The organism is Vibrio sp. T3Y01, from assembly GCF_013114525.1.
GTDB classification, from domain to species: Bacteria; Pseudomonadota; Gammaproteobacteria; order Enterobacterales; family Vibrionaceae; genus Vibrio; species Vibrio chagasii_B.
Genome location: NZ_VTXJ01000016.1, coordinates 1 through 57,671, shown reverse-complemented (window position 1 = coordinate 57,671; position 57,671 = coordinate 1). Strand labels below are relative to the sequence as shown.

Genomic DNA, 57,671 nt, shown 5'->3' with positions numbered 1-57,671 from the left:
GAAGGCGACACGATCCCCTTGTCACTCTCTTCCATTAACGTGAACCGTTTGCTGGTCAAAAATGACCGTATTATTTCGATCGTCTGCCCGAAAGGATTTTGTACCTCAACGGGCAACCAAAAAGACGCTTCCGGCTCTATCACCTTAAAAATTAACCTTCCCTTACCGTTTACCGCGCACCTGACGACAGAAAAAGGGCGATTGTTTGCGCTGTTTATTACCCCCAAAGCCACCCCGTCTTTGGTCACGGAGTTTGTTTGGTCGCAAAACTATAAAGAGCAGCAAAGCCCGACTGAGCAGGCGGCGGATTACCCCGCCGCCATGACAGCGCTCACCAAAGCCATGATGCGTTTTGTTCATGATGGCGCCCCCATCGCCGGCTTTAAACGTCACGACGTTGACCCCAAAACCTTACCCAAAGATGCAGCGTCACTGGCCATCATCCCTCAAACGGTCTTCGTTGGCCGTGATTACTCTGGGGTGGTTTATCAACTCAAAAATCAAAGCCGCAGTGACATGGCACTGACCACCGCACAGTTCTACAGCTATTCCGCACGCTCAGCCGCGCTCGATACCTATCAGTTAAAACCTGGGCAAACCACCACGCTCTATCTCATTACCGGAGGAGGCGCCACCCATGATCGATAAACCCAAAGACGCCTTTGACCGCTTTAAAAAACGCGTCTTCAAAGATACCGACGGTGACTTTGAAGACGGTGGCACGGTCAATGCCGTAACAAGAAAGCGCAATCGCACCATTACGTTCACGGTATTACTGGTGCTTGCCGCCCTGGCTTTTGCTGTTTGGCGGTTAACATTGCCTCCCCAAGAGCAAAGCAAGGACATTCAAGACGTCGGATTTGGTGCTGTCGTCACCGATGATTTTACCGACAAAGACAACCAGTCCGCCCTGACGTTTCAACAAGATAAAATCAACCAAATCGAGCAAAGCTTAGCGCGGTTCGAAGGCACCTTAAGTCGCTTTGGACAAAGCTTAACCTCTGAGTTGGAGAATATTAAAAAAGCCAATGAGCGCGATAAAGCATCGCAATTGACGGAGCTTGAGCAGCAGATGCAACAAAAGCTCGATGAAGTTGACGCGCTCAAGGTCCAACTTGAGACGCAATTAGCCTCAGCCCTCAATGCAGGCGATCCTTCGAATCAACATAGCGTAGAGATCCATCAGGGAAGCACTTTTGGCCAATACAAACTGCCCCCAAGACCTGCCATTAATAGCAACATAGATACCGCCAAGGTGAATGAGTTCCAGTACCAAGAGCAAGATGATATGGCCTTTAGCGGGGATGCCTTTGATAGTTTTGAATTTCACTGGCAAGCCAGTGTAGAGGAGAGACAATCCCGTCGCACGACCGATAACTACGTGCCAACAGGCACCTTTGTGACCGCCGTGATCACCGGCGGCGCAGACGCTAATGGGGGCGTCTCTGGACAAGGGGATACCTCACCGATTGTCTTTCAGACCGTCAATCAGGGGATTTTACCCAACGGTGAGCAATCCAAATTAAAGAATTGCACGATCACCGGTGCCGTTTACGGCGAAATCTCATCCAGTCGCGGCGTCGCTCGCACCAATAGAATGAGCTGCATCCACCCTAATGGCGATATTCTCGATATCCCCGTCAATGCGACCGTGTTTAACTTTGGGCGCAATGGTATTCGCGGTACCACCATTATGAAAAACGGTAAAATCGTTCAAATGGCCGGCATTGCGGGGATCTTGCAAGGTGTCGGTGATGCGGGTAAAGCCCTGGCACAAACCACGACACCGACGGCGCTCGGACCAAGTCAAAGCATCAACAGCGATAAAATTGGGTTGAATCTGCTTGGCGGCGCCACGGAAAGCGTTGGCAGCAAATTGGCGGACTACTACATCAAACTGGCCGAGCTCTATCATCCGATAGTGGAAGTCAATCCTGGTGCCATCGTCAATATTGTCTTTTTGGAAGGCTTTCCATTAGATCCCCTATTGGCCGATGAATACGAAACCCGTATTAATGAGCAGCGTGAGCAAGTCTCCAACAGCAACCAGCTCTTGGATGTCATCACCAACGTTCCCTCTCTTCCACAAACCACTCAAACTGCCCCCATCAACCCATTAGCGCAAAAAATAACCCAACAAGGGTTAAGCGACGTGGGCTTTGGGCGTGAGGAATAACCATGAATAGGCATTCTTTGTTCTCACTATCGATACTCTTAGGTCTGACCGGTTGCAGCGCGGGCTTTGAGAGCGAATACAGTTGCGATAAGGTCGGCGGCGTTTCAGGGTGTGTCACCATGAACGAGGTTCGAGACAACCTATACGGTTATACCGGAGACAGTGGAAATGCCACCGTCTCTCCTCAATCTCGTCTCGCCCCACCTTCTGTCTTTACCTTACTGCCAAGGCGTAGCCGAGATGGTGAGCCTGAGCGAAGCCAAGAACACGTTAAAAAACTCACCGTCTTCCCTTTCATAGACAAAGACAATCACTACATCGATACGATGGATGTTTACTTTGTCTTAGACGATAGCCGTTGGTCTGGGCGCCCTGCGCGCGCGATTTGGAAAGATTGATTAGGAAAAAAAGAAACGAAGCTTAAACATCATTTTTATCATGGGCGCGCGACATTCAGTCTCAGCCTTCTCTCAATTAGGGGGTAATCCATCAAGCGGTCCAAGATTGTGTCACGCCCCCTAACATTAAAATAGAAAAAGGGATCCCCCATGTTTTCCTCCTCACGCAGTGGCTTATCCTCCTTATTTCAAGAGGCCAAGCAAGCCCAAAACCACCTTCACCATGAACTGCCGTATCGAGACTACGATCCCATTGAGCAGGTGTTCGACAATACTCACTCTCGCGGTTTTGGTTTTAAAATCAGTCTCCTTGGGGGCGCTAACGACGATTTAATTCAGTCGTTAAGCCACCTTATGGGGGATTTACCCGCAGGGGATAAATGGGATTATCAAGTGCAGCTTTTTGGTCACAACCGAGTGGCGCACTATCTTGAAGGGAACCAAGCCCTACTCAGTCTGCGGGGCGGTATCTGTCAGAAAATGGCCAACGATGACGCCATTTACGCCCACTACGCGGCGCAACACGGGTTTCTACATAGGCAAAAAAACAATCGCTTTGATTTGCGCGACTACGACGCATTCTTTTTTGTCTCCACCACGGAAAAAGACCCACAAGAGCTGCTTGATGCGAGAATGACTCTAGAAACGGGGCTGGCGCAGCTTGGTTTTGATTTACTGCCCGTCACGCCTGAGGGACTGTTGACCAGCGTCGGTGATACCTTAAACTTTGATAAACGCCAAGACAGACCCAATGAAAAAAGCTACAACCCATTAGAACCTTTGAACCTGCAAGCGTTATCTCCCGATACCGAAGCGTTAACCCATCGTGGTCATATCGCCACCCGTCATACCAATGACCAAGGGGAAGAGGTACGCACACGCCTTGTTCATTTAGGGCTTTCTCGATTGCCTAGTGATTATCGCTTGTACGCCTTACCAGAAGCCTTTTCTTCAATCCGTAATGTGTCGCGTAACATCACTTGCCCTCATCGCGTTACCTTGAGTTTTCGCAATGAGCCAACCGGTAAGCAAAATGCGGATAACGATAACAAGATAAAAGACTTAACCAAGACGGTGAACAGCCAAATGGCGATACTCGCGCCCATGGCTGAAGATGAACTCAAAGAGCGCAAAGCCTTGCAAAAAGGGTTGTTGTCTAAAGAGTTCACCATTGCATCTATGGTGCTCACGGTCTCGCTGATGACCGATAAAGCCCACCAGAAAAAAGACACCCAAGCGGCGAAGGAGTCATTTAGCCATGCTGGCCTTGACATCATTCCACTGAAAATGAATCAGCCACAAGCGCTGCTCTCCACGTTGCCTTTTATGATGAGTGAAGGATTATGGGGCGATTGTAAAAAAGCGGGGCGCGTTCGTACCTTAAAGAGCTCTAACCTGGTGAATTTCTTTCCGCTCATCATGGACTTTAGCCAGCTCAAAGGTGGCGTATTGCTGCCCACTATGCGCCAACAAATTTCGTTCTTTAACCCTTTCACCTGTGGCAGTGATAACCAAAACATCGCCCTGACGGGAGGCTCAGGCGCAGGGAAAAGCTTCCTAGTCCAAGAAATCGCTGAAACGGTTTACGCCATGGGCGGTAAAGTGTGGATCCTCGATAAAGGAGCCAGCTATAAAAAGCTGACCCTGAGCCTTGGGGGGACCTACATGACCCACGCCAACATCTTCTTAAACCCGTTCACGCATTTAGGCGCCATGCAAAGTGCTGAGTTTGAGTTTGTGGATGATGACGGCAGACCTGTCGATCCCATGATGGAAGCGCTCGATAATATCACGGCGTTGTTTGCCACCATCGCGTCACCCTACGTACCACTGACGGCGTTTCAACAAAGCGTCTTAGGCGATGCGATAGTGACGGCATGGGAGCGTAAAGGTCATCAAGTCTTGGTGGATGATGTCAGAGACGCCTTGATTGAGATTGCTGGAGAAGAAAGCGACCGACGCATTAAAGACATAGCGGTGCAACTGAAAAAGTTCTGCACAGATGGCATGTACAAAGACGTGTTCAACAAGCCATCCATGCTCGACCCCAATGTGGAAATCACCACGCTTGAACTCGATGGGTTCCCGCCTGCTGTGCTCAGACCCGTGATTTTTGCTCTCATGGTGTCGATTAACCAGCAGATGTACCTGGCTGGATCTCGCTCTACCCCAAAGCTGTGCATCATTGAAGAGGCCTGGAGCCTCCTCTCTGGGGCAAACGAGCAAGCGAGGGAGTTCATCAACACCGGTTATCGCACCGCCCGTAAGTTCGGCGGCGCTTTTTGTACGGTGACTCAAGGGATTGAAGACTTCTTTAGTAACGAGGAAGCCAAAGCCTGCTACAACAACTCAGACATTCACATCATTCTTCGTCAAGGGGAAGGGTTTGATAAGTATCTGCTCCAAAACCCGGATGCCTTCTCACCGTTTGAGCAGCGCATCATTAAAAGCTTCGCCCCGTCTGTTGAAGCAGGATACAGCAGCGCGCGCATCAAAGCGGGTGGCCATGTCACCTATCACCGCTTTTTCGCCTCTCCGGTGAAACGCGCCATGTTCTCAACCGAGCCTAAGGAGTTTGAGTATTGTGAAAATCTTTATAAACAAGGCCAATCACTGGAGCGCGCCATTGAGCAAACCTCCAGGCACTTTTATGGCAAAGACATTGACGCCTTTAATCAAGCCATTGGGGCAAGCACTTAGTTTGCTGCCTTTTATCCTCGCAGCAGGCATGGCCACTTTTAACGCTCACGGGAAAGCGCTGGGGCAAGTCGCCCCGGTCTTCCCTATCGGTGAAATCGACATGCTGGAATGGATACACCAAAGACTGAAAGGGTTTGAGGCCAGTGGTCAATTGGCGGACATGCAAAACGAGTTCATTGAGCGCGCCCTGCAAAGCATTGAAAACCCGCCGCCGGTTGCAGGCTTAACCACCACAACCGATCCCCGCACCTTTTACGTAGATCCAAGCATCACTCTCCCTAAAGACATCATCGCCCCCACCACGGGGGCCGTGATTGCCAAAGCGGGCACCAGAGTGAACCCCTTTGATAGCCGCACTTGGCCAAAGGTAGACGGTCAAGACGTTTTGCCTCTATTTGAGCTCAGTAAGGTACTGGTCTTTTTTGATGCCAGAGACGCGCAGCAACGAAGGTTCGCCAGCGAGTATCAAAACGCCAAGCCAATCAAGTGGGTGCTGACGGGAGGCAGCCCGAATAAAATGGCGACCTTACTTGATGCAAGAATGTATTTTGCGCAGCAAGGCCACTTAACCCAATCGCTTAACATCACTCACGTCCCGGCCATTGCCTATCAAGATGGCACGCGCTGGCGCATCGATGAAGTGAACGTATCGGGTTTGCAGCCCTTGGAAGTAGAGCAATGATAATGAAATTGCCTTAGAAGTGCGCGCCTCCCCTTGATCATGCTTCCAATATCACTTCTTTTTCTATTAACCAAGCTCGCTTTTGGCTGCGATAATGTGGCGAAGCCTGTTGTCGAGACAAAAGGAGTCCCACGCTCTGCGTGGAAAAAGGACCCCACCATGACTCAACGACACTTGCGTTTACTGTTGTGCTGCCTATTGGTTTTTATTGTCCCATCAACCCTAGCAGCCAGTGCGGCGTGTAAAAGCCGTTTTATTAACCCCATTACCGATATTTGTTGGGATTGTTTGTTCCCGATGACAATAGGCTCATCCACGGTCATGCCGTCCAAATATCCAGACACCAATAACCCCACAATGCCTATCTCTTATTGCCCGAAACCGCCGCCTATCTTTGTGCAAATCGGCATCAACATTGGCTATTGGGAGCCTTATGCCTTAACCGATATCACGCGCGTCCCTTATTGTATGGTGAACATGGGCGTGCAAATGTCAGGCGCCAACACTCAGCGTATCGGTGGTCGAATGACCGCTCGTGACAGTGACAGCAGTGACGGAGGTTTTTATCACGCCCATTGGTATAAGTACCCCATCATTTATTGGCTGCAACTGATGCAATCCACCGCCTGCATGGCCACAGATGTGTTTGATGTTGCCTACATGACGGAAATTGACCCACTTTGGGACGACGATGAGTTATCCCTCATTCTCAATCCCGAAGCGTTACTGTTTGGTAACCTAGTGGCTCAGCTTGCGTGCGTGCCCGAAGCCATGTTGACCTCCACTAACACGGCCTTACCTATTGATGCGTTATTTTGGTGTTTAGGCTCACAGGGCAGTGCCTATCCGCTTACTGGCACCACCAACTATCGAGACACGCCCATCCAGGCGGCGACACTCTTGATGCAAAAGCTTAACTACAAACTGCATCGACAAGGGATCATCTGGGAGACGCGCGGCGAAGATGGCGCGATTTGTTATCAATATCCCGATCCTATTTTGCCAAAATCTCGTTATCGGTATCAAATGTCGGGCCCTATTCCCGATGCCGCCTGGTGTCACCCGTACACCACCACGACCACGCTCTGGGAAGCCGGCCATGACAATCCGGTCACAGGGGATAACTTTGGTTTTGTACAATGGCGAAAGCGCAACTGTGTCTTTTTATAAGGTGACGCGATGATGCCCAGACCTACCCACAAAAATGAGACTGACCTATTCATTGCCAGTCACCCTGACTCCCTTACCGATTTTTTAAAAACAGATCTCGCCAACCACAAGCACATTTACTGCTGTTTCTCGCTCTCGCAGTTTTGCTTCTCGTTTTGTCGCGATCTCAATGCTCGTCAGGTGCTGTCAATCAGCTGCCAAAACGCTCACACCCTCTACCCACCCTTTCAGCGGCCATAATGAAGAGGTTACTATGACCATTCCATCTTTTGAGAGCACCTTTAGGCGCTCTCTTGTTTTTCTGTGTTTTTTTATCGCGTTACCCACCCAAGCTTACACAGAGCAAGAGCTCAAAGCTTTTGCCAAGCTTGAGCAAAAAATGACTCAACAACCGGAGGCGGCGAAGGCGGGGGCCACTGACGACATACAAAATAAAGCCCAGGCTTATCGAGAAGAAGCGCTGACTTTCAGCCGCAACGTTCAAGACTTGGTCAAAGAAGAGACTCTTTCCCCCTTACTGGGAAGACAAAAGCCCACGCGCCACCCTGACCAAGCCCCAAAAGGGGTAATGGTGTTTGTGTCACTCACCATGCCCAAGACCGCGCTCAAGCAGCTTCTGATGCAAAGTGAACACTTAGGCGTGCCACTGGTGATACGCGGTGTCTTACCCGAAGGTTTTCCGGCCACGGTCAAGCGGATCGAGGCCTTGATACGCTCACCCAATAAGGCGCCCATTCAAAGCGGCTTTTCCATCAGCCCCGATTGGTTTAAGCAATTTGATATTCACCACGTACCGGCCTTTGTTTCGGTTAAAAAAAACCGCTGCTTACCTAAGCAGCCTTGTAAAACCAGTGACTACGACATCCTTTACGGCAACATTTCACTTTACCAAGCTCTGGATTACCTCGCTGCCGGGGATGCGCAGCAAAACATTCACCCGCTGCTGCGCACGCTCTATTCCCAATAACCCTCTCTCGCCCCAATTTTTGATGAGGTGCTCTATATGCGCATTGACCTTTGGACTGCGCTCACGCTCAGTCTTTTATCCACTATCTCGCTTGCCAGCGAACAACACACCTTTACCGAGAGCGCTCATTGGGCGAAACAAACGGCAAGCCAAGCTCTCACGCCTCATGCCCTCCCGCTCAATGTCGATGACTATTGCAAAGACGCCACGTGTCGAAAAGAGATCCGCAGTCCAAAAGAATCCACACTGTCAGACAGTGAGATCAATGCACAAAAAGGGACAGAGTTTGTGACCAATGAACTGGCTCAAGACATCAACGCGAACTTCAATAAAGGTCGACCCGATGTTAAATACGACCCGGCGATGCGCTTTGCCTTACTTGGCCAAGAGAATGCTTTTGAAATCACTCATGGCATCTCAAATGCCTATGTGGATTGTGATAGCGGCTCCCAGTGCCTTATCGAACACATTCCTAAACAGTGTCATCGTCCAACGAATAACAATGTGCCTTGTACAAAAGTTCCCGTTGCCTCCGTGAGCACCGGTGAGGTGAGCTACCGCTGTCCATCCGGTTGGACACAACAAGGGAGGGATTGCCAACGCCCCCTCCCACAATGCCGATACAATAATGACAATTACGTAAGGCAATCAGGGACTAGAAGAGGTTTTTCGGGATTAGAAACCACGTATTTTTGGGATGGAAAGATAGTCTCTCCCAACCAAGGCTACACGCTTGGCGAGTTAATACATACCATCAACTTAAACTGGCAATGGAGCGCATACTGGCATAAACGCTACCAGATTTGTCGACCCACCACACAAACGAAAAAAGCCACCTTGAGCTGCTCAAACGGATTCTCTTTATCCGGGGGGAACTGCATCAAGAACAATATGACCTGGCGAACACAATGCAGCCTGATGAACTCGTGCAAGGTCACTAGCCAGCAATGTCTTGAAGGCCGAGCCACACGCTCGGTGAATGGCATTCCCACCACGCTCAACTGTTGGAAATATCAGGTTAACCATCGTTGTGACCGCCCTGACACCTGCGCGGACCTCCCGAAAGACTGTACGACTCAAACTCGACATTGCAGCCTGAAGCAAAATGGGGTGTGCGTCGAGCAAGAGGTCACAAAGAGCTGTGCTGAGAAGACATGCCGAGCCACTGACCTGCAATGTGGTGAGCACTCCTTCTGTCTTGACGGAGAGTGCTATGTGCCCGAGCCCAAACTTAACGGCAACTTTGACAAGTCCGTCGCCGCGCTAGCGGGGCTTGCCGAAGCCGTGAAAGACATCGGAGACCCACCCAAAATATTCACGGGTAAGCCGATGAAGTGCAATAAGAAACTCGCGGGTTTTAACGATTGTTGTAAAGACTCAGGATGGGGGCAAGGATTGGGAGCGAAATGCAGCGAAGCGGAAGAAGCGCTGGGGAAAGCCAAAGAGAAAGGCTTAACCCTGTACGTGGGGCAATACTGCGCCAAGAAAGTGCTGGGTGTCTGCACACGTAAAAAGCGCAGTTACTGCGTTTACGACAACAAGCTGGCCAAAATCATTCAAGAGCAAGGCTCTATTCAGCAACTGGGTAAACGGTTAGGCAGTGCAAAAAATCCCACCTGCGCCGCCATTACTCCCGAAGAACTGGGTCAAATCAACTTTGAGCACATTGATTTTAAAGAGTTCTACCCAGAAATGCGATCCAACACCAACCTCCCCAACTTTGATGAAATCAAGAAACGACTTCAAAGTGCCACGGGCGGATAACCACCTCGACTGAACCAAGGTCTATGATGATGAAAAATCCACTGCTTTGCGTCATTACCCTAACGCTGCTTGCCCACCTCCCACCCACTCTGGCTCATGAAACCCCTCTAGGGTGGCGATGGTACAACGAGCCTAAGGCAAGGCCCGACAAACCCAAACCTAAGCCGCTACCAAGCAACACGCAAACCACAGTATCAAGCCCTAAAACCCTATCGGCCACCGAACAGATGGACTGGTTTCACTCTGTGCATATTGAGGCGCAAAACGACGCGGTCATTCATCCCAAAGATAAAGACAAGCTCGCGAAGTTTTTAGCGTTAAATCATTTTATCACGGACCAAACCGACCAATTGGGCATGACCTTTAAAGCGCTGCTGCTCGAAAGACCGGAGTTTTCTTACACCAAAGACCATCCGACCGAGCAAGCAGCAAGACAGGTGTATTTAGAGTTAGAGGAGAAGAAGAAAACCGCGGCGGTTGAAAATATGAAGCAAGACGGATGGGGCTTTTTCTTTGTCTATGACGGGGAAGATACACTGAGCCAGCAACTCGCCCCATCCATTCAAGCGTTTGCTGACCGATACCATTTTGAGCTCCTTGGGATCAGTAATGACGGAACCTTCATCACTGACCTCAAAGAAAACCGCCACAATCAAGGCAAAGTCTCGGTGCCTTTTACGCCCGCCTTAATTTTGGTGCAGCCAAGCACTGGAGAGATGAAGCCACTGGCGTACGGCTGGATAAGCCAAAATGATTTAATTGGACGCTTTTACAACGTCGCCACCAATTTTGAGCAATCGGATTTTTAAAGCAACTTCGTCCATGCCGCTCTCTTAAAGGATGTTCACTCTCTTTTATTTCTTCCTAAAACGTCAGGAGGCGCTATGCCATTTCTTCGTACCCTTGTGCTGGCTTTTTTGATTCATGCAACCACCGCACATGCTGCTATGCAAAACCAATATGCCCTGGTGTTCTTTTTTGAAAGCACCTGCCCGTACTGCCATAAGACAGCCCCTAAAATCACTCGCCTTGGCGAACGATTTCAATTACCGGTTTACGCCTTCTCTGTTGATGGACCAGGCATTCCAGGGTTTGAGGTCCCTATTCCTGTCACACCAGAGATAGGCAAAACCTTTTTTCCAGGCCAGAGGAAAACGGTCATGCCTGCGACCTTTTTAATGAACGTCAACAGCCGTAAATTCTCACGTCTGAGCATTGGAGACGTCCCAGAAAGCACGCTGGCTCATAGCATTCAGAACGCCCTTAACGATCCGCGTGTGCAGGAGGCGCTGCAATGAAGCGATCACTTTTCCACCACTTATCCACCGTTTCGGTGCATAAGCGAGTTATTCCTTTCGTTCTTATCAGCTTATCAAGCGCTAGCCACGCCGACACCAACCACTCACTGGCGCGTTTTTTTGATAACTCAGGGTATAACGCCAACGTCTCAAACCCAACGGCTTACCAAGGGCAGTCGGCCAACTACTACACCGGTGGCAGTTTGTTTGTGCGTAATCAAATTGTCGATGCACAATTGGTCAGCGTCACGGTCCCTTCAATCAGTACGGGATGCTCTGGCATTGATATGTTTATGGGAGGATTTTCACACATCAGCTCAGACCAACTGGTGAAACTGGGCAAAGCGATTATTCATAATGCTCCTCCTTTTATTGTCAATTTAGCCCTGCAAACCTGGGCGCCGCAGCTCAAACAAAACCTGGATAATCTCCAAGCCAGGCTCGACAAATATCTCAATCAATCGGTGAACTCTTGTGAAGCCGCGCAAGCGTCCATCGGTGGACTGGCAGCCTTTGCTTTGCCCGCCACCAAAAAGCACGTCTGCGCGGCCCTCGGCACACAAAACAATGCCTTCTCGGATTGGGTGCAAGGTCAGCAGGAATGTGGCGCAGGAGGCAAAGCGGCCGGTCAATTAGCGAACGCCAAAAAGGATCCAGCGCTAAAAGATATGACCCAAACCCATCACAACGTGGTCTGGTCTGCGATCATGAATAACGCTTTTTTGTCCTCCGACAAAAATCTAGCGCAATTTATGATGAGCTTGTCAGGCACTTACGTGTACGACAAAGACGGCAACCCGCGTTACTACCCTAGCCTTTTGACCGACAACAACAATCTGGTCAATGTCTTGCTCGAAGGGGGCAAGTCTGACGTTTATCAGTGTCGCAAAACAGCCCCTGATGCGTGCATTACCATTACCAAGCGCAATAACCTCTCCATCACTCAAGCCAACGGGATTCAAAACCAGATACGCAAACAACTGGACTCGATACTGCAAAAGATAGCCACCGACCAAAGACTCACGCGTCAACAAGAGGGCTTTCTGGAGCTGATTCAAACGCCGGTACTCAAGTTCTTTATTGACGACTTATCCGCCAAGCAACCCCCCGATACCAGCAACTACTCGCGAATGATAGCGGTGGAGCTGCTTAATCAGTACCTCGTGAGCATGTTAAATGTTGCCCGCCAATCCTTAGCCAACACCAACAACAGCCAGGATGACATCGCCCTCATCACTCGTGATATCGATAACGCCAAACGCTTTACCGCGGGGCTTGCCGATAAAGCCATTGAAGCGCTCAACAAACGCAATCAACTGATTGATTCGCAGAGAAAAACCGCGCTGCAAAGCACAAATGAAATCAGCACGACCACCAAACCTGCGCAAGCTTATGGGAACTGACCTATGATACTCGAATATTACACTTACACTTCCGGCGAAGTGGTCAACAAAGCCTTTAATGCGCTGGCCACTTTTTTTAGAACCAATACCTTTGGGGATTACTTACAGATGTGCATGATGCTGGGGCTTGTTACCAGTTTGTTTATCTTCATGCTGTCACGGAATCCCAAAGACCTGATCAAATGGATGGTGGTGTTCTTTGCTGTGCCCCTGTTTCTAATCAATATGAAAGCCGACATGCTTATCATCGATAAGACGGAACCGGGTAAGGCTTACAAGGTGGATAATGTCCCTTACCTCGTTGCCGTGCCTACTTACTTTTTCTCTTCTATCATGGTGGGGATGGCCGAAGGCGTGGAAGGCATTTTCACCACCTCTGACGATGAGCGTTATGGTCGGACTGGGATGCTGTTTGGCTCTGAGCTTTATCAGCTCTCAAGACAATCCAGGATCAATGAGTTGGCGCTACAAAAGCTCTGGCGAGACTACTTTCATAACTGCATGATTGGGGATGTGAGAATCAACGGGAAATACACCTGGGATGAACTCTTTGCCGCGCCTGATATTTTTGCCTTTCTAGACGGCGTTAGGCAAAGCCCACTGCGCGCCCTTTTTCTTGATGAAGGGGGCGGTCAAAGCACCTACAAGCGGTGCGAAGAAGCCTACCCTATCATCAAGCAGCGCTTTAATGATGCCGCAGATAAAAACATGAGTTTGTTAGCGCATCAATTGCTCGGCAAAGACGCGGACCGTTATAAACCCCAAGTGGTGCAATCGTTGCAGCGCAGCTACAACAAATTTTTTGCCATCAGTACCAGCGCGTCCAACACCATCAAACAAAATATGTTGATGAACGAGCTGCGCTATAACCTTGATAGCCTAGACCCAACGCAAGCCGCGCTCAATTACGCCTATACCACCAACAAACTGCAAACCACCTCGATGTGGGCGTCATTGGGCTTAATGGCGAGAGAATACTTGCCGATGCTCCATACGATGATGTTTATGTTGTTCGCGTGTTTGGGCTTCTTTGTTGCCGGGGCGGCAGTCATTCCTGGCTTAACCATGATGGTGCTCAAAAACTATTTTGGCACGTTTGCCTTTTTGGCCACTTGGCCAGCCTTGTTTGCCATCATCAACGGCTTTCAGCTTTGGGGGCTGGAGTCTCTGTCTACGGATGTCTCGGGGAAGTTCGGAGGGCTGGTGCTCTCCAACGCGAATACCGCGGATGAGCTTCACAGTCGCTTCGCCTGGATGACCGGTATCTTGATGGTAGCCGTCCCTATGATAGCCAAAGGGATTTTAAAAGGCGGTCAAGAAGTCCTGTCGAGCATGAACTATCAGCTATCGAGCATGATTAACTCGACCAATGCTAGAGCCAGTGCTGCGGCTTCCACGGGTAATCTGGATTTTGGCAGTATGCAGATTGACAACCACAGCATGAACAACACGCATGCCAATAAGTTTGATACAAATACCCTAACCAACCAGGGCCACACCTACACCCAAAACCCAGACGGCTCGGTGACCACACAACACGGAGATGGGCGCACCACCTACGACAGCTCACAAACCACCAGTCGCGGCAACATCAGCGCCAACACGCAAAGCATGCTGCAAGAGAGTGTGGCGAATGCCCGTAGTCACACAGCGCAAAACCTAGAGCAAAATAGCACCCAACTGGGTCAAACTATCCAAGGAGGCGCCGCGCTGAGCGACCGCTGGCATGACAGTGTGAGTAAAAACCTGGCTTACGGTGAAGGCAGCACCAGTGGCTTTAACACTCAAGTCAGTCAAGGCATGAATGACATGCAAACGGCAGTGAACAGCGTGAGTCAACAAACGGGTTGGACGAAAGACCAATCACAAGCTTACCTGCAAAGTGTCTATGGCGGCTTCGAGGGCGGCGTAGGCACAGGCAAAGGGGCATCGCCATTCAATTTAGGCGCCAGTGGCGGCGTGAAATGGTCTGATGATGAACGTACGGCTTACAGCAAGATGAATACCGAGCAAAAGCAGCAGCTTGAGCAAGCCACGAAACAATACACCGAAGGGGCCAATGCCGTGACCAGTGCCGGCACGCAGGTGGATAATAAAGACACACGAACGTCGGTTGAGCAGTTTGCGCATGATTTTGCGATTAACGCTAGCAACACCAAATCTCTTGGTGCTAGCGTGATGCAAAGCCAATCGGACTTGAACGCCCTCTCAAACACCCAAACGCGCCTAGACTCTGGCAGTGCCAGCTTTACGGCCAACGCGATTCAAGGCTTCCAGAATTACTTGGAAAATGACATAAGACTTAATCAACCACAAGTCCAACGCCTAATGACCGCCCTTCAACCGGAAGATATTGCTGATGCTAAAAAGTCTTGGCAAGAATTCACTCGCACTGAAGCGTTCGCCACCATGGCGGGGCTCGATGGTGACGCGGCAAAAATTGTGGGCAAAATGAACCAAGCGCACCAAGCCACCACACCGACAGGGCCACTTACCCTCTCACCGGAGCAAAACAACACGATGGAGAAAGAATGGGGTAGTACCGTCGATACCGTGGCTGCTACCCGCACGGCTATGCTGCACAACAATGAAACGGGCGGACTGTTTAATCAAGAGCGCTTTGATGGTGTAACCGATGAAGTGAGGTATCAACAAGAGGAGGCGCAGAAACCCATCAGCAAACCTGAGCCGATGATTAAACTGACCATCGCGTCGCAAGTCGAAGAGGAGGTCACTCCACCCGAAAGGACGGAATACGTCACCTCCGACCAAGCCTATCCAGCAGTGCCAAGATACACAAAAAAACCGAAAACATAATATTGATCTCGGTGCATAAAATAGAACTTTATGCACCACCTAGGTGCTGATATTATGAACAGGGTTCTAAAGGGAGAGTGACCATGAAAACAGTCTTACCATTACTGCTACTTACCTGTGCGAGCGTGGAAGCTCAACCCCGCTCTCCTGAGCTCACTCAACTGCTGAGCGAGATACACGAGCAGTACGAGCTCGCGGTAATAAATAAAAGACCATATTCCCAAGACCTGCCAGACATCACCAAACTGCCCTACTTCTTGCAGCACATTGATGAGACAGACACTGTGGGATCCATACGTTTAAACGCCTACCTACAAGGTTTGCATACTGCGTATTTTGACAATGCCTATAATCAAAAACGCCTAGGCGGAGGAAGCTGGTTCTGTATGCGCGATACAATGGCGCTCGATCCAAGGCGTCACCCTGAGTTTATTGTAGATCTCATCTGGAAGGTATTAGATAAAACGGCCAAAATCGATCCGGAAGGTTTTAGACGCAGCAACTACGCTGCCGCATTTGGTGTCAGTATCTCAACTGTCATTAACTACGGCTTACAAACCGAATACCCTTGCTACAGCCCTATCCCTAAATCGTTACAATTTAACGGTTGGAAATATTAATCTCGGCACAGCTATTTCTAGAACGAAGTGGCCCATTGTTGGATAGACTTTTTACTCCTGCACATCCTGTTCATAAGCTTTTGCCCTACTAATAGTTATCAATTCTTCCAATGCTGTTAATCCCCGTGATGTATTACGGGGGTAAATTCGACCTAGCTATCAGCATCAAAATAACCTTTAATATAGCTATGTGTACTTGTAGTGGTTGAGATAGTTAGATATTTAACAGCCATTGTTTTTTATGTGAAAAAAGCATATATTTAACTCATATTCGATAAGTTCTTAAACTTGTCGGGGTTAGACAAAAGCTCAGAGGTAGACATTATGGCTACTATAGAAAGAACGACAAAAGCGACAAACTATACGTCGCAAGTGCTAAACAGCAAAAATATAGACCACTTGGTAGCACTGACGAAAGAGAAATCTTATCGTATGCCTAGTGGGTTAACTAGGGAGCAACGTAGGCAGTGGGCGAAAACAGCAAGCCAAAAGGCTTTGTAGATTTTGGTGAAACCTTCAGGTTTAGATATAACAATCGTTACTCAGAAAATACTTTAGACAGAATTGATGATTTTATCGATCACGTTGAGGAAAATGGACTATATGGTTGGGTTGGTAAAGTAGGCAACTCAAGAAACGTTCCAGAGAACTATGATGATCGAGAAGCTATAATTGAAAAAGCTGAAAAACACTTTCTATGGCACGCCCACCTAGGCGATCCTGAGTTTAAGGATAGTAGATACGGTAACTATAAAGTTTCTGATTGGGTAATTCATTTCCAGAAATTCTCCAACTATCATATTAAGCTTCTAGACCTTGGTTACCATAACCCAATGGAACTACCTGACGAAGATTTGATTAATGAATAGCACCTAATCTAGGTGCTATTTTTTTGTTTAAGATTTAGTAGAAACCGTATAAATCTGCGTTATACCCTGTGGAGAATAATTTGAGTCACCCTATATATTTCAATAAGTTATGTAATGACGCTATGCACTTGGAGCAAATCGTATCTGCTAGTAAAGCCTATGTAACTTCTTTGCACGACTATTATTTTTCAGAAAAGGAATATGATTACGAAGTTTCTGAGCTAGATATGGCATATGACGATTATTTGATTTGGCTGTATGAAAACGTTAGTTCATTACTAATTCAATGCGCCACGCAAACTAGGATCTATCAAGATTCTTATTTGAATGATGCCGAGGAAGATGAAGAACCCTATTCTTCAGATAAAGAGGCTTATGAGCATATGCCTCAAACCGTCGAAGTGATATCAGGTAAATTCCACCATTCTTTGCGAGAGTGTTGTAACAAGATAATCCATGCAGAAACATTTGACTTGGAGTTTGTATCAACTAGCAACACCCCAAAATATTGGAGCGGCAAGTGTGTGCTAAAAGGTAAGATTGGTAAAAATTCATGGCATATAAAAATGGATATTCTAAAATTCTGTTTATCTTTGCGCTACTTTTACGGCATTGAAAAACACTAGTTTCCTATTTAGAAATGAAGATAATAGACGTTAAAAAAAGCCGAACTCAATGAGTCCGGCTTTTTCTCCTTGATATGACCAAAAAGGAGGACTGGTTAATCCCACAAGGAACGTCTCGTGCCCAGTCGTAGTAACTTTAACAACTAATTATCGCACTACGTATTCGATTACTATAAACCTTTGCGATTTGCCTGAAAAAACCATACTTTTCTAATCCTATTTCTTGATACTAGCGATTGCTCTAGCAAGACCAAGTAAATGTGTTGAAGTCTTAATCTCTAACTCAGACTGAATGCCTAAAAGTGCAATCCCTGCCAATATTTGTTGTGGCCTCACCACTTGGCCTGTCGGCAGCTCCATACTGTCGTATAACATTTTGAACTGCACCCAATCGTCACTAACGCTAAGCTCTCTACCTTTGGCCATCCGCATAAGTCTTTTGCACTCGGGAGGAATTGGCTTTCCCTCATCCCAACCTGTGACTGTTCTCACAGTTTTAAAGCACAGTTCAGCGACCTCTTCCTTCGTCATTTGGCACTCTAACTCTCGAAAAATGTAATTCTTACTCATTTCGCGATACTTCAATGATAAAACCTCTAAATACAAGAGGTTGCACTGATTTAAGGAGATATGCACGATTGAACATAAGCAGACAAAGTGCGCACTGTAAGAAGGCGTGCTAATTGGCAAATCTGCCTCATAAAAGTTATCTATGAATCGCTAATATTAAATTTCTGAAACACATTTATGTCAGCTCCTTCATAGTTAGCACTTGTAACTCAGAAGTGCCCCATTATTGGTTTCGGCAACATGTTAGCGTTTTTAGACAACCTGAATTTCCCCAGATACAATTCATGTGAAATCTAAAAATCATAAGGTATCAATTATGGGAGGCATTATGTGTGTAAGCACAAAGTTGAAATGTCTAATCAGACTGGACACTTCGCTAAGCGACATTTTATATATCTTGATATAGGCTTTATATAAACACCTATTTGAAATATAGAGACTTAGTTTATGGCGGTCGTCTTAGAGGTTCATGAGGCTTTCAATAGATTCCTCAATCGAATCAAAATGATAGGAGTGAATATCATAACCATCACTAGCATCGATCTTAACTTTAGAAATACCATTGTTAAATTCAGCTTCAAGAAGATCAAGAGAATGCTCGACTGATTGACAAATAAAGATGCTTTGATTGGTTAGAGTGATGCGGCATGATTGTAAAATCATAGTAGTGTGTCCCTTTTTAGCCTTGGCGACAGAATCTTTGTGTTCTGATTGCCAGTTGATGACGTTGTTAGAAGAATCCCTTCTGTTTTTAACAGTAGACTAGATTGTAAAAAAATGTAGTTTATTTTCGGATGAACATCGAAAGTGTGACTTTGAAAAGATAAGGCTCTGTTATCACGGGATTTAACACTTGTAGTGATAGTAAGGTACGGAAACGTGATGGCAGAAAGAACGCGTTGAATGAAGCCCGTAACTTAATAGTACTATTACTATGCGCCGTTTGTAACTGAGATAAGTAACATCTTCAACTTATGTTTACACTAGCCTTATTGTTGCTTCAGCAGCTTAAGGTGTAGCCTTACATGAGAAGTTGTTCAGCTCTTTACTTGAGTGTTTGCAACGAGTTGCGACACTTCAAAGGTTATTTGGTCTACGACCTCTTTTACAAACATGGTTCTGTCATTCCCTGATAATTCTAGGGCGGCTCCAAGGTTGGGTATATTCCAGCGAAGCTTGTTGGGTCTGTATAGGTACACAAAGTAAGTTAGACAATTCGTCTAAGATAGCTTGGGGGGTTCCTCCAGTCTCAAACCCTGAGCAAGTTGCTTGTACCACCCCATTAGACTGCTGCTCTACAATTGCTTTAGCGATAGCCGCTCTTACGCCTTTTTTAACGCAAACAAACAGAATGTTGATAGGAGTTGGACTCATACTAAAAATAATCCTTACAAATTAATATCGTATATTAAACATAGATATTTTGAGGATCTTTTCAACATGGTGATGACTTTAGACACAAAAGAAGCTAAGAGCTTAGCTCATAACTGAAGTGGTTCGGTGAATTGGGCCTGTGATTTAGATTTAGAGATTGCTCAAGACCTCAGATAATGCGCCAATCGCTAAATTAGAAACCACGCTCACCCATTCCTGTGCGAGTATATGAAAAATCACAAGTGATCTGATCCAACAATATAGAACACTAAATTGAGTGATTTTCCATATCTGTAGTTATCCATGAGTTGCTAATTTAGAAAAGCCACTGACACGAAATTGTCCAAAACCAATTTAGAGTATTTAAGCTAACTAGTTCTTATCCCGAGACGTGTTACGACGCCAAGTTCAGGGGTATAAGGGGCTTATTTATGATACAAAGAAGTTATACCTATAATTTACGTGTGATTTCCCTCAGTTGCTCTACAGTCAGTGGAGGCGTCTTTCTATGGAGCATTGCGTGACAATTCGGGCATACAGGTACGAGGTCATTTACTGGATCTATTTCGTACTCATTGCATATTTCGCTTATTGGAACGATATGGTGAACATGAATAAAACCAGCACCAAGGTTCCCATAAGTCTGAACAAAGTTAATATCACATACTTTACAAGATGCACCGTGATGTGAAATACAGACATCTCTTGCTTTCTGGTTACGCTCAAAGCGATTTACCTTAACTGTCTGTAGTGCTCCTTCAAAGTAGCCTCCTACTGACTGTTCTGGGTAGATTTCTTCAACAAGAATAATCTTGTCTATGAATCGGGAATAAAGTTTAAGTGATCTAATACAGTTCTCTGCATGCTCTTCAGGTAAACGGCTACGAATATAGAGAATAAAGTCGACATAAACGCGTACGGACAGGTTATAAATATCCGACACAACATCCATATTGAAGCACGTGTTCACATCATCAAGCCATTTGACATACTGCATAGCCTCCTCAAGCGTAAGTTTTTTACGTTTATGCATTAGGTAATTCACAAACTCAGTATGAAATAGGATTTGAGGTTTATCTTTTATCTGTTCCATTCGCACCATTTACTTGTGGTTTTGTTGTAGTTTTAACTGAGTGGCGTTCGAACTTAGGGATACCTTACCTATGTTTGGGACACAAGCACTTTAGACTCATTACTTTAAAGCATTTATGGCCTGAATTTTAACCCATGGGACTTTTTAGACCAGAAGTGCCCCATTGTTCTGTTAGACCTTTACTCATTCACGTCCTGTTAATGAGCTTTTGCCTCACTAAAAGCTATCCGTTGTTCTAGTCTGTTCGTTGTGAGTATCTGTGTTGTATCACGAGAGAAATTTGATCTAGCTATCAGCATTCACCTTATCTAGTTCTAATTGCAAGCTTGCGCGCTAGTTCTTTACTTTGAACTATACATAAGAATTCTATGCTTTTTATTTAGTCATCAGGTTTATATTGATAGGTCACTGTTTGTAAACGTGTCTTTCCAGTAAGATTGTAGTGACAAAATTAGACAAAAAAATCCGCACTAAAATGCAGGTTTTTTATTATAGCTGTTATGTGTTGCGGGGAATAAATGAAAGAAGAGTCTGTCACTAAAATGGCTGATACGTTGTTAAATCAACCAACGTTGAGCAACCTAGAGTACAATGTAGTTGTCATATTGTTAGTTTTGATATTTGGCTCTATCTTAGCTTTCTTTAAGACTTTGTATTCAGAGAAGGCGAAGTATTCAGCAATTAAATCTAGTTTGGATACAATCAATCTTCAGACTGAGCTAACGGCCAAGACAACTGAAAAAATAAAGAATGACTTGGAGTATAAGTCGTGGAACCGAAAAGAAATAGTATTAGTTCGAAGGGTAAAGCTTGAAGAATACTTCCTTCTTATGTCGAGTCTCGAGAATGCTTTAGATAGTGAGTTTATACACAAATTTTTTGATGCTGAAGTTAATTATGATCATCAATGTTACGACAAAGCCAATATGATTCAGTCCTTGTATTTACCGGAGCTTGTAAATGAACACCATGAAGTAGCTAAGGCTGTTCATGAGTTCACATGTTGGATTTCTGAAGGGTTATCTATTAAAGCAGAACTGATCTCTAAAGGGGTACAGAATCCTGCGCCTACAAAGGAGTTTATGCAAATGAAACCTGAGTTGAATTCAGAACTGGTAATCGCAATAGAAAACGCTTTAAAAAAATCTAAAGAGTTAGCGAAAGCGTTAAATACATAACAAAAAAGACATTTACTCTAATCGAGCCTCTTCCAATACAGGGTGTTTTTTCACGTTTACCATACCTGTAGTTATTCATGGATTGCTAATGTTCGATTTTCTAAAACTGATTTTTGTCCAAAAGCTTCTCAGATTGAATTTTTACCTGTGGCACTTTCTAACTCAGAAGTGCCCCAAACTGCGTTGGAGTAGAAGCTCTACTATTATTGATAACCTGTCTTTTCTCATATCTAATCTAATGCCATCACAGCTAGTTGATCGACCTGAATGTAAAGCAAGGTATGCTCTTGTGAAACAGCTAATGGGTGCATAAAGCCTTGTTTTTAATCTGCTATAATGGTAGCAAATAATGCCAAAAAAACCTTAATTTGTCACTATAGTAGCAATGAAGACCCGTCACAGTGATGGAATTTTTTGTCATTCGTGTTAATGAAGTAATGATTGTCATTACTTTATATTTGCTACAATAATAGCAATTAGACTATGATTGGTGTTATAATTGATACCATAATAGCAACTTACGAGGCATGTATGTTATCTCTTTATACCGCTTATGATTTGCAGATGGAACTCAAAGAGTTTATCAAGTCTGCTCGGAAAAAAGATAAACTCAGTGTTCAGAAGATGGCCGATCTCTCTGGCGTACCTTACGCGACGATCCGAAAGTTTGAGTCATCTGGCAACATCTCATTGCGTCAGTTCCTCATGCTTTATGAGACAGTCGGTGACTTGAAAAAAGTGAAAGAGCTAACAAAGTCGTCTGAGCCTGAATTTAAATCAATAGAGGATGTGCTTCGATATGCTTAAATCAGCCCTAACCGTAAAACGAACGCTTAGCACAGGTGAAAAGGTATTTGTCGGCAAGCTAGTTGAAAATAGTAAGCAAAGCTTCTTTCAATTTGATGAGGCTTATTTAGGCGCTCACTCAACCTCTCTGGCTCCGTTCAATTTAAAGGCTGATACAAGCCTACAAGTTGCGCCTAGAGGGCCGCATTACGGCATTCATGGGGTATTTGGAGATAGTCTCCCTGATGGTTGGGGCCTTTATCTCATGGATCGTGTATTTAGACAGAACGATCATAACCCAAAGGAAGTTACCGCCCTAGAGCGTTTGGCTTATCTGGGTGACAGATGCATGGGGGCGTTGAGCTATGAGCCTGAATTAGATTTACTTGATGAGTCCAAGGAGTCGATTGATATCATTACCCTTGGCCGAGCTGCGATTGAAGAGTTTGAAGGCACCGAGTCTGCTTTGCTTGAGCACTTGATGAATACTGGTGGTTCGGGTGGTGCTAGGCCAAAAATGAACGTGACACGTTTATTGAATGGGCAATATTCAACATTAGATGACGCACTAGGAACAAAGCTTATCGTAAAACTGACATCTGAAAAGTTTGACTTGAAGCACTCTGAATCATTAGTCGAATATTGCTACATGCAGATGGCCCGTAATGTCGGCATTGAGGTTCCTGACTTTGATTTAATTGATGCAGGTAATGGACGATTTTGGCTAGAGCAGGAACGATTTGATTGCACCGAGCAAGGCGGTCGAATCCATATGATTTCTGCGTGTGGGTTGTTAGATGCACCGTTTCGAGAGCCTTCTTTGGACTATGTGGATTTAGTTAAAGCTACGCGCATCATGTGTAGTGTCACTGAGTCTCAGAAGCTCATTAAGCGCTGCATGTTTAATTACCTAACTGTTAACCAAGATGATCACAGTAAGAACTTCAGTTTCCTTGCCAGTGACGCCGATAACTGGACGCTATCGCCTTTCTACGACATTGTTTACAACCCTAACCCTTACAAAGAGCATATGACGGCATTTGGTGGTAATGGCCGAACGCCAAAGAACGCACTAGACCAGTTAGCTGCTCAGTCGGGGTTGTCATCAAAGAAAGCGATTATGGTTATGGCTGAGGAAATATTTGAAACAACACGCTCGTTTAGTCTTGAGGCCAAACACCTGGGCTTGTCCCCTAATCTAATCAAGGAGATTGATAAGGATATGGTAGAAAAATTTAAGGCGCTGTAAGTGTAGGATGAATCAAATTCGCCATGACTTTGTAGATGATTTGAGGGTTTTACAGTGGCTGAGGTTATTCGAGTTAATCTGTAATATAAAGTTCGTAACAAGGTTTTGTCCAAAGATTAGTTTCAGTTATATCTGTCATGTTAATGCATACGGCAATCGTTTACGCCTCGTTATTCATTCGTAACTTGCCATCTTTCTTGTTGTGTCTGTGAAGTTGTCTGATACTTCGATACGTTTCATTGCGATGTTCATGGTGGGTTCGATTTTTTTAAGACGTGCTATATCACTGGCTATTCGTTTGCAGCCTTGAGGCAACCAACGAGGGAGGTGGCAGAGAGTGGTGTTTTTGTCCCAGCAACGTAGCGGGTTGCCACAAACTCATTCGTATAGTGGATTTCTCTTGGTAACATTTGTTCGCTTTTAGCGTAAATCATTCCGCTTTGTTTACCATTAATAACTCGATGCTCTTTATACACTCGTGTTTCCTCGCCTATGGTGGCCATAGCTTGTGGTGCGCGGGTGATGAATAAGCGAAAAGGTAGATCTTCACTTGTGATGTAATCGACAAGGTTAAACGCTAATCTTGCTCTCGCGATCTCTCCGAGTGGTTTGTCACGACAGATTTGTAGAACCTGATCCCATTGGCTGGTCAGTCGAGTGCTTTCTTTATCGCTTCTAACTTTAACCTTTTGAATATCGTAGTGAATTATCTTTTCCATGGTTGATTTGGCCTTCCGTTTTGCTTGCTTCGTTAAATTCCAACCTAACATTATGTTTTTATAACAAATTATAAGCAGTTATCCACAAAGTTTGGACGTGACCTGTCTAAACCTTCGTAGGTTGAGTTTATGCTCCTGGTACTAAATAGCTTGAAATCACCTAAAAATGCCGATAATTGTTTTCAAATTGAAGTAAAAAGCGCCAGTGATTCTTGAAGCAAGAATTAGAGCAACTGCCATTGATTTCTTGAGAGGTAATGGGGGTTGGTTAATCTCTGCACCCTCGTCAGGGTACCAATAGGCTGATACATACTTATAAGCTCTCATCCGATCCAAATTCACGAGTTGTGATCTGATTTAACTTTTTGGTGAAATTACCTCTGTTAATCCCTAAAACCCTAGCAGCCTTAGACTGATTACCGCGCGTATGAGTTATCAACTCAGTAAACAATATTTCAAACACAGCAGGAGTCACCCAAGACATATCAGGGCTAACTGATTGCTTATCAAACCATGTCGGTTCCAGTTCTGCTCGGATAAGTTTTTTTAAATGGTCTTTGTTGATTGGAGTTAGTTGGTCATTCATTGAAGTTGAAGGTCATAAAGAACTTTATCATTCTAACAAATTTACCATGAAATCGCCTTGAAATCAGCCGGCGAGGGAAATTACGAATACGATGGATCACTGCCCAGCGCAATAAGCAACGAGGACATTTTTAATCATAGGCTCAAAGCCATTCGTTTCCAAAAACACTCGACCAATCACTGTCCGGTGATGCCCATCCTCAACATAAAGCTCACCATCTCTATTACACAGAGAGCAATTTCGCTTTTCTTCTGAAAAATAGTAATCAGGATTGCTTTGAAGGTTTCGAGCACAACACTGACCACGTTCGAGACCGTGACGATTATCAGCGCAAGGAAATAAAACCACCCAAGTTTTGCCAACATCTCGGGGCTCTACACAGCAATACCATTAGCCAACAACCGTTCAATTGTTGGCCAGCTTATCTGCATACGCAGGTAATTATCTAAAAAGTACTCCATTTCACTCTCAAGGAACCACGATGCCTAGACCTAAACGCGCGTCCGGCAACCACTTTACCCGTGGCGGACAAATTACTTTTCACTCCATTCGGATGTTCTTTCAAGTCAACAATACCTTAGTCTACGCCGCCATTTGGTCGGTGATAGCGCTCACTGGCGTTCTTACCTGGCTACGCGCGCCCGATAACGCCTTTTGGTCTGTGTTCTACTATTGGCGCAATCATATCTATGCCAGCCTTGGACACGATCTTAACAGCGAAGTCACGACCTTCTGGAGCGGGAAACGCTACATTGGCACGCTCGCTTCCCAACTGGACAACACCCAACTCATCAATCTCTACGATAACGTGATACGCCAAATACAAATCAACTTTTTGATTGGCATCGGTATTGCTTTCACCATCTTAATGCTCGCCATGACTTTCTTTAAACAACAAGGCGAAAAACAAAGTGAAGATTTTCACGTCCGAGGCTTTCAAGACGCAGAGCCCAAAGTGCTCACTAACGATTTAAAAAAACGGGCAAAGAAACTCAAAAAACAGGGCGTAGGAAACGGACGGATTTCTGATTTCAAAGTGGATGGGCAGGCCTTATTTAAACATGAGTTTGAAGTTCAACATATGCTCATCGACGGCACCACAGGGGCAGGTAAATCCGTCATGCTTCGTAAACTATTACGCTGGATACGTAAACGTGGAGATAAAGCCATTATTTATGATAAAGGCTGCACCTTTACCAGTAAGTTCTTTGACCCTACCCAAGACACCTTACTCAATCCCTTCGATGAACGCTGCGCCAATTGGGATGTGTGGTGTGATGCGAAAGAAGCCCCTGACTTTGAAAATATAGCCAGCGCACTTATCCCGCAACATGGCGAAGGCGATCCGTTCTGGGTGGATTCCGCTCGGACTATTTTTTCGAGTGCGGCGTATCGCATGAGCCAAGATGACAAGCCCTGCTCGACCGCAAGGCTGCTCAGTCTGATACTCACGTCTGAACTTGAAACCCTGGGTAATTTCCTGCAAGGCACAGAGTCTGCATCCCTGGTCTCGAAAGACATCAAAAAGACGGCCATCTCCATTAAGTCGGTGCTCGCCACCTACATCAAGAGCCTACGATTTTTGGATGGATTGGATGACAAAGACGCGAAAGGAAAGCCCAAACGCAAACCGTTTTCTATCACCGATTGGGTGCAAGACGATAAACAAAAAGGCTTTTTGTTCTTATCCAGTAACGCGCAGCAACACGCCTCTCTGCGTCCTTTGATTTCGACTTGGCTTGCCATTGCTTCTAACGCTATCTTGGGACTCAAAGACGATGAAGATCGCCGTATCTGGGTGATCATGGATGAAATGCCAAGTCTGCATAAACTGCCTGAGCTTGACACCATCATTGCCGAAGTGCGTAAGTTTGGAGGCTGTTATGTGATTGGTCTCCAGTCTTATGCTCAGCTCGTGAAAACCTACGGCAAAAACACCGCGGACGTCATTTTTGACTTACTCAACTCCCGTTTTTACTTTCGTGCCCCCTCCGCGCAAATGGCGCAAATCTCGTCAAAAGATTTAGGTGAGCAAGAGGTGGACGTGTCAATAGAGCACATTTCTTACGGTGCAAATGCGTTGCGTGACGGGGTATCGATTGGTCACCAAACCGTCACCCGCCCGGTTGTCTCTAGCAGTGAAATCCAAGCCATGGATGATTTGCAATGTTACCTTCGCGTACCAGGAAGCAGCTTTATCACTCAACTGGATTTGCACTTTGATAAGATGCGAGATGTGACACCGGCCTTTATTAAACGTCATTACACCCCATCGCCCGCCATGACCAAGGCGTATCAAAAAGCGATTTACTTTGAGTGTGTCGCCCCAGGTATGCTCCTCAACGAAGAAGAGCGTAACGCACTCACAGAAATCCAAGCCAAGCAATTTGAAACGCCGGAAGAGATGAAGCTGGAAACCGACCAAATCCAACAAGCACAACGAAGTGAGACAGTCAAAGCGTTAGCCAGCAAGGAGTCGGAAAAGCTCAAATCAGACAATGACCATCAAGAGCGCGCTCAAAAAGAGCTTGAAGAGTCGGCGATATCTCAAGATATCGAGATGGAAGCGGGCGATATGGTTGAATAGCGCATCAAATAGTCGATAGCCAAACAAGACAGAAATAGGTCATTGCAAACCAAATGTATTAGGTATTTTTATGTTACCGAGTTTGTCTAGATTAATCTTCGAGACCTTGGTCGTCTCACTCTTATTTTTTGCACTTTGTCTTATGCAGATCACCGAGAGTCAATTTCAGTAGACGCAACTTTTCATCGCGTCCACTGGCTTTTTATCACTGTATAGTTTGAAGCGCCTCGTGGTTTTTTTTGTTAAAAAACACCCCAACACTCCTCACTACATTGTACTCACCTCTGCAGGATTCGCTTTACTCCTGAGCATCAGCATGGAGTACTCGTTATTTGGTTTATTGAATTCGATAGGCCTGACTTTCATGTACTTAGCACCCATAGTATTAAAAAGTGCACTGATTCAATCTTAGTCATGACAAGATATTTAGTTATAGTGCACCATAGAGACTGCACCCTAGAGCCTCATCATATCGAATAATCACTCAACCACTATTCCAAGCCTTGCCATTGCAAGGCTTTTTTACGTTCATTCATCAAGGATTAACCATGCCAAATAAGACCCTCTTTAATTCTGACCATCTACCGATATTAAAGAAACAATTACACACTATATTCGATCAACTTACCTTCGCTGAAATCATTCAGGGCAACGCCCCCGAAAAATACACATGGTTATCAATTTGCGCTCAAGCGGTAGGTTATGGTGACTGGGACGACTTAAAAGCGCAAGCAGTCACGCACCACGGGCCAACCCACAACATTCTATTTAACCAAGCATCCATCATTCCTTTCATCCAAAGTGTCAGAGTCAACTTGGGGGAGCACATCGACAATATTGAAGGCTTTACCCATGTCATACTAAGAAACTTAACTACCGAAGAGTTAAACGCCATGAATGGCAATAAAGAAGAGCTTCCACCACTACCCAAAGCGCCAACGTCCTATACGTTAGAATTAGGACCGAATACGGCCTATGCCCGCGACCTTTTAGATTGGCTGTGGCCAAGAACAAAAAATTACCAAGTAGACCCAATCAACACTCACTATCTAGCGCACATGAAAGAAAAGCGAATGAGCTTGAGCAAGTCTCAAGCAAAAGAGCGCGCTTTGGATGTTTACCCACACTCTGGCATGCTAATCAGAGACATATTAGAGCAACTGATTTCAGAAAATTACCTAGACCTCAACGATGATCAAAGGTGCGTAACTTTTACTCGCAAAGGTCTTAATTATCTCAACGGAAAAATGACCAACGAATATGACGACCAATGGAAAGAATGGTTTAAGGCATTTGCAGCGCATCTCAAAAAAATCCCATACCGATACATCAAGATAGATTGGACACCCTATATCGATTTATATGCCCGGGGCATGTCACCCATTGAGGCGGCAAAAAGTCTTGAATGGTCAGAATGCTACACTCAAGCACACTCAGAGATCCAATCGGCCATTAAACACCAACTCGACATCCATTTGCCTCAATACCCCAAGGAGCGATACCTTCAATTTACGCCTAGAATATTTCTGACACCTGAGCTGACCAGCAACAAGGTAACAGACATTCATTTTGAGTTTATAGGCCCCGACTGGGCGAAACCAAACGGCAATTTAAAAACAAAGCGCTTTTGGCCAAACAAACGCTACGTGTCTGTGCATTTAGAGACCTCGCCGAAAAGTCGAGGTTGGTATGCCGTCATTCCCGATGAGGTTGATTGTTTTCAAGTAAGCTACAAATGGACAAGCCAGTCCCATTCTTTTGCAAGCGTCACCCACCATATGACTTACCAGTTAGAGCCAAATATAGAGTGTGCTCAAGATTGGCTGTATGGCAATGAGTGCATGAAGCATTCTGATTCTTCGAAACTAGCGATGGCCGCCGATGAATATAGCTTTAACCGCCTGGAATGCCTAACTCATGGCAAGCATTTAACCAATGAAGAAATTGTAGCGTTAGACCGATTTAAAGCGGGCATTACATCCATTCACATTGATGAAAATGGCGTCATCATTCACGAAGAACGAACGTTAACCGCTAGCAATTCCTTTGCTTGTGTTGGGATCATTTTGTAACCACACCTCTTTTAATTCCACTTCCCCCTTAACCTCCACTCACCGCTCAGTTTTGCTGCTAGCGGCAATTTGCGTTGCATAAGGAAAATACTCATGCTTTCTATTAGCCCATTAAAATCCGCTTCTGGCGCTGCCAAATATTACCTAAGCGAAGAAAACCCCAAAGACCTACCTGACGTCTCTTTAGAAAAAGACGCGGGCGATAACTATTACCTCAAAGAACAAGACCAGGTAGAAAACACCTTCTGGCATGGCAAGCTGGCCATCGAAGCGGGACTGGCAGATAAACCCGTAGATCAAGCCACCCTAGAATCGGTGCTTTCTGGCAATCTTGGCGGTGAAACCATTAAAGGGAAGCGAGAAAAACACAAATCTGGCTTCGACCTGACCTTTTCTGCGCCCAAATCCCTCAGCGTTCTTGCACTTATTGGCGGAGATAACCGCCTCATTGAAGCGCACAATAACGCCGTGAAGTTCGCCTTAACAGAGCTTGAGAAAGACGTAGCACAAGTCAAAGTCACCCATGAGAAAGGCGTTCAAGAATACGAAAATACGGATTCGATGCTATTTGCAGTCGTACGCCATAAGACCAGCCGTGAAAATGACATGCAAGTGCATTCGCACGCGCTAACCGCTAACATGACGCGCGATAAAGAAGGAGATTTACGCGCTTTATCAACCAGCCTAAAACAAAAAGGGGGCGTGATTAACGGGACTGGCGAGCGCATTTACAACTTCCAAAAATACTACGGTATCTTGTACCAGAGCCAATTAGCTAAAGATGCAGAAACACTCGGTTATTCCACGCGAGGCGTCGGCAACGGTCAGTTCGAAATCAGCGGTGTCCCTCAGCCTATTCTTGATGCGTCATCCACTCGCAAACAGCAAATTGACCAACGCACACTCGATTTAGGCTTTGACTCTCGCGCGGCGAAAGACGTAGCAAACCTCGATACTCGTAAAAGCAAGACCTACCAGAGCAGTGACAGCCTCAACAAACAGTGGCAAAGCACCGTAAAAGAGCAAGGGTATGAGCCCGCCCAGCTTGTCACCATGGCGCAACAAGTGAAAGAAGCGCAAAACACCCCACCACTTGGTGAAACCAAAGCCGCCATCAGCAGAGCCATTGACCATCTAGGGCAATACAGCACCGCGTTACACCTAGAAAAAATCATTGAACTCACCGCCTCAGAGTTCACCAAAGGCGGCGTACAACTCAACGCTATTGATATCAAAAAAGTCGCGGATGAAATGATTAAACAGGGCGACTTGATAGGACTCAGGCAAAAAGGGCAATACACCACCAAAGGCTTAATTGATAACGAACAAGCGCTTATCGACAGCACCCAAGGTCGGGCGCATCACATGCGCACCCACGTTGAATCCAGCACGCTCAACAAGCTTGCTATCCCTGAAAACCAGCAGCGTATCTTGACTGACCTGTACCACTCCACCAAACAGTTCCACGTGGTGAATGTGCATGGCTCATCACAAAGCATTGCGCAGCAGCTACTTAACGTGGGGAACCACAGTGGTAAGCGTGTCCAATTAGTATCCCAAAGCGTGAAAGCCAAGGCTGAAGGCATGGAGAGCGTACAGCGCAAGAGTCAAACACTCAGCGCCTGGGTCGGTCAGCTCTTTTCACCAGAGCAGCGCCACACCACCCACAGCTTATTGCAAAGCGATACGCCGCTGACCAATAAAGACGTCTTGCTCATCGATGACGCCAATAAGATGAGCGCCAATGAGCTGTTAGCCCTCACCGATAAAGCCAAACAATCGAGCAGTAAAGTGGTGATGCTTAACCGCGTATCAAGCCGTCAGGGATTTAAAGCCAATAACGCTATCTCGCTGTATCAAAAAGGCAATGTGGAGAGTCATTCTTGGGTCGGCAAGCGAGCCAGCCATACCGACGTGAAACTGCATGACAATGACACCGATAGGATAGCGCGGGTGTACGCCGACCTCCCCGATAAAGCCAACACGCAAGTGATTGCCACCTCCAGCGTCGAGCAGCGGCGGTTAACCGAAGCGATACGGGGCCAACTGAAAAATACCGGCGCCCTCGCCAGACACGAAACCACCCTATTCACTCAAACCCCTCACCACCTCTCCAAAGCGCAACAACCCCTCGTTCAACACTACAAACCAGGTATGACACTCACCCACTGGGAGAAAAACAAACCTCAGAGCTTTGTCATCGCCAGCATCGATAAAGAGAGCAACACCATGACCGCACTCAGCAAACGCGATGGACAGTCACACACCTTTGACCCGTCCAGTCGCACCTTTAAGCGCATGAAGATGCAAATCAGCAAACCGCAAAGCCTCAACATCGCCCAAGGCGAACGTCTTCGTACGTTAGGCAAACACTTCCCTGCCGGTTTGGACGCCAATAAAAGTTACCTTGTCACGCAAACTAACAAAGAGAGCCTCACGCTTGAGAGCCAAGGTCAAACGCAGCGCGTAAACTTAGAGAGCTTAAAAGACGCGCCGCTGCAATACGACTATGTTCACGGCGCCCACCATATTGAGCAAAAAGCCCATACCTTGCTGTCAGGTAAAGCATTTACTTTATCTAAGCCCCTGATAAACGACCTGACCGAAAAAACAGAGCGCCTTGATATCTTCACCGACAAACCGGACAAAGCCCAAAGCGTACTTGAGAAAGAGCAAGTCTCCCCGTCAGCCATTGAGCGCGTATTACAGACGCAAAACGTCAACGACCGCTACCTAAATGACGCCACCCAAGATTGGCTAAAGCACGATGTCAGTCAGGCACTGTCAGCACTAGCCAAAGCGCAAAACGCCCCACTCATCGAAAAAGCGGTCAGCTTTGCCCTGAACCACCTCTCAGAGCGAGAAGCGGCGTTTAGCCAAAAAGCGTTAGTGGTGGAAGCGGTGCGTTACGCCTTTGAAGAAGCCGGTGGCTCTATTACCAAAGAGCAGGTTGAAACAGAGCTGACTAAACGCAGCGACACTCTCTCTGCAGAGTACAGTGACGGCACACGCTGGACGACGCACACCGCGCTGGAGACTGAAAAGCGCATCTTGCAAAACATCGATGATGGTAAAGACCAACATCAGCCTTTTGCCACACCTAAACAGGTGCAAGACTTTCTCAATACCAAGCCTCGCCTAACCCAAGGGCAAAAGGACGCCATCACCCTCATATCAACCACCAAGGACAGCTTTGTGGCCATCCAAGGGTTAGCCGGCACAGGTAAGTCCACCATGCTTGAATCCAATACTGAACTTATCCAGTTAGTGAAAGAAGCCAGCCAGCAACCAGAGCAAAGCGTCATCGGTCTTGCGCCCACTCACGCCGCGGTTGCAGAGCTAGAAAGCAAAGGCGTGAAAGCGCAAACGCTAGACAGTTTGCTTTCTGACATCAGGCAAGGCAATCGAGAAGCCAGTGACTATCAACACACCTTGTTCTTTCTCGATGAAAGCTCCATGGTCAGCAACAAGCAAGCCGATGAGTTCACAAAGCTCGTCAATGACAGTCAGTCCAAAACAGTCAAATTGGGCGATAAAGAGCAGCTTTTATCACTCAGTGCCGGTAAACCCTTTGAGCTAGCCATAAGCCAAGGCCGCATCGATACCGCTTACATGACCGACATCATCCGTCAGCAAAACGACACCTTACTTAATGCGGCGCAAAACATCATTGATAAACAGCCACAGAGCGCCCTGGATAAGCTCCAGCAGCAAGCCCCTGATACTCAAGGCAACCGCCAGCATGTCATTTCCACGCTGAATGAACACCGTAAAGACCGACACAAAGCGCAGTTAGAAGCCACAGAAAAACTGCCCTATATGATCGCCAAGGACTATCTAGAGCGCACACCAGAGACGCGAGAAAACACACTTCTCATTCTTTACACCAACAAGGAGCGAGACCAAACTACCGAATACATCCGAGTCGGATTGATGAAAAAGAGTGAGTTAGGCAAAGAGAACGTCATCGCAACCCGGCTACGCTCAATCGGTGCGACGGGTGAAGAGCTCACCACCATGATGCCGTATCAAAAAGGCTTAATACTGAGCACCAGACCCGGTGAGTACGCGACAATCACTCACGTAGATTCAGAGCATGGCGTAGTAACACTTCAAGACGCGAGTACAGGTAAGACAAGGCCGTTCTTACCCCGCAATCGAGACCATACCTTCACGACACTGTTTAGCGTGTCAGAAAAACCCCTCTCAACGGGCGATAAAATCATCACCCGTTTTACCGATAAAGAGCGCGGCATTAAAGCCAACGTGGAGTACCGCATCACGCAAGCGACTACAGACAGTATTGTCGCTCAATCTAAGACAGGACAAACACTCAACCTTCACCCTAATGCGCTTAAAGACGGGCACTGGGACTACGCGTACAGTCGAACCGCAGACATGGCGCAAGGGTCCACCTATCAACACGTCATTAGCGCGATACAAAGCAAAGGCGCACTGACCAACTTAAGACGCGCCGGTATCGATGTGACTCGCGCCAGTCAGCACATTCGGCTCTATACCGACAACACAAAACAACTGGTCAAAAGCTGGCTTTCTAAAGATAGCCATAAAGCCAGTGCGATAGAAACCCTCAACCAAATCCCACCCAAAGACACCACTTACTTTAACCGTAATGCCCTCCCTCATGAGGACGTCCGGTTCCAAAATAAAAGCGGTGACTTTGACTACAACAAATTTAGGGAGCACATCAATACGCAACTACCAAAATACACAGAAAGCCTCGCCGTTCAGTTATTAGGCCAGCCGAATCAATCCAAATCAGACCGGGATTACTTAACCTTTGGCATTGGTAAATCAGCCATTAAAGTGACCCTAACAGGAGAGCATCGAGGGTATTTTAAAGACTACACCACGGGCGAAAAAGGCGCATTGATTAACCTAATCATGAGTCATAAGGAAATGAATTATAAAGCCGCGATGAATGAAGCGCACAAGATGCTCAATGAGCCGGACAAATATCAATTGGAGGAAAACAGTAAACACGAAAAATTACTGAGCACCACCCCAAGGCATATTGCGCAGTTTGAAGAAAGGGCTAAGGATTATATCAATCAAAGCTTACCGATGGATAACACACTGGCCCAAACGTACTTAAACAAGCTCGGTGTCAATAACATTGAAAACAACCATGTAAAATTCCACCCGGCGGTCTATTCATCCGAAGATAGATCCCTTCACCCTGCGATGCTAACCAACATCCACAATAAACAAGGTGAAACCAAAGCCATAGAAGTGACCTATTTAGACACTCAAGGAAATAAAGACTCCTCCCTAGATATTAATCCAAGAACCCTAGGAACAAAATCCAAACAATTAACACAATTCCATCAGGGGGAGGATTTAAACACCACCATCATCAGCACATCGATAGAAAACTCGTTTTTAATTCGAGACCAAACTCAAGGGCAGATTGACATTATCAACGTCAATCATAAGAACGACATTCAAAACATCTCTACCGATGAACTGAGACAGAACATCATTATTGTATTAAATCACGGCAACCACGATTTAAACCCGAACAACATTGAGAAAATCGTCGAGAACTTTAATGGTCGAGACATTCAATTCATGTCAGACGATAACCTTAAAGAGGACATCAAATCATGCCTTGATAAACTAGAGCAAGATAACAGCGCACATAACATTGAATTAAGTGAGCCACACATTTCTCATCAAGAGAGCGAATTAGACACCCTCAACTATAATGAGAAAAAAGAAACCGACAGCCAATCACTCGATCACTTTGAGCCAAAAGAATATTCCCCTCAAAAAGAGATGGAATTTAATCAATCAGAGAAAAAGAGCCATTGGGAAGACAGAGAAATCGACAGAGAGTTAGAGCGATAATAAAAGGGTAGCCAATGGCTACCCTTTTTTTTCGCCTTCAAGATATTCATCGACGCTTTTATCAACCAAAGCGGTATTGGATTTTCTTTGCTCAATCGAATCCGCTTTATTCTTATAATACCCCTCCCCATCAAAGCTATGCGCCAAATTTAAATTTAGCACGCCTTGTACTTGCCTAACTCTACGATACGTTTCTTCCATCAACTCACGGTTCGACGGCCGTTCATCGTCACTGTCATTCAGTTTGATACGCAACGCCACGGTGAAAAGCTGACGAGTTGCCTCGGCATCACTTAACTTTTCTCTATCTCTGAACTTCTTAAAATCTTGCTCTAGCTTCCCTCGAAGGGAGCTTTGTAAAGGGTAAGAACGCGACATAATTTAGCCTTTTCTCCTCAAGGAATGTCAATGAAGTCCACTTTTAAACCCCAATGAAATCCAATAAACTCTCAATGTAAACCCATTGTAATTAGTTTTAAAAAAACCGCCACAGCCTTACCTATAAAGGGATAAATAATAATTCAATTAAATCCCATTGGATTTAGATTGAAATAACCGCAATCCCTTATACAGAAAGGCGTCAATGATAATTCAATGTGATTACATATTTTCACACTGGGATTTCAGCGGCTAATTAGTTGAGATTTTGAAAATTTTTTCACGCTCTATTTCACCTCCACCAATAAACATAAGTCATTGTTTTTATGTCTTTTACATTCATCTCAGACAACCATTTAAATCGTTTACGATTTAGCGTGGTGTGTGGATGATTCCCAAGTGGTAACAATGACCTCCAATGAGTCTGCATCTAGTTTGTTTTCTTGGGGTGTGTTTTAGGGACGTCGAGCTCAAAAGCCGAACCGTTGGCGATTGAATCTAGGGTGATTGAGACCATTAGGGAAGGAATGTAAAACGGAAAAAGAAGATCGTGACACAACTAGCGCTGCACCGTTATGGTGCGAGAAAGGTTATTTTAATGGCGACTGATAATAGACTTTTTGAACTTTTTTGATGTATATTTTTCTGGCGCTTTCGGTACGTTTAAGAAATCCTGCATTATAAGCGCCTACGCTATTCCAGTTATAACCATGGCTGGCAAAGTTAGAGTTTAATACCCACGCACCTAATGAAACATTAAAACAAGGTTCGTAGACATTGGTTTCATTGACATTAAATTCAGCCAGTCGAGGAAACCAACTAGAGTTAATTTGCATGAGTCCAAAATCACGACTGGTTACTTGACCTTTTTTATTTTTGTTTTCGTTATAAGCATTAGGATCAAGACTGCTTTCAACTTGAGCTATCGATCGCAGCAGATCTGGATCAACATTATAATATTGTCCTGCTTCATCAAAACAAAACGAATACCCGACACTTGGAAATACCGACAATAATAAGATTAGTTTTTTCATAAGCTAAAAAATGGAGTCCAAAGGAACTCCATTATATCGCGTGAATTGACGTCATCAATATTCATTAGTGAGTAAAATCGTAGTGCAACTACGATCACGCTCGGTAATTATCCAGACTTGTTCATTACAAATGGTGTAACTGGATAAAACCCGCTCGCCTATCTTGGTGGCTTCGTCATTGGTAAGTTTATCTTCAACACAGACATTTCCCCAATCACCATTTTGGTGACGATGTAAGTAAATCGGTAAATTCACACCAATATTGTTATTTAGCAGTTCAGCAATGCCTTGTGTACAAACAACTTTACCAAGATCAAACGGCACAGCCGTACAAACATAATTTTTTTCTTTTGTTTCTTCGTTACCTGATGTAACATTTTTAATGTTCATTTTATTTACCCCTGTATTTAAATTGAATTTGCCTTGATATTTGATACAGCAAATATCAAGGCGCTTTACTTTTAGCGTTTAATAAACGTCTTCCGTTTTACGAATGTGATTAAATACCTCATACACTTCATCGTAAGAAATGCCATACCCTTCGAGCTTTTCGACACAATCACAAATGTCATTGGTATAGAAACACTCGTGATTGAATAGCTCACGGCGAATGATCGCTTTTTTACCATTCTCTTCGATGTCTTCGGCGATCCCTTCTTGAGCAATAGAATCTAAACGGGTCATTAATTGCTTCGCATTATCAACAGGGCAAATTAAACCCATACCTAACGACGCATATTTCACGCCCTCTTTTTTTACTTCATCGAACTGCTTATTAGAAAAAGCAAAGAACGCCCCCGCCTCATTAAATGCTTGCGTTTGTTTGGCTTGAATATAGTGAGAGAGATATTTCATGACTTACTCCTGACGTTAATACAAAAACATCCCAGTAATTAAAACGGGCAACGGTGAAACGAAAAGAGGGATCTCGAAGGGGTTGATACATCCTTCACAATAAAATTGTCAGTTAAGTCCCCTATTTTAAAGTGGTGCAAGATACTTTTCTCAACCTCAGCCTGAGTGGATGGGTAGAACTTAGAATCACGCAAAGTAAATCCCGCGATTTTGAGTTCAGCTAAGGTAATGTCGCTACACGGCGTAAGAGAAAAGCCGTGATCTTCTCCCTCTGTACGCTGAGGAATAGGCAGTAAAGAGATATCATTTTTTGGTGAGCTTTCGAGCCCAGCGCCGAAACGCTGGTCGCTGAGCGTCAATGTAGAGAGAGTTGGGGTTGAGTTTTGTTGTGCCATGACAAGTTTCCTTTCTGTTTGAGTATCACTTTTATGGAGCCGCTTGGCTGTCCAGATCTCAAACAGGGTTCTTCTCTGCAGGGGCGCGCAGCGTTTATTAACCCTTGCAGAGAAGGTTCTGATTGAGGATGGTGAACAGTCTGCGAGCGCCATCCAGTGATGCGAGTCGAAAGGAAAATCGGCACATAAGAAAACAAGCCCTTACTCGACCTTAATTGAAGCCAGTGAAAGGCAATAAGGAGGCACGACGATGCGCAGCTACGCAGTAGCGGAGGCGTTGGGTGATTGTTCGCCGTAACTTAATGTCACATCGAGCTTGCTCGATAACAGTGCCATAAGTTATCGCGAGAGGAGTGAAGCGACAGAATGAGCCGACCGAAGGGAGAACGCCCAATATTTAAGTTTAATGCGTACTTTATAGGTTGATTGGCGTTAGAAAAAGAACCGTCCGTACTCAATTTTCAAAGGTAAGCGTTCGAAGGCGGTTCAAGTCAAATATAGCAATAAATCTAAAGGGCGATTCGCCGTCTAGCCATTAACTCAATTAGCCCCCACCTTTTTGGTCAGGGAGAGTGAAAAGTGAAAAAGATTGATGCAAAGAAACGCAGAACATAGCAAAAGCTACACTTAGCTGTTCATGTCGATATACTCGAAACCATGAGTGTGGAAGTCAGTTTTGTTGCGCCATGAGGTTCTGAAAAAGAAAGGTTTTACCTCATTGAGAGCACCTCGAAAGAATGCAAGGCGTTGGGAAGAGAGTTACTCAATAAATAAAGCGGAAAAGCGCTAAAGCGAGTTTGAGATATTACAACGCTCAAATAGGTGAAATGATAGTAAATGTCAAAACTATGAACAAAATTATAGCTCTAGGTATGCCAGTTAGAAGCCCACGGTTAGCCATAAACGATGTAGCTTTGTCTCCAGGCAGATTTTATCAACACAACCCTTTATGCTTGAGCGGCTAATGAGAAAGTTGTGCTAGTTCGTCTGTATTCAATCCCGTGACATCCATAATGGTTTGTTGATCTAGACCATTAAGCAGCATCTTACGCGCCATCTCCTTGAGTGCTTCTTGGCGACCTTTTTCCTCACCTAATTGTATACCTTCTTGGCGGCCACGTTGCTCGCCTTGTTGGCGCAATTTTTCTGCAATAGTCATAAGTGTTTCCTCGTGTTTCGGTACTGATGAGACCAGTGACGTAATTAACGCTTCTAGGTTATTCGTTTCACCCACTTGGAGTAGGTAGCTCATCAATGACTGTACTTGCTTATCTGTAGTGTAATCGGTTAAGAGCAATGTGACCAGAGGCTCAAAGAAATCCATGATATCACGATGCCTTGCGTGCTTTTGTACAAGCTCAAGTAACGCGATGCGGCGATGCTGCATTATCTCATCATCGGAGATGACCGTGACATCGACCAATGGAAAATCTTGAGTATAAAGTGCTTTAGCCTTGTCAGGGTTAGCGAACCCTTTTAACCAATTCATTTTATAGGGATAAGGCGAGACTTGGCCATGGTAAAACTGCAAAGGTATCACCAAGGGTAAGTGCTCATGACCCGCTTCAATATGCTGTTGCATGGCAGCGATAGCGTAACGCATCAGTCTGAACGCCATGTGTTTATCTGGTCGACTCTGGTGCTCGATTAACGCGTAGACGTACCCTTCCCCCTGAGACGTTGTGAGAGAATAAAGAACATCCGAATAATAAGGCCGTAAACTTTCTTCAATAAAGCTGCCTGATTCGAGCTTTAAGGTCGTCAAATCACAGATTTCACGCAGCTCAGCAGGTAGGTGAATATCCAATAAGTCCTTAGCGGTTTCAGGATGAGTGAGAAACTGCTTAAAGAGCGCATCATGTGGCGTTGGCGTGGTCTTTTTCATACCGTTACCTTAACACTAAATAAGTCAAATCAGTACTAGGATAAAAATTCTGCACCACGTTGGTTTCTTTCTACACATCAATTTAGTTCATTTACTCTAAGTAATCTTTGCCCCATTATGCGTTTCGGCAGCTAGCTATCACAGAATGCAGCCGCCAATTTTGACCTACTTGTTCTTATGTCTAGAGCTCTAACTATGTAACCAAATCTGCTAATCCACTACATTAGAAGGGTAACTTTCTTCCCTGTAATTGATCGTTATCCCGTAAAATTCGAGCTTATCTAGTAATAAACTGCCGAATACCTTTTTGGTCATTTAATTTTCACATCTAAACCAAGTGATATTAAGGTACCTACCAGTGTTGTGATCACCACCGATATCAAGGAACCAATCAGCACATACTCAGTCATGCTTCGGTCATCTGATCTATTCAACTCACCAAACCTAAATATTGACTTAGCCGCCAATACGAAACCCACCGCTGCATAGCTCCCCACAAGCGTAAAGGTCAGTATTAACACTCGCTCTAAATAACCGATCAACTCACCACCTGCGATAAGACCACTAATACTAGTAGTATCTTTATCTGATATTGGAAACTTCCTTAAGACGCTGCCAATCACAATCGAAGTTGGCTTGAGAATTAGTAAGTAAGCAAAGACCACCATAACACCATCTGAGAACTTCTCATCTTGTAGTACGGCATCGATCGTTACACCATCTGCAATGTGAAAGGCAATGGCTATTAGCACTGAGACATGCAAAGTCTGGTCAATAATAAAATAGGAAAACTTACCACCATTTCGTGCTTTTACTTTCCACAAATCGATAATAAAATGACTTACCGCTATGATAACTACCAAACAAGTAGTTGAGCGCCAGTCAATACCTAACGCAATAGCAGGAACTAACAACGCGACGCCGTGTAATAGTGAGTGAAAGTACAGTTCAGTTGAACGGTAAGTGTATTTTTTCTTTGCTTCTACCCATTGGTTTGGCTGGAGGTAAAAATCACAGATGATGTGAATCATCAAGAACGGTATTAGAACATCAAAAAAATTAAACATACTTGAGTCCCGTCACTTGGTTTATGAATCGCCAATTTAGCTCACTGATTAGCGGCCAACCTGAAGCTTTAAGAGACTTACTGGCAGTGGCAGTAGCAACATCGAGCTTTTCTGCTAACTCACTAATAGACAAACCTTCATTGGTTCGAAGCATCGGAAGCATAACTTCACATTGGCGCGAGGTTAATTCCGTTAGTTGTCTATCGAGGTACTTAAAGAGTAAGTCAAAGTGTTCTGTGAGTTCGAAACGGTCAGAGTTAAATAACAACCTGTCGCTTTTTAAGGCTTTTAGTCCACGCCCAGAAAGAACAAATGCTTCACCCATCGATTCAGAAACAGACTCACGCAAATCGGCATTAGAGGCAATAGCAAGGCTAATGCGACTATCAAACCCTTTGCCAAGCGCTTTAATGCCAATACGATAAATGATGGTGTATCTCAGAGCGCTTTCAATATCATGCACCACGGTCTGAAATTCATCGCCACGCTCAATACTGTGCGCATTTGATGAATTTCCTTCGGTGATTAGTCTCTGTATGTCTTTGATTCGTTTAAGAAGTTGTTCAAACTGTTCAGATGTTAGCTTGGTTGAGTTGACAATATCGCCGCTGATCACTGCGATAGGTTTAGAGGTAAGCTCCACATTAAAACTCCTTCTTTTATGTAGATGCCATTTTAGCCGTTTATGGCTAATAATACAAATTTAGCCATTTATGGCTAATAGGTGAGAATTAGCCGTTTAGGGCTAAACGATTCATGAAGATTGTCATCACTTTTACGAGTGCCGTTCGACTACTGTGGTAGTGATCCAATATGATCTGCACCATCAATAATGGATACTGAGTTAAGCGACTTTTCCATATTTGAAGTAATTCATCAAATACTAATTTAGTAAAGTCACTGACTCACTTTTGCCCCAAAAACACTTAGATCAAATACTCTACACAATTAAGAGGGCGTGCGTTTATCCTACTAAAACTTATTCGATTGAGCTGATAACTCATCATTCCTGTTATTAGGCGACATCTTGTAATCTAACTTCCCTTTATGTGGCACAACGTATTGATTGTCAGTTGAGTTAATATAAAGATGAATGCATAACCAAAGGATAAAACACAACAATTTTTCGTCTAATAAGCGTTATATGCCAGTGCCTCAAAAAACGTGATATTATCTATCTCAATTAATGATTGATAGACATAAATGCATGAATAACCAAGCCATTGCTAATAAATATCAACAACTTAGACGTGCTGTGTTGGCTCAAGCTCAAAATGAGTTTGAGCAATTCGAGGCTGATTTTATTGGTCATATTGATTTAACTGAAATCACGGAAGATGCTATCCGTTCTCAAGACGAATGGGATATACCGGTAAATCGTCAGATAGGATGGGATTGGCGACAGGTACGAGACCAATATCGTAGAGATCATATGGCTAGGGTGGAGCTTGCTGTTTGGCACGGTGAAGAGCTCTGCGGTCTCATGATCGGAAAAGCCAGCGAAGGGAAATTGGTTGTTAAGATCAATTATATTCAGGGTGGTGAAGTTGAAAACCCTTTGAAAGGGTATATCGTTCCTATTGCTTCACGCTGTGCCGAGCTGTTTGCTGTTGCTATTGAGGCTGATTGGATTGGTATCCAAGATCCAATTGATGACGATGACTTATTAAACTACTATCGTGAGTTGGGTTTCGATGAAAGTGATCCATTTGACCCTAGGAATAATGCATTGTTTAAACGTGTTGTAGTAGATGAAGATTAAGCCGCTTTCCAACTTAGTGATGATCGGTTATAGTTAAGGAAACTAAGGGGGCTATTATGTTGACTGTAGCAGCAAACAAAACAAATGATGTGAACGTAGATAAAGCTATCAAGCGTATGCAAGCTCACGCTTCTAAAAGTAAATCATCGTTTGGTAAAGCTTTGAAGGTAAAGGCTCCTAAATCTGCTTATGGACGTCTCGCCGGACCTGCCAAAGCATAGATAAATTCAGATATTAAGCATCGCAATAGCGGTGCTTTTTTTATGCCTGAAAATGGCATACAAGCGTTTAAGACGGATTCCCAACGCTTGGCATTTTCGGTTTGATTCAGCTTTAGTGTTTACGGCACAATATTTTAGGTTAGGTGGTAGCGTTGCTCACCACTTAACGCGGCTACAATTCAGTAAGGTTCAATATGCAGAATGTGGATTATCATTTAAAGTTTTATAGGAAGTTCTTCTATTCAAAACGATTTTTGAGCTATATGACTTGGATTCATTCTGGGTGTTTTGCTGCTAGTTTTGCCTTTTTCTTGGCTCTTTTTAGTGTTGGGAAACCAGAAAATTTTTCGAGTTTTCTTGATGTATCAGGCTTTATGTTTGCCATCTCGTTAGTGGCGAATATGATTGCTACTTTAGTATGTATATGTGGTCAAAGAATACCTAGAGTAACAGCAAAACTGGTTAAATCTAGTTTGTTTCTAATGTTACCGTTACTTGGTGTTACTTCAATGACAGTTGGAGTATTGACCATGATCTGTCACTTTTCAGTCTCATATGCAGTTCTACCAAGTGTATTAATAATTCTCAGTGTAAAAGGCTTACTCAAATCTATCTCAGTGCTATCGTTAAACCAGAATGAGTTTGATGAAGTGTACAGTCGTCAAGAATAGTTATAACAAGAGACTATGGCGTCAAGATACTTTTTCTAATCTTAGTACATTACGTTAGAGTCTTTGTTCTAACGTGCTTTTGTCCATTTCCTTCCAACTACAAGCGTGATGACCAAATTAAAAAGGAGGTCATCATGGTAGTTTTCAACAAAACGAAACGAAGTGGCGTCAAAAAGCCTTTTCGGCTTGAGGAAATTTGACGGATCAGAACCAGATTAGAAATTGAAAATAATTTGATGCAGCTTGCGTTGCTCAACTTAGCTATTGATAGCAAACTTAGAGCAAGTGATTTGCTCGTTCTCAGAGTTTGCGATGTATCTTCGCAAGATAGGATATTTAACCGCGTTAAGCATATCCAGCGCAAAACAGATATTGAAGTTCAATTTGAGATAACGACAAGAACTCAGCAGAGTCTAATGAAATGGATTTTGATGGCTTCGCTACATGACAGCAATTTTATTTTCCCAAGCCAAAGGCGAAAGCAACAACCGATTAGCTATTCGTACTATCGATACTTAGTGAGGAGATGGGCTTCTAATCTGGGGTTGGATCCTAACTTGTATGGCACTCACTCGATGAGGCGAACAAAAGCGACGTTAGTCTACGCAAAAACGAAAAATATCCAAGCGGTGCAGCTACTACTTGGTCATACCAAGGTAGATAATACAATCCGCTATCTTGGGGTTGAATTAGAAGATGCATTGTTGCTTTCAGAAGGTACTGAGTGTTAATCGAAAAGGAACCTAAATACTTAGGTGTTTCAATTGCCATTACGCTGAAAGTTGTTACCCATTCACCTCTACACTTGATTATTTTCAATACTTTAAGTGCAAATACTACTAATCTGTCCAAGGTTTAGAGGACCTTGAACAGATTAGGTATACACAGTCTTAAATTAAATCTTGGAATGTGCGTTTTTTTTCTTTGACTTGTAAGCTTTCATTGAAATTTTCAACACAAGTTGTTCTTGTTTAGTTGAAATGACCTGCTTAGTTAAAGCTTTATGGTGTAGGTCCGTGATAAAGTTTTTTTCCCAAGGCGTAAGACGGTCAAACTTCAATAAAATAATGTCATTGAGTACATTGAACAACTCGTATTGGCTTTTATCCATTCGACTGCTAAGCATTCAATTAGAGCAGTTAGCTATAGAAATGACGTTAAGGCTTTCTACTTTCTCATTTTTTCCTAAGGTAATGATTCGATAAGAGATCCCACTCTCTAATAGTGGCCTTATTTCGATGTTGTCACAAAAACTAACGGCGACTTTTTCTACTAAGCTGTCCATATTCAACGTTTTCTTTTTTACGAAAACAAGAGTGACACTATTGCCTTCTGACTGTGCATTTACGAGTGTGATTAAGCCTAACTCTTGTGGCAGTTGGCTTGAGATAACCGTCGCTCTATAATCGGCAAGCCCACTAGATTTCATTGGGCTTATCTGACAACCGTTAAGCATGACACTGACGGAAATAATTACTGCTGTTCGTAGCATTATGCGTTCCTTCTTGCTTTCTTCTCCCTTTAGGTGCCTTAAAATATTTATTGATATAACGTGAAGACATAGAAGATAAGAGCGCACTGTAATCTAAACCGAATGTGACTTTTTCCCCTACAAATAGTGGTTTTCGTGAGGATTCAAGGACAAGATGATCACTGGTTGAAGACATGATCTTAATCCCATTCGGAGCCTTAAGCCCGCTGACACAAACATCTTGGCGGCCTAATGCTACAATAGCTTGTGAGACCTCCCCTCTATCTTGAAGGCTTTCTTTTTCACCAAAAGCATTTAACCCCCGACTCCCCCAAGGCAAAGTCGGTTTAGTCCTGGATTCAATCACTTCAGCGGTCAAAGAAACCGCATCCGTATGTAAGCCTTTGATATTTTCGTGCTCTAAAGGCTCACAGCCTAAAAAAATGGCTTCTCCTATACGAAGGTTATTTACTCGAGTTAAGCCTGTTCTCTGAAGAGCCCAGTTAACTGAAGCAGAATTACCCCCTGAAATAATTTCTAGACTGATCCCAAATGTAGCTTCAATTCCATCGGCAAGATCAGAAAGAACATTCATATTTTGCTCATCTGGAGCGACACCATACCGACAGGCTAAATTCGTACCAATTCCTTTTATCGTGATGTTCGGTAAAGAAACAATCTCACGGATAAAATCAATCACATGATTAGACATCACACCTTCTCTTAGATCGCCAAGCTCAACCATAATAATAATATCGTGACAGCAATTTTGTTGTTCCGCTGCATGTGAAAGCCCCTGAATCACTTCAACTTCAGAGTTTAAACTCATATCACTGTATTTTATTACGCTCGCCACTTGACTGAGCATGGGTGTACGTATCAGCATTTTAGGGATAGCAATGCCAGATTCAGTCATCTTTTGAAGATTTTCGATTCTTGAATCGGCTAACATTTTTGCGCCAGCATCAATAAGAACTTGTGCGATGATAGGGTGGCCGAGGAAGGCTTTTGTTACAGGCGTGACGGATATGTTTTTCAGTGAGAGCTGAGTAATCAGGAACTGAGCGTTATGGTGAATCTTCCCACAATCAATGTCTAATCTAGGGTAGTTCACCCTTTTTCGGCCAGTTTACTTGCTATTATAGGGAAGGCTGACGATACGATGTGCAGTAGATGCTCAACAGGCTGTGACAAGACATCAGTAACCGGTAGACCAAATTCGGTAGTGTAACTGTCTATCGCACGACAGGTTTCATCTAAAGACATATCTTCATGATTCAGTGTTAGTCCAATAACACCGGTATTAGAAAACGTTTCGATAAGATTGATTTCTGAGGCAATCGAAGGCATTGGGCAATCAGGAAAATCACTACGATATAAACGTTTAGGAGCATGTTGCAATATCACACCCGTTGGACAACTGCCACGTAAGATAAAAGCGCTGGTTGAAAACGCAGGGTGACTTAAAGCTCCTTGCCCTTCAATAATTATCAGATCCGGATTTTCTTTTTCATAGGCCTGTACAATGACAGATTCCAACTCACCGGCACAAAATTGTGAAGGAACAGCATCGAGTGCAACGCAGTATTGTGCGCCTTGCATAATGCCTGTTTGACCAGTGGCAATCAGAACGACGTTAAGGCCTTTTTTAATCAGTTCATTCGCCAATATTGTCGCTGTTGTTCGTTTTCCTAGCGCGCAATCCGTCCCCATGACAGCAATTCTCGGACATTTAACGTTGTGTATTTTCCCGCTAAACGTTTTCAGATCGCCTTTATTTTTGGGTTTGCGAGTATCGAATATTCGAACGTTATTCTTTAAGCTAGCTTCTAAAAATAGAGGATCATCGGTTAGGAATTCATGTAAGCCATTTACGATGTTCATTCCTAGTGACATGGCATTTAAAATGATGCTTTTATCTAAGTCAGATAAAAAACCACTTGATGGCGCAATGCCAAAAATGAAGTAATCGGGAATACTTTCCGCGTGAATGATAGCTTCTTCAGCATTGGCAAGGATCGGTATTCCATTGGCTTTGTTATCAAGTACTTCTCCAGCATCTAAGCCGGCAGACACACTATCAATAACCGATAGAATACGATAGCTTAATGAATGCCTCACTAGCCCATTAGCGGTTTTACCATCAATTTCACCGAAATTACCTTCGCAATATATAATTGCCGAAGGGATGACAGGTTTCACTTTCTGAGCAAGTGGTAGCCAAGGAGCGATATGGGTTACATCGTAGTTGGTTTTGAAATTTTCAATTCTAGTGAGTTTGAAGATATTTCTTAACTTTTGGGTTGAAATAGACATAATTAAAGCCTGCTATGAGGCTTAGGAGGGCAACTAAGGAGTGCCGAGATGCGAGTTCGGAAAAGAAAAGAAGCCCCTACTAAGCGGTAGGGAGAACAACCAAGGTAACACACTCATCAGACTTTTGTTGATTATTATTCATACGTCCTCTAAGTCTATTACTTTCAGGCTTCACCCATGCTAACGTGACTGATTAGAGGTCTAAGACTCATTGTTCAACATCGCCGTATCAACCTCTCAGCTTTAAGGTTTCAAGATACTTCTTCTAATCTATATCGAGCGTGTTAGACCTTAAACTCTAACGCGTTTCTTGTCCACAAATGTGTTAAAGGGTAGTCTCCTACCCTATTTCAATCAGCGGCCATAAGCCGCTTTTTTAAATCCAGCCTCGCTCAGCAAAAGACACCACACACTCAAATGAAACCACAAAGTGGTCCAGTACTCGGATATCAACCAATGCCAACGCATCCTTCAGTTGACGGGTAATGCGTCGGTCAGCTTGACTTGGGGTGGCGTCGCGTAGAGTAGGAGCAAGTTCGCCATACCAGCTTCACAGCTGGCGGTTTTACTCACTCCTCTCTCCGAACCGGACGTGCGAGTTTCCCCGCATCCGGCTCTCCATTTGACAATCATCAACTCGCAGTTTCTTGTGTTCCATCATGTGATGCTTTCGACATAATGTTACCAAGTCTTTTACCGCCCACGATTTAACGCCTCTACGGTGATGAACTTGGATGTCATTTTGTTCTTTGCATATCACACATGCAAAGCTATCTCGCTTTAGTACCTTTAGTCGTCTATAGTGCCAGTCCTTTGGATACTCTCTATTATCTTCACGGCTCATCCGTGCTGTTAGATATATCGAAGGCTCTGGACCTTTGAGTCCTAGTGGTGGTTGGATTTCGTTACTGGACGGGACTAGATAGGGATGTTCAAATCCATTTCTGCCACGATTCCAATAACGAGAACGATTGAGCTCTTTTGCTGATGGCAGCCATTGATGTACTTGAATACCGAATGTATTCGCTACCCATCGTTGACGTTTCATGATTGTGCATGTTTTGTCCTTGATGAGTTGCACCTTTCTACTTCCTTTGTATTTTGCCAGTAACCACTTGTGGTATCTGTGCCACGCATAGCGACTGATCGCTTCTAAATCACTGAGTAAAGATGTATGTTTATAATATTCACACCACCCTCTAACTACTTGATTTATTTGTTTCATCTTCGTAACTTCATCATATAAAGTTTGGTTTCGTGTAGTAAGACTTTTAAGCTTAGCTTTCACACGCTTCACACTTTTCATTGAGGGGCGCAAGTGTACCACCCATCGTCCTTCCGAGTAGTTCCGTTTAATATAGAACCCCAAGAAGTCGTATCCTTTGTTAACGTGTGTAATTAAAGTTTTCTCCTCAGAAAGAGTAAGTTTTAGCTCTTCCTCCAGAAATTCCTTAATTTCAGCTTTAGCTTGCCTTACTCCAGCTATCCCATCATTTGATACGACAACAAAATCATCGGCATAGCGAACCATGGTATAATCACCGCGACCCGCTTTCCTCGTATTTTGTCTTTCTGATTGAGATAGCTGCCATTTCTTCGCTGCCCATTGATCAAATTCGTTCAAGTATAGATTTGCTAGCAGTGGGGAAATGATCCCCCCTTGCGGTACCCCTTCACGAGTTTGAGCAAATAGCTGCTTTTCCATGACACCGGCACGAAGAAAGCGATGGAGCAGAGAGATGAGTTTCCTATCTGCTATCCGCTTTTTTAACAATTTGAGTAATATTCGATGATTAACAGTGTCGAAGTAGCTTTTTAAGTCCCCCTCAATAACATAGAAATGTTTTGATATGGAGTTAGCTAAGGGCATCAACACTGCAATCGCATCCATAGTGCATCGACTTTTCCTAAACCCAAAGGAATAGGGATGAAAATCCGTTTCGTATATAGGATCGAGTGCCATTCTTATACCTTCCTGAACAATACGATCTCGTAAAGCCGGAATACCGAGAGGACGTTTGGTTCCATTCGGCTTTGGTATATAGACCCTCTTTACAGGTAGTGGACGGTAATTCCCTGACTTTAACTGTTCTATGATCAAAGACAGTTGTCTTTCATAGGTTTGTTTAAAGTAGTCGCGAGTTTTACCATCTACGCCATCTGTCCTACTTCCTGGCCTAGATAACACATTAATAGCAGCCTGATGTATCCATGTCTCCCAATGAAGAAGATCGTATAAACGATTAAATTTATACTCTGGATTCTCAGTTGCTTTCTTTGCAAGTGTTTGTTGTTTTTGGGCGATCGTTGAAAGCAACATTACCGTTGTTCTCCTGCTTAATTCACTTTTACAAACGTTTTGTCAAACTGCCTCCCTTCGCCATGTGATTAGCTTTCCTAACCTCGGACTACTACGAAGGCTCCGCCCTTTCTAATTGCATGTAGGTTCAGGCTCCCAGATCTTGTTGCCAAGATAACAATAGAAAGTTCCCAAGTTCACATATGTAACGTCACCATCTTGCCTTAGACTCTGACTGTACCCCTTGCACGGCTCGTCGCCGTGCTCGTCACTGGGAGACTTGAACTCGTATCTCTGTAGGAGCGTTCAGTCTCTATCCAAGCGAGATTTCTCCCCCCGTCATAGGTGGAGATCCAGTGACTCTGTCTTGTCCCTACCTTCATAACAGACAGTCCAACCTTCGAGGCGTCAAACATCAGTTTCTTTCGTAGTCTTAGCAAGACTCTGATTAGCAGCTCTCCATTTCGTAGGGGAAATGTCAGCCACATTGTCAAAACGGCTTCATACAACAGCCAGCCTAATGGAAGTTGCATGCGTTTCTAATCATTGATTACTCCTTGAAATCAAGCAATTACATTGCGTTTTACATATGCGCTTCTTGGCGCACCACTCGGGTGATTATGATAGAGAATAACGGCACTCGCGTTCGTGGCCAGCGACGCTTTCACGACTTCACGCGGATAGACCGAAGCGGCATTAACGGTACCGTAGAACATCTCTTTGGTGCGCAACACTCGATGTTGATTATCGAGGAAGATAATCCCAAACACTTCAGACTCACAAGCGGCCAAGGACGTTTGGCAGAACGATTTCACCAATTCAGGCGAGGTTAATGGCGTTTGTTCTGAAATAAACAGTTTGGATTTGAGAATGCTTGCGGCCTGGTCAAGGATGCCCTTTTCTTTTGATGTGAATAACGAAACATTTGAGTATTGAACACGTGCTGACATGGTATTTCCTTTCGGTCTTGGTGAGCGTCTGACTGTCCGTACCCAGTTGCAGGTTCTGTAGCGCAAGGGCGCGCAGCGGCGAAGCCTCCCTGACGCGATGGTTCTCAAATGGGACGGTTTAAAGGAAGTCGCGACAACAAGCCAAAAGGACAGCCTAAGCCAGTACCTCAACTCAAAGCACGTCGCCCAGTTAGAAAGGTCCCTTCCCCACCAAAAGGGCGCCCTGCTGGTTACTCGACTTGCGCCACTCGATATTAATGCCTGCTCGTGACGATAGTTTTTCTCGGTTTACTTGACTGGATGATTGCACACCGAATGTTCGCATCCCCCTCAACCAAGGACTCCTCCTCCGACGACGCGCTCATATTTGTCACAAAAGAGCCTAAACGTGCTCACTCGATAACGTTGACCACTTAGTACAGGACCGAACAGGGCGTTGCTCGTCTAAAAATCGTCCCGCTTAAATGCCACGAACGACTAGAATATCGAAACAAAATCCAGACACACTAATGACCTTCTCTTATGAGTGTTTGTGACGTTACACAATAAGCAGACTTCAGTCGTCATACAGAGAAGAGAGTAAAGCCTTTGCCGATGCACGATGCTTGGAGGTGGTTTCTATCGTCCTTTCCGTTTTCTTCGCGTAGGCGTAGTCTTCTCGCATCTGCTTAATGGTGGTAGTGTTATCACACACACTGATACTCACCCCCTTCCCTCGGTTGCCTTCCTCTAGTATTAAAGAGTCGGTATACCCAAACTCATTCACCAAAATCTCATGAACCTTGACGGCCTTTACGGTGGAGCAAAAGTCGGTTGAATTCACCCAAATCACGTGCATTGATATGTCAGCGGATACTGTAGAACGAACGGTCATGTGACCCCCTAAGCGCCAAAACGCACATCAAAACAAAATCCTGAGCACTTAAACGTCCCCTTCCCCATTGGCACAAAGCGCAACGCGGGAAACACAGACCCGTAAGTGGTGTACATAATGATGTGATCCACTCGCTCGTGAAGAAACCATTCACCAAAGCCAGCGCCATTTAATTCGATGAAAAAGTCACGGATTTCATGGAAAGCAAAACGACGCGACACCAATTGCGGAAACTGCTGCTTGATAGCGTCAACGAACCCTTGGTCTTTTAACGCGGCGATATCAGCCAGTTGCTCTGGCGACTGACGACGACTGAACATTTTCAAACGCTGGATTTTGGAAACAAAATCAGACTTTCTTTTCACCTCATCACGACACTTTTTGACTTGATAGCGCAACTTCAATACCGCCAAAGGACTAGAGATATCATTTTTTGGTGAGCTTTCGTGCTCCAGCGGCGAAACGCTGGTCGATGAATTTGAATTAGAGAGAGTTGGGGTTGAGTTTTGTTGCGCCATGAGAGTTTCCTTTCTGTTTGAGTATCACTTTTCGGAGCCGCTTGGCTGTCCGCTCTCTCAACATCGTTCTGCTTTGCAAGGGCGCGCAGCGGCGAAGCTTCCCTTGAAAAACAGGTTGTGTGGAGAGACGGTTAACAGCCTGCGAGCCCGAAAATGAGGCGAGTGAAAGAAATCGGCGCATAAGAAAACAAGCCCTTATTCGAACTTATTCAAAGATAGAGAGATCAACGAAAAGGGAACGACAAGGTGCTAAGACTCTTAGGACAGTCAGGGCCTAGCCCGCAGGATGACGCCTAAGGCAACATAAGAATCGTGATAAAGACACGTTTACAGTTTTGTCTTTACAAGGAAATGAGGCTAAGAACAGGTAACAAGACTCTTCAAGTGTCATGTTCATCAATGTTTGAAGTTAAGTCTGAGGTAGGCTCTATGACATCGCTTAAAGTCTATAACGAGCCTTTATCTAAGACATGTAGTACATAGGTAATACATGTTTAATTCATTTTGTTGATCAACTCGATGAGATCTTCATCATCGATCTTGTCTTGATATAAAGCCAAGGCTCGGTACAATTTTGCTGCAGACACATTTCTCTCTGTCTGCTCTTGCAGATTTGCTACCCAATCGGTTATCCGTTCTTTATCAGTCAGTGACATTCTAAGAGTCAGAGGAGGCACCTTATAAGATGTCGTCACTTTCTTTTTGACAGTCGTAATTCCCGTCGACTTACTTGAACCTTCGTTCTTGTGAGTGGAGATAGCTGTTATAGATCCTCGTTTCTTTAACTTACTCATGTGTATTACCTATGTATTACATTAAATTTAGAAGAAATGCAGCGAGTTTACGGTAATCATTATTAACAAGAGAGCCCGATTTATAAAAACGCACAGGAGAAGAAACAGCATTAGCTTGGCCGACATGCTCAGAACGGCGGACAGATACTGGTAACAATTTATCTTGTACTACCTCCAATTCCTCATCAATGAACTCATTGATAATAGTGTTTCTTGAATCGACCTCGTTCCTCAGGATCAGATAGTTGCCTTCGTCATCCTTAATTTCAGAGACAGCTTCGAGTAAAGGACTAATGCCGTCCAGTGAAAATGCACCTGAATCAACAGGGATCAAAATAAGGTCTGAGGCCTGGATTGCGTTAAGAGTCGTTAGGGATAAGTTTGGTGGAGTATCAAGAAGAATGAAATCATAGGTATCACCTAACTTTGCCAATTGCTTCTCTAAAATTCGTTCACGATTAATCTTTGTCAGTGATGTTTCGATGACACGTGACAACTGAACATCAGCGGGAACAACATAGAGGTTTTCAATGGAGTTTCCATTAAGCTTTGCAGGTTGAATTAAATCGACAATGGACACAACCTTAGGCTTATCAAACAAAGCAGCAACCGTCTCTTCAAACTTAAAATCACGTTGTCCGGTTAACGTTTTGGAGCAGTTCCCTTGAGGATCAAGGTCAATGACTAACACTTTTCATTTTCGTGCAAGCTCAGCTCCTAAATTGACAAGAGTCGTGGTTTTTCCAACGCCACCTTTTTGGTTCGCTGCGCTGATGATCTTTGTTTTCATAGTAGACACCTCATATATTACATGTGTAATACACAACAATAAACACACATCGCCCTGTCAATGTATTACATAGGTAATACACTTTTCATTAAAAGTTATCCATCCGTTACTAATCGATAATATCAAGGCTGTAAAAAACCTAAAGAAGATGGCACCAGCCGCGTTGAATTAAGTTATTAGGCTTCTCACCAACCAATACCTGTTGTTTAACCTAACCTCAAGACTAGAATCAAAGTCGAGTTCTAAAATTGAAAATATTGTGACTACGATGGGTACACGGTTTAAGCATTACAACGAACAACTAGCAAGTTACGTCACTTTGCTTTCTGCCATAGAGCCTTGCTATTTTCATGATAAGATTGGCTCAATCGAAAAACACTTAGAAAGCGTTTTATCTCAATATTCAGCGATAGAAAGTCAAAACGACGTTGATAAGCTTTATGCCTTGTTAGAACGCTTTGAGAAGAGCGGATTAGAAACAAAACTTATTGAAGAGACCCCTAAACAGGAAATGGACGTAGTTTATATCGACAGAGCACATATCGATAACTGCTTCGATAATGAAAACCGTCAGATTGCACCCATTTCGCTGTTTATACATACGAATGAATTAGACAGGTTCACTCAGTGCTTAGTCACCCAGCCTTATTTCACATTTGAGTTGTGCCAAACAAGTGAAGAGTTGAAGAACTATCACTATCAAGTTCACCCAATTAGCTAACACAACCAAATCTAAAAAGCAGGGCACTTCCAACCCATATCAAGATGTGTTTGACGCGATTTACCAAGTGGTACTACCAGCCTTTTCCTTTTATCATCACAATCAAGGGAAATCTTTTGATCTTCGATCAGTAAGCTGATCAGGTGTTTTTATAATGAGCGAAACTCTCGACACGGCGTTTAAAGCTCGTATAACTGCCCTTTTCTCTTTCTTCGTCGACAATGTCATACGCGTATCGGCGAGTGTGTTCAAACAAAGTACAGTTTCGAGAATAAGAGACATCAGTATCTTGACGAAGCCATGGCCGCGTTGTCTCCAGCTCAAGAGAATCCGCTAACTCATTGAGTTCATAGACACTGCGGTGGAGTTCGGTCGTCTGCCACCAAGGATGAAAGGGCGTTTTGGCAACAGGGCCTGAATAACTCAAGTCCGCCTCAAGTCGTAATGCTAAGGCGCGATAAATGGCTTTGAGGTACTGAATGGGTTTGGATCGTGCTTGATCGCTGGTGAAAACCGGCACAATAGCGTAAAAAAGGTGGGCTTTATTACTGGTGCGGTTTCGAACGATTAGATTAGGGGGTGGCAAGCCTTCATCTTGCCAAATATACGGGTTGGGGACAGCTCGATGGTCATGATCGATGTCAAACACCATCCACGCCTGCATATCTTTACGATTAACCTGCATATCTTTACGATTAACCTGCATATACGGCCATCTGACCGCATAGTTTCGAGGTCTGATGAGCATCGCGGTTTTATTGTCACTGCACCTCGACAAATAAGGCGCTTCCTCAAGTAGCCGACTCAAACACGAAATGGATGAAGACGCAGCGTATTCAGAATGAGCCGTCATCTCATCACCCTCGGTGCACCTTGCCCACACTCACCTCTAGAAAAAACAAAGCAAGAGAGATTGTCTTGAGCGTTGAGCGCCGTTACTGAATCAGTACTATTGACTCTCTCTGACAAGATTTGAGAGCCGGTCAAAGCCATTCCTTTCGAGCTTTCGTAACCGCCACGGGTGTCAATTTTTATCGAACGCCTTTCCGAAGGACAACTGACTGCATCACGCCACTCTTCTTTACCTTTTAAGACTAAATTGGAGACAGCTTCAATACTGGTTTGAATAACTTTACCCTGTACGACCGCAAACACATGATGATTCATAAAGTTGACCTCGGCTAAATAACGCTCACCTTCTGAGAAACCAATAACGCAACTCTGGAAAATTAAAATGCGTCAAAGCCAACGTTGTCTGATTCTTTGTATTCGCTTCTCAAGGCCGAATAAACGAATTCGCAGTCGTACTTGTTCAAACACATGGTTCGAACGCCTTAATTGGGTCATTAACCTCGCCTGCTCAACCCATAATAAAGAAAGTTGGCTATTATATACAATTGCAAATTAAATCATTTAAGAACAAAACCTTACAAAAAACCAAAATTGACAATGGCGACAATGGCGACAATGGCGACAATGGCGACAATGGCGACAATGGCGACAATGGCGACAATGGCGACATATTTTGAGCTATCAGATAGAAAGCAGGTCAATAATATGGTTTTTCTCGTCTAATTTCCCATTGAGTTACTAAATATTAGTAATACCTATCACAAAATATGTCTTGTCAGCGCACTATGATTTCGACTTAACGCCATTACATCATCTACCAACTTCTCGAGTTGCTTTTGCTGCATTTGCATTCGGCCTTAAAAGCCTTGGGATTCACTTCCATCCACCAATGCTAGGCCATGCTCTCTCGCTTGCTGCTTAAGTAACTGCAGTTCTGGGATTTGACTACGCAATTCATTTTCTAAGTCTTGTTTAAGTACTCTTTTTGCCAATGTATGTTCAAAACCATGCCCTTGTGACCAAGCATTAGTATTGAATACAGAATTGTAGTGCGCATGTACAGTTTGCGTTGTTACGTTTTTCGCCTTCGCCTACTCAAAAATTAAGTCGTTTAAGGAGAGGTCTTGCGGAACGGTTGGAGCTGGAAGAGCTGCAGCTGTGGGCATACTGTCGAACGCACGAATGACATTTAGATGGAACTTAGGGCTAACCCACATTGCATAAGAATAAACAAGTTCTTTGCATACCCAAGTCCCCGCATTACTACCGCCACGTTTGGTGTTTACAGCAAAGCAGGAATTACTGCTTTGCTCAATTTCATTAACCAGTTCTTGAGTTTGCTGATTCTTAATAAAAATACTTGGACGATGTCGATTGTGTCCACCACTTGCTTTATGTAAATCATTTAACGAGTACAAATTATCAAGTGTGCGGATGTCTTTATTAACGATAGTTAGATTAGGCATGATAGGCCTCCTATGCGACTTAATTAAATCACCACAAGAAGGTCCTAAACTTCGGGTGGTGAACTGAACAAGGTTAGGACTACCGCGCATAGGAACGACCAGCCGAAGCTGCCTCGCCCAGCCCACCATAATGCTGATAGTACGTTTTTTAAGTAAAACGACTATGTTCAGGTGTGCCGAAGCCGCACATAAAAAAGGCCAGCAGAAGCTGACACTAATGTGCCCTATACAAAAGCGGGGTCCTAAACCCGACACTGGATTTTGCCAGTGTCGGGTTTAGGATGTGGGAGATCAGTGTCAAACGTTTAATAACGTTGCATATTGTATAGAGCATAGTTCTTACAATCAGCTTGCCTCACCCATGAACGTAGACAGGATTGAGACAAAAAATTCCAGAGAAGACACGCCGTTCCAGAGCCACACTAAATTATTAACTAATTTAGATTCGTTTTATTTGTAACTATTGTAGTTTGGCCACTCAAATAAATGCGAATGAGAAGATTTATCATGAATTATTTAAAGAAAATCATAGTTTCTTCGTTTTTCCTCTCCCCAATACATTGTTATTCCACAGAAATTAGAGGGGAAGCTTTACAATCGAATGACTCTTACGAAAATAAGGTTAGTAATAAAAAATCGTTAGAATTAGAAGCCTCCGGCTGTACTGGGGACTCCTCTTGGATTGATTACCCTTCCTTACCTCAAGAGCCTACAGAAACTAGTAAATCCGATACTAATTGCAGTTTTATGCAGTTTGCATGGCAATCTTTTGCTTAT

51 protein-coding genes and 7 pseudogenes (1 of these 58 running past the window's edge) are annotated in these 57,671 nt (G+C 44.4%); 30 read left to right on the top strand and 28 right to left on the bottom strand.

Annotation, left to right across the window (positions count from 1 at the left end):
• The 15 genes from traK to F0232_RS16870 form a co-directional block, all read left to right on the top strand.
• On the top strand, window positions 1-648 hold the 3' portion of the coding sequence (traK, locus tag F0232_RS16940) for a type-F conjugative transfer system secretin TraK (protein ID WP_080967332.1). Its footprint begins 138 nt before the window's first position; only the last 648 of its 786 coding nucleotides appear in the window; its start codon lies off the left edge, out of view; its stop codon occupies window positions 646-648.
• Entirely contained in the window at window positions 638-2,176 is a 1,539-nt protein-coding gene (locus F0232_RS16935) for a TrbI/VirB10 family protein (protein WP_171750912.1), read from the top strand. The genes traK and F0232_RS16935 overlap by 11 nt, the downstream gene beginning before the upstream one ends.
• 2 nt (window positions 2,177-2,178) lie before the next feature.
• Entirely contained in the window at window positions 2,179-2,574 is a 396-nt protein-coding gene (gene traV, locus F0232_RS16930) for a type IV conjugative transfer system lipoprotein TraV (RefSeq protein WP_048657845.1), read from the top strand.
• Window positions 2,575-2,724: 150 nt separating this feature from the next.
• Window positions 2,725-5,274, top strand: coding sequence for a type IV secretion system protein TraC (gene traC / locus F0232_RS16925; RefSeq protein ID WP_171750911.1), 2,550 nt, complete (start codon window positions 2,725-2,727; stop codon window positions 5,272-5,274).
• Window positions 5,225-5,956 carry a type-F conjugative transfer system protein TraW gene (gene traW, locus F0232_RS16920; protein WP_253804888.1) on the top strand — a complete coding sequence of 244 codons (732 nt, stop codon included), beginning with the start codon at window positions 5,225-5,227 and terminating at the stop codon, window positions 5,954-5,956. Before traC ends, traW begins: the two co-directional genes overlap by 50 nt.
• Window positions 5,957-6,115: 159 nt before the next feature.
• A complete protein-coding gene (traU, locus tag F0232_RS16915; protein ID WP_171750910.1) occupies window positions 6,116-7,126 on the top strand; it encodes a conjugal transfer pilus assembly protein TraU in 1,011 nt (336 codons plus the stop codon).
• A 253-nt stretch (window positions 7,127-7,379) separates the two neighbouring features.
• Window positions 7,380-8,093 (top strand): type-F conjugative transfer system pilin assembly protein TrbC, encoded by a 714-nt coding sequence (gene trbC / locus F0232_RS16910; RefSeq protein WP_171750909.1) that lies wholly within the window; start codon window positions 7,380-7,382, stop codon window positions 8,091-8,093.
• A 36-nt stretch (window positions 8,094-8,129) separates the two neighbouring features.
• Entirely contained in the window at window positions 8,130-9,857 is a 1,728-nt protein-coding gene (traN, locus tag F0232_RS16905; protein ID WP_171750908.1) for a type-F conjugative transfer system mating-pair stabilization protein TraN, read from the top strand.
• A 23-nt stretch (window positions 9,858-9,880) separates the two neighbouring features.
• On the top strand, window positions 9,881-10,666 hold the full coding sequence (traF, locus tag F0232_RS16900) for a type-F conjugative transfer system pilin assembly protein TraF (protein ID WP_171750907.1): 786 nt from the start codon (window positions 9,881-9,883) through the stop codon (window positions 10,664-10,666).
• A 75-nt stretch (window positions 10,667-10,741) separates the two neighbouring features.
• Window positions 10,742-11,155 carry a type-F conjugative transfer system pilin assembly thiol-disulfide isomerase TrbB gene (gene trbB / locus F0232_RS16895; protein ID WP_132974764.1) on the top strand — a complete coding sequence of 138 codons (414 nt, stop codon included), beginning with the start codon at window positions 10,742-10,744 and terminating at the stop codon, window positions 11,153-11,155.
• The gene (locus F0232_RS16890) at window positions 11,152-12,558 is read left to right on the top strand and encodes a conjugal transfer protein TraH (protein WP_048665082.1); all 1,407 of its coding nucleotides are present in this window, start codon (window positions 11,152-11,154) and stop codon (window positions 12,556-12,558) included. The genes trbB and F0232_RS16890 overlap by 4 nt, the downstream gene beginning before the upstream one ends.
• A gap of 3 nt (window positions 12,559-12,561) precedes the next feature.
• Window positions 12,562-15,375 (top strand): conjugal transfer mating-pair stabilization protein TraG, encoded by a 2,814-nt coding sequence (gene traG / locus F0232_RS16885; protein ID WP_171750906.1) that lies wholly within the window; start codon window positions 12,562-12,564, stop codon window positions 15,373-15,375.
• 83 nt (window positions 15,376-15,458) lie between these two features.
• Window positions 15,459-15,995 (top strand): hypothetical protein, encoded by a 537-nt coding sequence (locus tag F0232_RS16880; RefSeq protein WP_171750905.1) that lies wholly within the window; start codon window positions 15,459-15,461, stop codon window positions 15,993-15,995.
• Between the two features lie 467 nt (window positions 15,996-16,462).
• On the top strand, window positions 16,463-16,864 hold the full coding sequence (locus tag F0232_RS16875; protein ID WP_171750904.1) for a hypothetical protein: 402 nt from the start codon (window positions 16,463-16,465) through the stop codon (window positions 16,862-16,864).
• A gap of 80 nt (window positions 16,865-16,944) precedes the next feature.
• On the top strand, window positions 16,945-17,490 hold the full coding sequence (locus F0232_RS16870) for a hypothetical protein (RefSeq protein WP_171750903.1): 546 nt from the start codon (window positions 16,945-16,947) through the stop codon (window positions 17,488-17,490).
• A 216-nt stretch (window positions 17,491-17,706) separates the two neighbouring features.
• On the opposite strand, the gene F0232_RS16865 is transcribed toward F0232_RS16870, so the two are convergent.
• From F0232_RS16865 to F0232_RS16855, 4 genes are all read right to left on the bottom strand, one after another.
• The gene (locus F0232_RS16865; protein ID WP_171750902.1) at window positions 17,707-18,075 is read right to left on the bottom strand and encodes a phage protein; all 369 of its coding nucleotides are present in this window, start codon (window positions 18,073-18,075) and stop codon (window positions 17,707-17,709) included.
• Window positions 18,076-18,519: 444 nt separating this feature from the next.
• Complete coding sequence (locus F0232_RS25070) at window positions 18,520-18,723, bottom strand: hypothetical protein (RefSeq protein ID WP_253804859.1); 204 nt, start codon at window positions 18,721-18,723, stop codon at window positions 18,520-18,522.
• 459 nt (window positions 18,724-19,182) lie between these two features.
• Window positions 19,183-19,434 (bottom strand): hypothetical protein, encoded by a 252-nt coding sequence (locus F0232_RS16860; RefSeq protein ID WP_253821971.1) that lies wholly within the window; start codon window positions 19,432-19,434, stop codon window positions 19,183-19,185.
• Window positions 19,435-19,885: 451 nt separating this feature from the next.
• Window positions 19,886-20,431, bottom strand: a complete 546-nt coding sequence (locus F0232_RS16855) for an HNH endonuclease (RefSeq protein ID WP_253821970.1) — start codon at window positions 20,429-20,431, stop codon at window positions 19,886-19,888.
• Window positions 20,432-21,045: 614 nt separating this feature from the next.
• On the opposite strand from F0232_RS16855, the gene F0232_RS16850 reads away from it, so the two are divergent.
• The 3 genes from F0232_RS16850 to F0232_RS16840 all read left to right on the top strand — a co-directional run bounded on the left by F0232_RS16850 (window position 21,046) and on the right by F0232_RS16840 (window position 23,740).
• Window positions 21,046-21,705, top strand: coding sequence for a hypothetical protein (locus F0232_RS16850; RefSeq protein ID WP_171750900.1), 660 nt, complete (start codon window positions 21,046-21,048; stop codon window positions 21,703-21,705).
• A 531-nt stretch (window positions 21,706-22,236) separates the two neighbouring features.
• A complete protein-coding gene (locus F0232_RS16845; RefSeq protein ID WP_171388226.1) occupies window positions 22,237-22,512 on the top strand; it encodes a helix-turn-helix transcriptional regulator in 276 nt (91 codons plus the stop codon).
• Window positions 22,505-23,740 (top strand): type II toxin-antitoxin system HipA family toxin, encoded by a 1,236-nt coding sequence (locus F0232_RS16840; protein WP_048657858.1) that lies wholly within the window; start codon window positions 22,505-22,507, stop codon window positions 23,738-23,740. The genes F0232_RS16845 and F0232_RS16840 overlap by 8 nt, the downstream gene beginning before the upstream one ends.
• A gap of 290 nt (window positions 23,741-24,030) precedes the next feature.
• Here the strand turns inward: F0232_RS16840 and F0232_RS16835 are convergent, their stop codons facing one another.
• Together F0232_RS16835 and F0232_RS16830 are read right to left on the bottom strand one after the other, a co-directional pair.
• Entirely contained in the window at window positions 24,031-24,459 is a 429-nt protein-coding gene (locus F0232_RS16835; RefSeq protein ID WP_253821969.1) for a hypothetical protein, read from the bottom strand.
• Window positions 24,460-24,772: 313 nt separating this feature from the next.
• A complete protein-coding gene (locus tag F0232_RS16830; protein ID WP_048657775.1) occupies window positions 24,773-25,045 on the bottom strand; it encodes a helix-turn-helix domain-containing protein in 273 nt (90 codons plus the stop codon).
• 481 nt (window positions 25,046-25,526) lie between these two features.
• On the opposite strand from F0232_RS16830, the gene traD reads away from it, so the two are divergent.
• The 3 genes from traD (at window position 25,527) to traI (ending at window position 35,575) form a co-directional block, all read left to right on the top strand.
• A complete protein-coding gene (gene traD, locus F0232_RS16825) occupies window positions 25,527-27,632 on the top strand; it encodes a type IV conjugative transfer system coupling protein TraD (protein ID WP_171750899.1) in 2,106 nt (701 codons plus the stop codon).
• Between the two features lie 548 nt (window positions 27,633-28,180).
• Window positions 28,181-29,704, top strand: a complete 1,524-nt coding sequence (locus tag F0232_RS16820) for a hypothetical protein (protein ID WP_171750898.1) — start codon at window positions 28,181-28,183, stop codon at window positions 29,702-29,704.
• A 93-nt stretch (window positions 29,705-29,797) separates the two neighbouring features.
• Window positions 29,798-35,575 (top strand): conjugative transfer relaxase/helicase TraI, encoded by a 5,778-nt coding sequence (gene traI / locus F0232_RS16815; RefSeq protein ID WP_171750897.1) that lies wholly within the window; start codon window positions 29,798-29,800, stop codon window positions 35,573-35,575.
• An 18-nt stretch (window positions 35,576-35,593) separates the two neighbouring features.
• Here the strand turns inward: traI and F0232_RS16810 are convergent, their stop codons facing one another.
• The 5 genes from F0232_RS16810 to F0232_RS16790 form a co-directional block, all read right to left on the bottom strand.
• Window positions 35,594-35,953: a hypothetical protein gene (locus F0232_RS16810; protein ID WP_171750896.1), complete on the bottom strand. Its 360-nt coding sequence runs from the start codon at window positions 35,951-35,953 to the stop codon at window positions 35,594-35,596.
• Between the two features lie 590 nt (window positions 35,954-36,543).
• Window positions 36,544-36,987, bottom strand: coding sequence for a lytic transglycosylase domain-containing protein (locus tag F0232_RS16805; protein ID WP_171750895.1), 444 nt, complete (start codon window positions 36,985-36,987; stop codon window positions 36,544-36,546).
• Between the two features lie 54 nt (window positions 36,988-37,041).
• A complete protein-coding gene (locus F0232_RS16800) occupies window positions 37,042-37,377 on the bottom strand; it encodes a type I restriction endonuclease subunit M (RefSeq protein ID WP_171750894.1) in 336 nt (111 codons plus the stop codon).
• 78 nt (window positions 37,378-37,455) lie between these two features.
• On the bottom strand, window positions 37,456-37,842 hold the full coding sequence (locus F0232_RS16795; RefSeq protein ID WP_171750893.1) for a hypothetical protein: 387 nt from the start codon (window positions 37,840-37,842) through the stop codon (window positions 37,456-37,458).
• A 38-nt stretch (window positions 37,843-37,880) separates the two neighbouring features.
• On the bottom strand, window positions 37,881-38,237 hold the full coding sequence (locus F0232_RS16790; protein WP_171750892.1) for a hypothetical protein: 357 nt from the start codon (window positions 38,235-38,237) through the stop codon (window positions 37,881-37,883).
• Between the two features lie 469 nt (window positions 38,238-38,706).
• Between F0232_RS16790 and F0232_RS25065 the strand changes: the two are divergent.
• A pseudogene (locus F0232_RS25065) lies at window positions 38,707-39,124 on the top strand (IS5/IS1182 family transposase); the annotation flags it as partial.
• Between the two features lie 74 nt (window positions 39,125-39,198).
• Here F0232_RS25065 and F0232_RS16785 read toward each other — a convergent pair.
• The 3 genes from F0232_RS16785 to F0232_RS16775 all read right to left on the bottom strand — a co-directional run bounded on the left by F0232_RS16785 (window position 39,199) and on the right by F0232_RS16775 (window position 41,832).
• Window positions 39,199-40,122, bottom strand: a complete 924-nt coding sequence (locus F0232_RS16785; RefSeq protein WP_171750891.1) for an Rpn family recombination-promoting nuclease/putative transposase — start codon at window positions 40,120-40,122, stop codon at window positions 39,199-39,201.
• 311 nt (window positions 40,123-40,433) lie between these two features.
• Window positions 40,434-41,189 carry a DUF3307 domain-containing protein gene (locus F0232_RS16780; protein WP_171750890.1) on the bottom strand — a complete coding sequence of 252 codons (756 nt, stop codon included), beginning with the start codon at window positions 41,187-41,189 and terminating at the stop codon, window positions 40,434-40,436.
• Window positions 41,182-41,832 (bottom strand): hypothetical protein, encoded by a 651-nt coding sequence (locus F0232_RS16775; protein ID WP_171750889.1) that lies wholly within the window; start codon window positions 41,830-41,832, stop codon window positions 41,182-41,184. Before F0232_RS16775 ends, F0232_RS16780 begins: the two co-directional genes overlap by 8 nt.
• Before the next feature lie 564 nt (window positions 41,833-42,396).
• Between F0232_RS16775 and F0232_RS16770 the strand changes: the two genes are divergently transcribed.
• The 4 genes and pseudogenes from F0232_RS16770 to F0232_RS16755 all read left to right on the top strand — a co-directional run bounded on the left by F0232_RS16770 (window position 42,397) and on the right by F0232_RS16755 (window position 44,574).
• The gene (locus F0232_RS16770) at window positions 42,397-42,951 is read left to right on the top strand and encodes a hypothetical protein (RefSeq protein ID WP_048657861.1); all 555 of its coding nucleotides are present in this window, start codon (window positions 42,397-42,399) and stop codon (window positions 42,949-42,951) included.
• Window positions 42,952-43,007: 56 nt separating this feature from the next.
• Window positions 43,008-43,172, top strand: coding sequence for a hypothetical protein (locus F0232_RS16765; protein WP_155407271.1), 165 nt, complete (start codon window positions 43,008-43,010; stop codon window positions 43,170-43,172).
• A 263-nt stretch (window positions 43,173-43,435) separates the two neighbouring features.
• A complete protein-coding gene (locus F0232_RS16760) occupies window positions 43,436-43,843 on the top strand; it encodes a hypothetical protein (protein ID WP_171750888.1) in 408 nt (135 codons plus the stop codon).
• 134 nt (window positions 43,844-43,977) lie between these two features.
• Window positions 43,978-44,574: pseudogene (locus F0232_RS16755) on the top strand (tyrosine-type recombinase/integrase).
• A gap of 164 nt (window positions 44,575-44,738) precedes the next feature.
• On the opposite strand, the gene F0232_RS25060 reads toward F0232_RS16755, so the two are convergent.
• The 7 genes and pseudogenes from F0232_RS25060 to F0232_RS16725 all read right to left on the bottom strand — a co-directional run bounded on the left by F0232_RS25060 (window position 44,739) and on the right by F0232_RS16725 (window position 50,879).
• A complete protein-coding gene (locus F0232_RS25060) occupies window positions 44,739-44,969 on the bottom strand; it encodes a hypothetical protein (protein ID WP_210442759.1) in 231 nt (76 codons plus the stop codon).
• Window positions 44,970-45,335 carry a type II secretion system pilot lipoprotein GspS-beta gene (gene gspS2, locus F0232_RS16750; RefSeq protein WP_171750887.1) on the bottom strand — a complete coding sequence of 122 codons (366 nt, stop codon included), beginning with the start codon at window positions 45,333-45,335 and terminating at the stop codon, window positions 44,970-44,972.
• Window positions 45,292-46,428 carry an alanine/ornithine racemase family PLP-dependent enzyme gene (locus tag F0232_RS16745; RefSeq protein WP_171750886.1) on the bottom strand — a complete coding sequence of 379 codons (1,137 nt, stop codon included), beginning with the start codon at window positions 46,426-46,428 and terminating at the stop codon, window positions 45,292-45,294. Before F0232_RS16745 ends, gspS2 begins: the two co-directional genes overlap by 44 nt.
• Complete coding sequence (locus tag F0232_RS16740) at window positions 46,425-47,630, bottom strand: DUF1611 domain-containing protein (protein ID WP_171750885.1); 1,206 nt, start codon at window positions 47,628-47,630, stop codon at window positions 46,425-46,427. The genes F0232_RS16745 and F0232_RS16740 overlap by 4 nt, the downstream gene beginning before the upstream one ends.
• A gap of 376 nt (window positions 47,631-48,006) precedes the next feature.
• Window positions 48,007-48,159: pseudogene (locus F0232_RS16735) on the bottom strand (JAB domain-containing protein); the annotation flags it as partial.
• A 36-nt stretch (window positions 48,160-48,195) separates the two neighbouring features.
• Window positions 48,196-49,950 carry a group II intron reverse transcriptase/maturase gene (gene ltrA, locus F0232_RS16730; RefSeq protein ID WP_171750884.1) on the bottom strand — a complete coding sequence of 585 codons (1,755 nt, stop codon included), beginning with the start codon at window positions 49,948-49,950 and terminating at the stop codon, window positions 48,196-48,198.
• A 542-nt stretch (window positions 49,951-50,492) separates the two neighbouring features.
• Window positions 50,493-50,879, bottom strand: coding sequence for a JAB domain-containing protein (locus F0232_RS16725; protein WP_253820339.1), 387 nt, complete (start codon window positions 50,877-50,879; stop codon window positions 50,493-50,495).
• Between the two features lie 108 nt (window positions 50,880-50,987).
• Here F0232_RS16725 and F0232_RS16720 point away from each other — a divergent pair, with 108 nt between their 5' ends.
• Window positions 50,988-51,137, top strand: coding sequence for a hypothetical protein (locus F0232_RS16720; RefSeq protein WP_171750883.1), 150 nt, complete (start codon window positions 50,988-50,990; stop codon window positions 51,135-51,137).
• 298 nt (window positions 51,138-51,435) lie between these two features.
• Here the strand turns inward: F0232_RS16720 and F0232_RS16715 are convergent, their stop codons facing one another.
• From F0232_RS16715 to F0232_RS16700, 4 genes and pseudogenes are all read right to left on the bottom strand, one after another.
• Window positions 51,436-51,753 (bottom strand): hypothetical protein, encoded by a 318-nt coding sequence (locus F0232_RS16715; protein WP_171750882.1) that lies wholly within the window; start codon window positions 51,751-51,753, stop codon window positions 51,436-51,438.
• Window positions 51,754-51,761: 8 nt separating this feature from the next.
• The gene (locus F0232_RS16710; RefSeq protein WP_171750881.1) at window positions 51,762-52,271 is read right to left on the bottom strand and encodes a hypothetical protein; all 510 of its coding nucleotides are present in this window, start codon (window positions 52,269-52,271) and stop codon (window positions 51,762-51,764) included.
• Window positions 52,272-52,765: 494 nt separating this feature from the next.
• Complete coding sequence (locus tag F0232_RS16705; protein ID WP_171750880.1) at window positions 52,766-53,065, bottom strand: hypothetical protein; 300 nt, start codon at window positions 53,063-53,065, stop codon at window positions 52,766-52,768.
• Between the two features lie 16 nt (window positions 53,066-53,081).
• Window positions 53,082-53,855, bottom strand: a pseudogene (locus F0232_RS16700) (ParA family protein).
• A 175-nt stretch (window positions 53,856-54,030) separates the two neighbouring features.
• Here F0232_RS16700 and F0232_RS16695 point away from each other — a divergent pair.
• Window positions 54,031-54,576 (top strand): DUF2913 family protein, encoded by a 546-nt coding sequence (locus F0232_RS16695; protein ID WP_367613622.1) that lies wholly within the window; start codon window positions 54,031-54,033, stop codon window positions 54,574-54,576.
• Window positions 54,577-54,718: 142 nt separating this feature from the next.
• Here F0232_RS16695 and F0232_RS16690 read toward each other — a convergent pair.
• Together F0232_RS16690 and F0232_RS16685 are read right to left on the bottom strand one after the other, a co-directional pair.
• A pseudogene (locus F0232_RS16690) lies at window positions 54,719-55,429 on the bottom strand (replication initiation protein); the annotation flags it as partial.
• Complete coding sequence (locus tag F0232_RS16685; protein WP_171750879.1) at window positions 55,426-55,743, bottom strand: hypothetical protein; 318 nt, start codon at window positions 55,741-55,743, stop codon at window positions 55,426-55,428. The gene F0232_RS16685 and the pseudogene F0232_RS16690, both read right to left, overlap by 4 nt.
• A gap of 230 nt (window positions 55,744-55,973) precedes the next feature.
• Here F0232_RS16685 and F0232_RS25200 point away from each other — a divergent pair, with 230 nt between their 5' ends.
• Window positions 55,974-56,105, top strand: a complete 132-nt coding sequence (locus F0232_RS25200; protein WP_301338335.1) for a hypothetical protein — start codon at window positions 55,974-55,976, stop codon at window positions 56,103-56,105.
• Between the two features lie 81 nt (window positions 56,106-56,186).
• Here F0232_RS25200 and F0232_RS16680 read toward each other — a convergent pair.
• Window positions 56,187-56,894 (bottom strand): annotated as a pseudogene (locus F0232_RS16680) (KilA-N domain-containing protein).
• A gap of 507 nt (window positions 56,895-57,401) precedes the next feature.
• On the opposite strand from F0232_RS16680, the pseudogene F0232_RS24950 reads away from it, so the two are divergent.
• Window positions 57,402-57,671: pseudogene (locus tag F0232_RS24950) on the top strand (hypothetical protein); the annotation flags it as partial.

Coding starts and splice junctions, on each gene's coding strand:
- F0232_RS16935 (WP_171750912.1), top strand. CDS start 638: ATGATCGATAAACCCAAAGACGCCTTTGACCGCTTTAAAAAACGCGTC.
- traV (WP_048657845.1), top strand. CDS start 2,179: ATGAATAGGCATTCTTTGTTCTCACTATCGATACTCTTAGGTCTGACC.
- traC (WP_171750911.1), top strand. CDS start 2,725: ATGTTTTCCTCCTCACGCAGTGGCTTATCCTCCTTATTTCAAGAGGCC.
- traW (WP_253804888.1), top strand. CDS start 5,225: ATGGCAAAGACATTGACGCCTTTAATCAAGCCATTGGGGCAAGCACTT.
- traU (WP_171750910.1), top strand. CDS start 6,116: ATGACTCAACGACACTTGCGTTTACTGTTGTGCTGCCTATTGGTTTTT.
- trbC (WP_171750909.1), top strand. CDS start 7,380: ATGACCATTCCATCTTTTGAGAGCACCTTTAGGCGCTCTCTTGTTTTT.
- traN (WP_171750908.1), top strand. CDS start 8,130: ATGCGCATTGACCTTTGGACTGCGCTCACGCTCAGTCTTTTATCCACT.
- traF (WP_171750907.1), top strand. CDS start 9,881: ATGATGATGAAAAATCCACTGCTTTGCGTCATTACCCTAACGCTGCTT.
- trbB (WP_132974764.1), top strand. CDS start 10,742: ATGCCATTTCTTCGTACCCTTGTGCTGGCTTTTTTGATTCATGCAACC.
- F0232_RS16890 (WP_048665082.1), top strand. CDS start 11,152: ATGAAGCGATCACTTTTCCACCACTTATCCACCGTTTCGGTGCATAAG.
- traG (WP_171750906.1), top strand. CDS start 12,562: ATGATACTCGAATATTACACTTACACTTCCGGCGAAGTGGTCAACAAA.
- F0232_RS16880 (WP_171750905.1), top strand. CDS start 15,459: ATGAAAACAGTCTTACCATTACTGCTACTTACCTGTGCGAGCGTGGAA.
- F0232_RS25070 (WP_253804859.1), bottom strand. CDS start 18,723: ATGATTTTACAATCATGCCGCATCACTCTAACCAATCAAAGCATCTTT.
- F0232_RS16860 (WP_253821971.1), bottom strand. CDS start 19,434: ATGAGTCCAACTCCTATCAACATTCTGTTTGTTTGCGTTAAAAAAGGC.
- F0232_RS16855 (WP_253821970.1), bottom strand. CDS start 20,431: ATGCAGTATGTCAAATGGCTTGATGATGTGAACACGTGCTTCAATATG.
- F0232_RS16850 (WP_171750900.1), top strand. CDS start 21,046: ATGAAAGAAGAGTCTGTCACTAAAATGGCTGATACGTTGTTAAATCAA.
- F0232_RS16845 (WP_171388226.1), top strand. CDS start 22,237: ATGTTATCTCTTTATACCGCTTATGATTTGCAGATGGAACTCAAAGAG.
- F0232_RS16840 (WP_048657858.1), top strand. CDS start 22,505: ATGCTTAAATCAGCCCTAACCGTAAAACGAACGCTTAGCACAGGTGAA.
- F0232_RS16835 (WP_253821969.1), bottom strand. CDS start 24,459: ATGGAAAAGATAATTCACTACGATATTCAAAAGGTTAAAGTTAGAAGC.
- F0232_RS16830 (WP_048657775.1), bottom strand. CDS start 25,045: ATGAATGACCAACTAACTCCAATCAACAAAGACCATTTAAAAAAACTT.
- traD (WP_171750899.1), top strand. CDS start 25,527: ATGCCTAGACCTAAACGCGCGTCCGGCAACCACTTTACCCGTGGCGGA.
- F0232_RS16820 (WP_171750898.1), top strand. CDS start 28,181: ATGCCAAATAAGACCCTCTTTAATTCTGACCATCTACCGATATTAAAG.
- traI (WP_171750897.1), top strand. CDS start 29,798: ATGCTTTCTATTAGCCCATTAAAATCCGCTTCTGGCGCTGCCAAATAT.
- F0232_RS16810 (WP_171750896.1), bottom strand. CDS start 35,953: ATGTCGCGTTCTTACCCTTTACAAAGCTCCCTTCGAGGGAAGCTAGAG.
- F0232_RS16805 (WP_171750895.1), bottom strand. CDS start 36,987: ATGAAAAAACTAATCTTATTATTGTCGGTATTTCCAAGTGTCGGGTAT.
- F0232_RS16800 (WP_171750894.1), bottom strand. CDS start 37,377: ATGAACATTAAAAATGTTACATCAGGTAACGAAGAAACAAAAGAAAAA.
- F0232_RS16795 (WP_171750893.1), bottom strand. CDS start 37,842: ATGAAATATCTCTCTCACTATATTCAAGCCAAACAAACGCAAGCATTT.
- F0232_RS16790 (WP_171750892.1), bottom strand. CDS start 38,237: ATGGCACAACAAAACTCAACCCCAACTCTCTCTACATTGACGCTCAGC.
- F0232_RS16785 (WP_171750891.1), bottom strand. CDS start 40,122: ATGAAAAAGACCACGCCAACGCCACATGATGCGCTCTTTAAGCAGTTT.
- F0232_RS16780 (WP_171750890.1), bottom strand. CDS start 41,189: ATGTTTAATTTTTTTGATGTTCTAATACCGTTCTTGATGATTCACATC.
- F0232_RS16770 (WP_048657861.1), top strand. CDS start 42,397: ATGAATAACCAAGCCATTGCTAATAAATATCAACAACTTAGACGTGCT.
- F0232_RS16765 (WP_155407271.1), top strand. CDS start 43,008: ATGTTGACTGTAGCAGCAAACAAAACAAATGATGTGAACGTAGATAAA.
- F0232_RS16760 (WP_171750888.1), top strand. CDS start 43,436: ATGACTTGGATTCATTCTGGGTGTTTTGCTGCTAGTTTTGCCTTTTTC.
- F0232_RS25060 (WP_210442759.1), bottom strand. CDS start 44,969: ATGCTTAGCAGTCGAATGGATAAAAGCCAATACGAGTTGTTCAATGTA.
- gspS2 (WP_171750887.1), bottom strand. CDS start 45,335: ATGCTACGAACAGCAGTAATTATTTCCGTCAGTGTCATGCTTAACGGT.
- F0232_RS16740 (WP_171750885.1), bottom strand. CDS start 47,630: ATGTCTATTTCAACCCAAAAGTTAAGAAATATCTTCAAACTCACTAGA.
- ltrA (WP_171750884.1), bottom strand. CDS start 49,950: ATGTTGCTTTCAACGATCGCCCAAAAACAACAAACACTTGCAAAGAAA.
- F0232_RS16725 (WP_253820339.1), bottom strand. CDS start 50,879: ATGTCAGCACGTGTTCAATACTCAAATGTTTCGTTATTCACATCAAAA.
- F0232_RS16720 (WP_171750883.1), top strand. CDS start 50,988: ATGGGACGGTTTAAAGGAAGTCGCGACAACAAGCCAAAAGGACAGCCT.
- F0232_RS16715 (WP_171750882.1), bottom strand. CDS start 51,753: ATGACCGTTCGTTCTACAGTATCCGCTGACATATCAATGCACGTGATT.
- F0232_RS16710 (WP_171750881.1), bottom strand. CDS start 52,271: ATGGCGCAACAAAACTCAACCCCAACTCTCTCTAATTCAAATTCATCG.
- F0232_RS16705 (WP_171750880.1), bottom strand. CDS start 53,065: ATGAGTAAGTTAAAGAAACGAGGATCTATAACAGCTATCTCCACTCAC.
- F0232_RS16685 (WP_171750879.1), bottom strand. CDS start 55,743: ATGAATCATCATGTGTTTGCGGTCGTACAGGGTAAAGTTATTCAAACC.